Genomic DNA, 57,448 nt, shown 5'->3' on the forward strand with positions numbered 1-57,448 from the left:
CTCGTGGGGGTCGTGGTCGCGGCGGGCCTGACGGCCGCGGCGGTGTTCACCATCGGCTGAACCGGGCGTCCGACCGACCGAACGTCCGACCGACCAGGCATCGAACCGACCAGGCATCCGACTGCCCGGGCATCCGACCGCCCGGGCACACCAACGCCCAGAGACAGCAGACCCAGGCCCAGGCCAGGGGCACCACCAGCCGGGCACCGTCACCCAGATACACCACCACGAGCACGCCGTGCCCGGAACGGGGAACGGCCCCGATCCACGAGGGATCGGGGCCGTCCTGACGTCGACGAGCGCCGGGCTCAGTACCCGAGGTTCGGGCCGAAGTTGCCCTCCTCGAGGCGGTTCTTCACCGCGACGAGGTAGCGCGAGGCGTCCGCACCGTCGATGATCCGGTGGTCGTACGACAGCGCGAGGTAGACGAACGAACGGATCGCGATCGCCTCCTGGCCGTCGACCTTCACGACCGCCGGACGCTTCGTCACGATGCCTGTGCCGAGGATCGCCGACTGCGGCAGGAACACCACGGGGGTGTCGAACAGCGCGCCACGCGAACCGGTGTTGGTCAGCGTGAACGTGCCACCCGCGAGCTCGTCCGGCTTGAGCTGGTTGTTGCGGGTGCGCTCGGCGAGGTCGGCGATCGACTGGGAGAACTGCGCCAGGTTCAGCGACGCAGCGTCCTTGATCACCGGCGTGAGCAGGCCGCGCTCGGTGTCGACGGCGATGGAGACGTTCTCGGTCTCGGGGTAGACGATCTCCTCGCCCTCCACCGTCGAGTTGATCTTCGGGTGGGCCTTCAGCGCCTCGGACGCAGCGAGGGCGAAGAACGGCATGAAGGAGAGCTTCGAACCGGTCTTCTCGAGGAACTCGGCCTTGTGCGCGTCACGGAACTGCGCGACCTTCGTGACGTCCACCTCGACGACGCTGGTGAGCTGCGCGGTCGAGGTCATCGACTGCACGGCACGCTCGGCGACGACCTTGCGGAGGCGGGTCATCTTCTCGCGGGTGCCGCGCAGCGGCGACACCTCGGCGACGAAGGGACCGGCGGGGGCAGCAGCGGCGGAACCACCGGCGGCCGGGGCCTTGGTGGCGGCCTCAGCGGCGGCGAGCACGTCTTCCTTGCGGATGCGGCCACCGACACCGGAGCCGGTCACCGTCGAGAGGTCGACGCCCTGCTCGTTCGCGAGCTTGCGCACGAGCGGCGTGACGTAGCCGGAGGCCGAGGCGTCCTGGCTCGGGTTCGGCACCGAGGCGCTGGCGGTCGAGCCACCGGACGCGGCCGGCGCAGCGGCCGGTGCGGGGGCGGCAGCCGGAGCCGGGACCGCTGCCGGCGGGGCGGCGGCGGGCGGCGGCACCGGAGCGGCCTGGGGGACCGGGGCGGCGGCGGGCGGAGCCGACGGCGCCTGGGGCGCGGCGGGCTGCGTCTGGCCGGCGGGGGTGGGCTCGGGCTCGGTCGGCTCCGGGGCGGGGGTCTCGGACTCCTGCTCGGTGCTCGGCGCGACCTCGGGCTCTTCGTCAGCGGCGGCCTCGTTCGAGGACTCGTCCGACTCCGTGGAGCCACCGTCGGAGGAACCACCGTCGGAGGAGCCGTCACCGATCTTCACGAGCGCGGTGCCGACCTCGACGGTCTCGTCCTCCTGCACGAGGATCTCCTCCACGACGCCGGCGATCGGCGACGGGATCTCGGTGTCGACCTTGTCGGTCGAGACCTCGAGCAGCGGCTCGTCGACCTCGACCCGGTCACCGACGTTCTTCAGCCATCGGGTCACCGTGCCCTCGGTGACGCTCTCGCCGAGCGCCGGGAGGTTGACGGATTCGCTCATCGGGTGGACTCCTCTTCGCAGGGGTGGTTCGTGGTGGTTGTCATGGTGTTCACAGGGCGTGCAGCGGCTTGCCCGCGAGGTGCAGGAACGCCTCGCCGAGCGCTTCGTTCTGGGTCGGGTGCGCGTGGACGAGCGGCGCGACGTCCTCGGGGTAGGCCTCCCAGTTGACGGCGAGCTGTGCCTCGCCGATGAGCTCGCCGACCCGCGCACCGATCATGCTGACGCCGACGACCGGACCGTCGACCACGCGGACGACCTTGACCGAACCGGACGTGCCGATGATGTGGCTCTTGCCGTTGCCGGCGAGGTTGTACTCGTACGAGTCGACCTTGTCGGCACCGTACTGTTCCTCGGCCTTGGCCTGCGAGAGACCGACCGACGCGACCTCGGGGTCGGAGTAGGTGATCTTCGGGATGTTCTTGTCCTCGATGACGACCGGGTTGAGCCCGGCGATCTCCTCGGCGACGAAGATGCCCTGCTGGAAGCCACGGTGGGCCAGCTGCAGGCCCGGCACGATGTCGCCGACGGCGTACACGTTGGGGAGGTTCGTGGCGAGGCGCTCGTTCGTGGTGACGAACCCGCGGTCCATCGCGACGCCGACCTCGTCGTAGCCGACGTTCTGCGTGACGGGGCCACGGCCGACCGCGACGAGCAGGATGTCGCCGTCGAACGTCTTGCCGTCCTCGAGCGTCACGACGACGCCGTTCTCGTGCTGCTCGACGCCCTGGAACCGGACACCCAGCGAGAACTCGATGCCGCGCTTGCGGAACGCGCGCTCGAGCTGCTTCGACATCGACTCGTCCTCGGCGGGGACGAGGTGGGGGAGACCCTCGACGATGGTCACCTCGGCACCGAAGGACTTCCAGACGCTGGCGAACTCGACGCCGATGACGCCACCACCGAGGATGACGACCTTGTTCGGCACGTAGTCCATGCGCAGGGCGGTCTCGGAGGTGATCACGCGACCCCCGATCTCGAGGCCGGGGAGCGACTTCGAGTACGACCCGGTCGCGAGCACGACGTTCTTGCCGGTGATCGTCTGGTCGCCGACCTGGACGGTGTTCTGCGAGGTGAGGCGCCCCCAGCCCTCGACGACGGTGATCCCGCGCGCCTTGATGAGGCCCTGCAGGCCCTTGTACTTGGAGGTGATGATGCCCTGCTGGTACTCGATGACCTTCGGGACCTCGACGCCGGCGAACTCGGCGACGACGCCGTACTTCTCGGCGTCACGCGTCGCGTCGGCGACCTCGGCCGCGTGCAGCAGCGCCTTCGTCGGGATGCAGCCGCGGTGCAGACACGTCCCTCCGAGCTTGTCTCCCTCGATGAGCGCGACGCTCATCCCGAGCTCGGCGGCCCGGAGCGCAGCGGCGTACCCACCACTGCCGCCACCGAGGACCACGACGTCGTAAGTCTGTTCCGTCACCTGGTGCAACTCCCTCGTGCGTGTCGGGGTCGATCGGACCCCACTGGACACCGCGGCGGCGGCGTCCGACGGTCGGACCGCATGGTTCCGGTCCCGTCCCGTTGGTTCCGGCGGGGGCACGCCGAGCGCACTGCCCCGCCGGAGTCAAACCTACTACTTGGCCTGGAGCTCTTCTGCGAGCGAGATGAGCGTCCGGACCATGACCCCCGTCGCACCCTTGCCGAGCCACCCGTAGCCGCCGCCCTTGTGCTCGGACGGACCGGCGATGTCGAGGTGCGCCCACGGGATGCCCTCGCCGACGAAGCGCTCGAGGAACTTGCCCGCGAGCAGCATGCCGCCCGCCGGGTTGCCGACCGTGGCGTTCACCATGTCGGCGACGTCGCTGGCGAGTCGGGCGTCGAGCTCCTCGGGCAGCGGCATCGGCCAGATCGGCTCGCCCACGGCTCCGGCGACGGCGCGGACCTGCGCGACGAGGTCGTCGCTGCCCATGAGCCCGGTCGTGCGGTCACCGAGCGCGACGACCTGCGCGCCGGTCAGCGTCGCGACGTCGACGATGGCGTCCGGGTGCTCGAGCGACGCCGCGGCCATGCCGTCACCGAGGACCAGGCGGCCCTCGGCGTCGGTGTTCGTGACCTCGACGGTCTTGCCGTTCTTCAGCGTGAGGACGTCGCCCGGCCGGGTCGCGGAGCCCGAGGGCATGTTCTCGGCGAGGCACAGCCACGCGGTCACGCGGACGTCGAGTCCGAGCCGCGCGGCCGCGACGGTCGCGGCCAGGACGGTGGCGGCGCCGGTCATGTCGGTCTTCATGCCGAGCATCGAGGCGGCGGGCTTCAGCGAGAGGCCGCCCGAGTCGAACGTGATGCCCTTGCCCACGAGGGCGAGGTGCTTCGTGGCCGACTCCGGCGCGTAGCGGACGACGACGAGGCGCGGCGGGCGCTCCGAGCCGCGGCCGACGCCGAGGATGCCGCCGAAGCCCTGCTCCTCGAGCGCGCTCTCGTCGAGCACCTCGACGGTGAGCGGGAGACCGTCCGCCTGGGCGCGGGCGACGTCGGCGACGTCGGCGGGGCCGAGGTCGCCGGCGGCGGTGTTCACGAGGTCGCGCACCAGGGTGGCGGCGTCGGCGACGATCGCCGGGCGGACGGTCGCGTCGGCCGCGGCGGACGGCGCGAGCACGGTCACCTGCTGGTCGCCGCGGGTCGGGCCGGTCGTCCCGGTGCCCTTGTGGCGCGTGAAGGAGTAGGCGCCGAGCGCGGCGCCCTCGAGCGCGGCGTCGACGAGCTCGGCCGTGTCGGTCGGGAGCGCGAGGGCGATCGAGGAGACGAGCGGGAGCTGGCGGACGGCGCTGCCGGCCGCCGCACGGACGGCGGCGGCGTCGGTCGCAGCGCCGAGGCCGATGAGCGCGATGCCCTGCGCGTCGACGCCGACGGCCGGGACGCGGACGAGCTGGTCCTTCGCCCCGGTGGCGCCGATGGCCGCGAGGTCGATGTCGTCGAGCGCCGAGAACGGCGTCGTGGCGGGCGGCGCGATGGTCGCGGGTGCGCCGTCGGTACCCGGTCGGACACCGAGCACGAGGACGTCGGCGGAGATCGAGGCGGGAGCGGAGGAGTCGGTGGAGAGCGTCGGTCGGACCATGCGACAACCCTATCCAGCAGGTGTTCGCTGTCGGCGTGGTCGAGCCGCACCGGGGGAGTGCCGCGCCCCGCCTAGCATGGGGACGGTGAACCACCCCGAGGAGCTCTACACCTTCGCCGAGGACGCACCGACCGTCCCCGAGGGGCTGCACCTGGTCGCCGGACTCACCGGGTTCGCCGACGCCGGTTCGGCCGTGGCGCAGGTGACGTCCGCGGTCCTGGACGACCTCGAGACGGAGCTCGTCGCCGAGTTCGACCCGGACGTCCTGCTCGACTGGCGCGCTCGTCGCCCGGTGATCACGTTCGAGCACGACCACATCGCCGCCGTCGAGCCGCCGCGGCTCCGGCTGCACCTGGTCCGCGACGAGATCGGCCAGCCCTTCCTGTTCCTCTCGGGCTACGAGCCGGACTTCCAGTGGAACCGGTTCGTCCGCGCGGTCACCGACCTCGCCGCCCGGCTGCAGGTCGCGGACACGACCTGGGTGCAGTCGATCCCGATGCCCGTCCCGCACACACGCCCGATCAGCCTCACCGTCTCCGGCACGCGCGCCGACCTCGTCGAGCAGATGAGCGTGTGGAAGCCCGAGACCCAGGCGCCGGCGAACGTCCTGCACCTCGTCGAGCACCGGCTGTCCGAGCTCGGCGAGCAGGTCACGGGGCTCGTCCTGCTCGTCCCGCACTACCTGTCGGACACCGAGTTCCCGGACGCCGCCGTCGCGGCGTTCTCCGGCATCTCTGCCGCGACCGGCCTCATCTTCCCGTCCGACGAGCTCCGCGAGGAGGGCCGCGAGTTCCGCACCCGGGTCGACGAGCAGGTCGCCGGCAACGAGGAGCTCCAGCGCCTGGTCGGCGTGCTCGAGGAGCGGCACGACACGTACATGGAGGGCAACCCGATCGCCTCGCCGCTCACCGGCGTCGACGGACAGGTCCCGACGGCCGACGCGATCGCCGCGGAACTCGAACGCTTCCTGGCCGACCGCCGCCCGGAGGGCGACGCGGGGACCGACTGAGCCGCACCGGCCCGACGGGGGCGACCCGCGCCTCCAGGCCGTCCTGACGGGAGGCACGACCCGCGTCCGCCCCGCTCGGCACGTTCTCCACAGCCCGTCCTGGCGGCGGTGCCGCCCCCGGTAGCCTGGTCGGGTGAACTCCCGCCGCGCCTTCCTCGTGTGGGGCGTCGCGGTGCTCGCGTACGTCCTCGCGGTGGTGCAGCGGTCCTCGCTCGGGGTGTCCGGTGTCGACGCGCAGGACCGCTTCGCGGTGTCGGCGGCCGTGCTGTCGACCCTCGCGGTCGTGCAGATCGCCGTCTACGCCGGGCTCCAGATCCCGGTCGGTATCGCCCTCGACCGGGTCGGCCCCCGTCGACTCGTGCTGCTGGGGGCCGCACTCCTCGTCGTCGGCCAGGCCGTCGTGGCGGTGTCGCCGACGATCGGACCGGCCATCGCGGGGCGGGTGCTCGTCGGCGCCGGCGACGCGATGACCTTCATCTCGGTGATCCGCCTGGTCCCGATGTGGTTCAGCGGGCGGATCCTGCCGCAGATCTCGCAGTGGACGGGCAACCTCGGGCAGGTCGGGCAGGTCCTGTCGGCGTTCCCGTTCGCCGTGCTCCTGCACACCGCGGGGTGGTCCCCGGCGTTCGGTGTCGCCGCGGCCGCGAGCGCCGTCGGGCTCGTCCTCGCCTTCGTCTTCGTGCGGAACGGTCCGGTCCCGGTCCGCACCGACACGATCCCGCTGCCGCACACCTGGCGGGGCGCGTTCCACACCTTCGGGCACGCGCTCCGTCGCCCGGGCACGCAGCTCGGGTTCTGGTCGCACTACGTGACCCAGTCCTCCGGCACGGTGTTCTCGCTGCTCTGGGGTGTCCCGATGCTGCGCGGGCTCGGGTACTCGCCGTCCGAGGCGGCCGGCTTCCTCACCGTCATCGTCGTCACCGGCTTCGTCGCCGGTCCGGTGCTCGGCGTGCTGTGCGCCCGGTTCCCGCTCCGGCGGTCGAACCTGGTGCTCGGCATCGTCGTGTCCCTCGCGGTGGTGTGGACCGCCGTGCTGGTGTGGCCCGGCCAACCGCCGACGTGGTTGCTGGTCGTGCTCGTCGTCGTGATGGGGATCGGCGGCCCGGGGTCGCTCATCGGGTTCGACTTCGCGCGGTCCTTCAACCCGGTCGGGTCGCTCGGGTCGGCGAACGGCGTGGTGAACGTCGGCGGCTTCCTCGCCGCGTTCGTGATGATGTTCCTCATCGGCACCGTCCTCGACCTGGCGTCGTCCGCGTCGGGGCAGACCGTCTTCGCCTGGACGAACTTCCGACTGGCGCTCACCGTGCAGTACGTCGTGGTCGGGATCGGCGTCGTGATGCTCCTGCACGCCCGTCGTCGCACGCGTCGGGTCCTGCACGCCCAGGACGGAATACGGGTGGGGCCGCTCTGGGTTGCACTGGTTGCACGCCTGCGGAAGCGGAGCGTGCAATAATGAGGTCGGACCCGTTCGGGCCTCCTGTGTCTCGGAGCACTCCAGTGCGCCGCAGAGACCGGGGGACTTGACATGGGTCCTAGTGCTGCCCGGAACGGTAGGACCCGATGACGCGTGAGAGCGCGGCGCGAGCCCTGGGTGGCGAGGGAGGCCACGACCCCACGAACGTGGCACGACGAGAGAGGTGATCGCATGGCTGCCCGGAGCACGACGATCGATCCCACGAAGGACACCCCTTCGGAAGACACTGCGCCCGAGGGTGCGACGGCGGACGCCGCCGAGACCGAGGGGACGGCCGCGCCGAAGAAGCGCGCCACCAAGACCACCGCCAAGAAGGCCGCACCGAAGAAGGCCGCCACCAAGGCGAAGAAGAAGTCCGACGACGACGAGGACATCGACGAGGAGACCCCGGTCGTCGAGGCCGACGCCGAAGCGACGGACGAGGCCGACACCGAGACGGACGACAAGGACACCAAGCCGGACGCCGCAGCAGCGGTCGCCGCCGGCGCCCTGGTGATCTCGCAGTCCGACGACGACGAGGCACCGGTCTACTCCACGACCATCACCGGTGCCACCGCGGACCCGGTGAAGGACTACCTCAAGCAGATCGGCAAGGTCGCGCTGCTCAACGCCGAGCAGGAGGTCGAGCTCGCGATGCGCATCGAGGCCGGCCTGTTCGCCGAGGACAAGCTGCAGCACTCGACCGGGTTGTCGAAGCCGGAAGAGCGCGAGCTGCGCTGGGTGGCCCGTGACGGTCAGCGTGCGAAGTCGCACCTGCTCGGCGCGAACCTCCGTCTGGTCGTCTCGCTCGCCAAGCGCTACACCGGTCGCGGCATGCAGTTCCTCGACCTCATCCAGGAAGGCAACCTGGGCCTGATCCGTGCGGTCGAGAAGTTCGACTACACCAAGGGCTTCAAGTTCTCGACGTACGCCACCTGGTGGATCCGGCAGGCGATCACCCGCGCCATGGCGGACCAGGCCCGCACGATCCGCATCCCGGTGCACATGGTCGAGGTCATCAACAAGCTGGCCCGCGTCCAGCGCCAGATGCTGCAGGACCTCGGTCGCGAACCCACTCCGGAAGAGCTCGCCCGCGAGCTCGACATGACCCCGGAGAAGGTCGTCGAGGTGCAGAAGTACGGCCGCGAGCCGATCTCGCTCCACACCCCGCTGGGTGAGGACGGCGACTCGGAGTTCGGCGACCTGATCGAGGACACCGAAGCGGTCGTGCCGGCCGACGCGGTGGGCTTCACGATGCTGCAGAAGCAGCTCGAGAGCCTGCTCGACTCCCTGTCCGAGCGCGAGGCCGGTGTCATCCGCATGCGCTTCGGCCTCGGTGACGGGCAGCCGAAGACCCTCGACCAGATCGGTGACACGTTCGGCGTGACGCGTGAGCGCATCCGCCAGATCGAGTCCAAGACGATGGCGAAGCTCCGCCACCCGTCGCGGTCGCAGTCGCTGCGCGACTACCTCGAGTAGGCCGATGCGCTTCGTCATCCCGATCCTCGTCGGGCGGATCCTCCGCGCCCTCGCCCGTGCGCGGGGCGGAGGGTCCGCCTACCCCGGGTTCATCGTGCTCAAGCTGGTGCCGGACTTCCTCCAGCACGTCACGAGGCAGTTCCCGAACGGCGTCGTCTTCGTGCTCGGGTCGAACGGCAAGTCGACGACGACGCACATGATCTCCGACATCGTGCGGGCGCACGGGCTGCGGGTCTTCACGAACCCGTCCGGTGCGAACCTGCCGCAGGGCATCGCCTCGGCGCTCCTCTCCGAGGTGTCGCTGACCGGCAAGCTCAAGGCGGACATCGGCATCCTCGAGGTGGACGAGGCCTTCGCGGTCGAGCTCGCCGGGATCCTGTCGCCGTCCACCGTGACGATGCTCAACGTCCAGGTCGACCAGCTCTACCGGTTCTTCGAGACCGAGCGGGTCGCCGACATGATGCTCGACACCGCGGCGCTGTCCACCGCGAACGTCATCACGAACCGCGACGACCAGTTCCTCGACGCCTACGTCGCACGGACCGGCCAGCGGGTGCTGCGCTTCGGCGCGAGCTCCGAGGTCGTGGCCGCGGCGCCGAACGGCCTGCAGAACGCGGACGACTTCGACCGGCAGGACGCCGAGCCGAACCCGGCCGAGTCCGAGGTCGTCGTGAACACCGGTGACGGTGCGACGATCCGCTTCGACGGCGCCGACATCCCGGTGCGCCTGCCCGCACGTGGCCTGCACTACGCGGTCGACGCCGCTGCGGCCACCGCGACGGCGAGTGCCGCGCTCGGCACGCAGTTCCGCGCCGACGCCGTCACGAAGGCCTTCGGCACGATGAAGCCCGCCTACGGCCGTGGCGAGCGACTCCCGATCGCGGGCGAGTCCGCCGAGTTCACGATGTTCAAGAACGCGGCGAGCCTCCAGCTGAACCTCGACGCCCTGCCGGACCACCCGGAACAGGTGCTCATGGCGATCGACGAGGGCACGCCGGACATCTCGTGGATCTACGACATCGACTTCTCGAAGCTCGACCACGTCGACGTCGTGTCCGGTGACAAGGCCTGGCAGATCGCGATCGCGCTCGAGCACGCCGGTGTCCGCATCGGTCGCGTCGAGCCCGACGTCGAGGCTGCGATCCGCCACATGGAGCAGCTCGGCGCGACCACCTCGGGGACGAAGAACTTCATCGTCAACTACGAGATCATGATGATCGCCCGCAAGGCCCTCGGCCACCCGGACATGGAGAAGACCGCATGACGGCCGACCGGCTGACCATCCTGCACGTCTACCCGCGCCAGATGGGTGTGTCGGGCGACCGCGGCAACGTCGCGGCCCTCGTCCGTCGTGCCGAGACCGCCGACATCACCACCGAGGTGCTCGAGTACGCCCCCGGCGACGCGCTCCCGACCGAGGCCGACGTCGTCGTGATCGGCAACGGCCCCCTCAGCGCGATGCGCTCCCTCGGCGACGACGTCGCCCGGATCGGTGCCCCGCTCCGTGCGTTCGCCACCGCCGGTGTGCCCGTCGTGGCGGTCGGTGGTGGCTTCGACCTCGCCACGAACGAGGTCGTGCCGACCGACGGTGCCGGCGTGACCGGCTTCGGCGTGTTCGACGCCCGGGCCGTCCGCGGTGCCGAGCGCCGGGTGAACTACTTCGTGCTCGACACGGCCTACCCGCTGCTGCCGGGCGCCTCGACCGGGCTCGCCGGCTTCGAGGACCACGCCACGCGGATCGAGCTCGGCACCGGCGTCCGGCCCTTCGCCGAGGTCGTGTCCGGGGGCGGCAACCAGGCGGGCTCGCCCGTCGAGGGTGCCATCGCCGGGACCTCGTTCGGCACGCACACCCAGGGACCGATCCTGCCGCTGAACCCGCAGCTGACCGACGGCGTCCTCGCCGCGGCCACCGCGCGGCTCGGCCGCGAGTACGCCCCGGACCCGGAGCGCACCGCGACGATCGACCGCTACGCGCGCGAAGCGCGAGCGACCGTCGACCGGTACGTCGACAAGGCGTTCAAGCGGATCGCCTGACGCGACCCGCAGACAGACAGGAGGCGCGGTGCCAGCTGGCACCGCGCCTCCTGTCCGTTCAGCGCTCGCGTCGGCGCGCGCTACTTCGACTCGTAGAGCCGGCTGCTCTCGTCGTGCCACTCGATCGCGGTGGCAGCGAGCTTGTCCTTGAACTCGGCGCCGTGGTGGGCGCAGAAGTACAGCTCACCGCTGGCCATGGTGGCCCGGATGTACGCCTGCGCGCCGCAGCTGTCGCAGCGGTCAGCAGCAGTGAGCTGGTTGCTGCCGAGTTCGTCGATGGAGAGGTCCTGCACGGTCTGGGTCATTGCTGTGCTCCTCACGGATCGCAGGGGGTGCGGGTTGGTCCACCCATTTCAACACGTGATGCCTGAGAGTCGTGCATTGTCGCGGGCCCATTTCGCTCAGCGCGGATCGCTTGTCCCCAGTCCGAGTGTCCGCACGGTGGTGTCGGTGCGGATCGCTAGCATCGGACGGTGAGCTCCGACTACTCTGCCCGCCATCTCTCCGTCCTCGAAGGGCTCGAGGCGGTCCGCAAGCGTCCGGGCATGTACATCGGGTCGACCGACTCCCGCGGCCTCATGCACTGCCTCTGGGAGATCATCGACAACTCGGTCGACGAGGCCCTCGCCGGGCACGGTGACGAGATCGGCGTGCTGCTGCACCCCGACGGCTCGGTCGAGGTCCGCGACACCGCTCGCGGCATCCCGGTCGACGTCGAACCGAAGACCGGGCTGACCGGGGTCGAGGTCGTGTTCACGAAGCTCCACGCCGGCGGCAAGTTCGGCTCCGGCTCGTACGCCGCGTCGGGTGGGCTGCACGGTGTCGGCGCCTCGGTCGTGAACGCGCTGTCGGAGCGGCTCGACGTCGAGGTCGACCGCGGCGGCAAGACCTACGCGATGTCGTTCCACCGCGGCGAGCCCGGCACGTTCGACGACGCGGCGGGCATCGGTCCGGACGCACCCTTCTCCCCGTTCACCTCAGGCAGCGAGCTCCGGGTCGTCGGGAAGGTCAAGAAGGGCGTCACCGGGTCGCGCATCCGGTACTGGGCGGACCGGCAGATCTTCACCCCGGACGCCAAGTTCAGCACGAGCGACCTGGTCAGCCGGGCCCGCCAGACCGCGTTCCTCGTACCGGGGCTCGGCATCACCATCACCGACGCACGGCCCGCCTCGATCGAGGCCGCGGCAGCCCGCGCCGTCGCGACCGGCGCCGAGGTCGAAGCGGGACCGGTCATCGAGCGCTTCCGGTACGAGGGCGGGATCGGCGAGTTCGTCGAGCACCTCGCCGTCGACTCCGCGGTGACCGACGTCTGGCGGGTCCAGGGCACCGGGACCTTCACCGAGACCGTCCCCATGCTCGACGACAAGGGACACATGGTGTCGACGTCCGTGTCGCGTGAATGCGAGGTCGACCTCGCCCTGCGCTGGGGCAGCGGCTACGAGACGGTGTTCCGCAGCTTCGTCAACATCATCGCGACGCCCAAGGGCGGGACGCACCAGGCCGGGTTCGAGTCCGGTGTCGTCAAGGCCGTGCGCACCCAGGTCGAGGCGAACGCCCGCAAGCTCAAGGTCGGCCAGGACAAGCTCGAGAAGGACGACGTGCTCGCCGGCCTCACCGCCGTGCTGACCGTCCGGCTGCCGGAACCGCAGTTCGAGGGGCAGACGAAGGAGGTCCTGGGCACCCCCGCGGTGCGCAAGATCGTCGACCAGGTCGTGTCGAAGCGGCTGACCGAGATCCTCACGTCGACCCAGCGCACCGAGAAGGCCCAGGCGGCGACCCTGCTCGAGAAGGTCGTCGCCGAGATGAAGACCCGCATCTCGGCCCGGGCGCACAAGGAGACCCAGCGCCGGAAGAACGCGCTCGAGAACTCCTCGCTGCCGACGAAGCTCGCCGACTGCCGCAAGCAGGACGCCGAAGGCACCGAGCTCTTCATCGTCGAGGGTGACTCGGCGCTCGGCACCGCCAAGCTCGCCCGCAACAGCGAGTACCAGGCGCTGCTGCCGATCCGGGGCAAGATCCTCAACGTCCAGAAGGCCTCGGTGTCCGACATGCTCTCGAACGCCGAGTGCGCGTCGATCATCCAGGTCATCGGCGCCGGCTCCGGTCGGACGTTCGAGATCGACCAGGCCCGCTACGGCAAGATCATCATCATGTCCGACGCCGACGTCGACGGCGCACACATCCGGACGCTCCTGTTGACGCTCTTCTTCCGGTACATGCGGCCGATGATCGAGCAGGGTCGGGTGTACGCCGCGGTGCCGCCGCTGCACCGGGTCGTCGTGGTGAACCGCGGCAAGGCGAACGACACGCTGTACACGTACTCCGAGGCCGAGCTGCAGGCGGTCCTGAAGAAGCTCGAGAAGCAGGGCAAGAAGTACCAGGAGCCGATCCAGCGGTACAAGGGCCTCGGCGAGATGGATGCCGACCAGCTGGCGGAGACCACTATGGACCGGACGCACCGGACGCTCCGGCGGGTGAACGTGCCCGATGCCGAGAGCGCTGCGAAGGTCTTCGAGCTGCTCATGGGCAACGACGTGGCGCCGCGCAAGGAGTTCATCCTCGCCGGCGAGGGACTCGACCGCGACCGCATCGACGCGTAGGCGGCGCGGGGCGCGGGGCGCGGGGCGCTGCGCGTAGCGGGCGCGCTGCGGCGTGCCCTGGAGGGTCGTCGGGGCGGACGGGAGGCGCGGTGCGGGGCGCCCCGCGCCTCCCGTCCGCCTGTGGTCGCGTGTTCACGCGCTGGGCGACAGTTCGCGCGGCCGGAGCCCCGTGAACTGTCGCCTCGCGCGAACGGTTGGTCGGGCCGGCGGGCCGGCGGGCCGGCGGCCGGCGGGCCGGGCTGCCGGAGCGGGCGGGAGCGCGAGACTCGGCTGGGCGGACTGTTTCGTGCCTCGGCAGCGCGAGTTCTGTCCGCGGGGCCGAGTCTCGGGGCCGCCCCGCCCTCGCGCCCCCGCGCGACCGCGCGCCCGCGGCACCCGCGCGGCGTGCTCACGTGCTGGGCGACATTTCACGCGGCCGAAGCCCCGTGAACTGTCGCCCAGCGCGAAAGGTCGCGAGCGACACGCGCCGCGGCGAGCGTGCGCCGCGCGCCGCCCTACGCCTCGCCGGCGGTGCCGTCGAGCGCCGCGGCGCTCCCGCCGATCGTGCCGATCACGGCGTCGAGCGGCGCCCCTGACCCGTCACGCTTCGACAGCCAGTCCGGCAGGGTCCGGGCAGCGCCGTCCGTCCCGACGGCGTGCGGGGGAGCGATGCCCGCCCACGCCACGGTCAGCCCGTCCTCGCCCTTGAGAAACGCGTGCGCCCGCACGCCCTGGGTGGCACGGCCCTTCGCCGGGAACTCAGACAGGGCCGAGACCTTCGCGCGCCCGGTGTCCGTGCCGGGCAGCGCCGAGGAGGACGCCGAGACGGTGGCGACCACGGCGTCGTCGGAGCGTGCGACGGACCCGAACCAGATCACCGAGGCGCCGGCGGCGAGTGCGACGCCGGCGACCCCACCGGCGGGGAGCCCCTGCGCGCGGACGCCCGAGGCCGGGAACCGCAGCAGCTGCGCGTTGGACGTGATGAACACGAGGTCGTCGGACTCCGGCGCCTGGGCGGCACCGACCACCGCGTCGCCGGGCTTCAGGCCGATCGCGGGGAAGTCCGGCTTGTCCGGCCATGCCCCGGGGACGACCCGCTTCACGACGCCCTGCACGGTGCCGATCGCGAGGGAGTCCGACGAGGCTCCGGACAGGTCGACGAGCGCCACGACGGTCTCGCCGCGGGCGATGCCGAGGAAGTCCGTCACCCGGACCCCGGCGTCGAGCCGGACCGCGGCGGGCGGCACGGCGGGGACGTCGACGGGCGAGAGCCGGATCACGCGGCCGGTCGAGGTGAGGGCACCGACCTGACCGCGGACCGAGCTGACCACCGACGACAGGACGGCGTCGTGCTTGGACCGCTTCGGCACCCGGACGATCCCGAGCTCGGAGGTCGGGATGTCGACGCGGATGAGTCGCCCGGTGGTCGAGAGCAGCACGCGGCACGGGGCGTCGGCGATCTGCAGCGACTCGGGGTCGACCGCGGCCTTGCGCCCACCCTTGACCGGGCCGTCGGCCTCGGTGAGGAGGGTCCGGCGCGGGGTGGCGAACCGGTCCGACACCTCGGTGAGCTCGAGCGCCACCTGGGCGCGCAGCCGCTCGTCGGAGGCCAGGAGTTCCTCGAGCGCGGCGATGTCGGCGAGCAGCTGGTCGCGCTCGCCCTCGAGCTCGAGGCGCGAGAACTTCGTCAGCCGGCGGAGCCGGAGCTCGAGGATGTACTCGGCCTGCACCTCGGACAGGTCGAAGACGGTCTGCAGTCGGGACCGCGCTGCCTCGGAGTCGTCCGAGGAGCGGATGACCTCGATGACCTCGTCGATGTCGAGGATCGCGACGAGCAGGCCCTCGACGAGGTGCAGGCGTTCGCGACGACGTGCCAGCCGGTACTCGGACCGGCGGGTGACGACCGACAGCCGGTGCTGCACGTACACGTCGAGCAGCTCGCGCAGTCCGAGGGTGCGCGGCGACCCACCGACGAGGGCGACGTTGTTGATGCCGAAGCCGTCCTCGAGCGGGGTGTGCTTGTACAGCTGCTCGAGCACGGCGGTCGGGTTGAAGCCGCTCTTGATGCCGATGACGAGTCGCAGCCCGTGGTTGCGGTCGGTCAGGTCGTTCACGTCGGAGATGCCGACGAGCTTCTTCGACTGGACCCCGTCCTTGATCTTCTCGATCACGCGCTCCGGGCCGACCAGGTAGGGGAGCTCGGTGACGACGAGCCCGACCTTGCGCGGCGTCAGGTTCTCGACGCTCACCTTCGCGCGCGTCCGGAACGAGCCGCGCCCGCTGGCGTAGGCGTCCCGCACGCCGGACAGTCCGACGATGGTGCCGCCGGACGGCAGGTCGGGACCGGGGACGAACTCCATCAGCTCGTCGAGGGTGGCCTGCGGGTGCATGAGGAGGTGCTTCGCCGCCTCGACGACCTCGCCGAGGTTGTGCGGCGCCATGTTCGTCGCCATGCCGACCGCGATGCCCGACGCGCCGTTGACGAGCAGGTTCGGGAACGCCGCGGGCAGCACGCCGGGCTGCATGATCTGGTTGTCGTAGTTCGGGACGAAGTCGACGACGTCCTCGCCGAGGCCCTCGGTCATGGCCATCGACGGTTCGGCCAGCCGGGCCTCGGTGTAGCGGGCGGCGGCGGGGCCGTCGTCGAGCGAGCCGAAGTTGCCGTGGCCGTCGACGAGCGGTACGCGCATCGTGAACGGCTGCGCCATGCGCACGAGGGCGTCGTAGATCGCGCCGTCGCCGTGCGGGTGCAGCTTGCCCATCACCTCCCCGGTGACGCGGGCGCTCTTCACGTGGCCGCGGTCGGGACGCAGTCCCATCTCGGCCATCTGGTAGAGGATGCGCCGCTGCACGGGCTTCAGGCCGTCGCGTGCGTCGGGGAGTGCCCGTGAGTAGATGACGGAGTACGCGTACTCGAGGAAGGAGCCCTGCATCTCCTCGGAGACGTCGACGTCCTCGATGCGTTCACCGTCGGGCAGGCCGACTGCTTCCGTGCGTGCCATGGCACCCTTCTGCGAGACTGGGGGAGATGGGAACAAGCGTACCGACGGCCCCCGACGCCACCGCGAACCTCGCCGACGTCTTCCCGAGTTGCCTCGTCGCGCTCGGCGCTGCGGACGACGCGTGGTTGCGTGCCACCGGACGGGAGGCGCGGATCACCCTCCGCCCCGCCCGTTCCGCGATCGTCGTGCTGGTCGACGGCCTCGGTGCCGGCGCGCTGGCCGCGCGCGCCGGGCACGCCCGCTGGCTCGCCGCCGGCAAGAAGCGGCTGCGCAGCGGCTTCCCGACGACGACGGCGGCCGCGCTGAGCACGCTGACCACCGGTCGGTCGCCCGGCACGCACGGTGTGGTCGGGTACAGCGGCTGGAACCCCGACACCGAGCGCGTGATGAACCTGCTGAGCGGGTGGGATGACGAGGTGCCGGCCGGCTGGTTCCTCGCGAGTACCCTGTTCTCCGAGGCCCCGGCGCTCGGCGTCGACCCCGTGGTCGTCGGCCCGGCCCGGTACCGCTCGTCGGGGATGACGGCGAACGTCCTCGGCGGCGCCCGCTACGCCCCGGCGGACTCGATCGCCCAGCGCGTCGACGCGGCCCTCGCCGAGACCGCCGCGGGGAGGTCCCTGGTGTACCTCTACGTCCCCGAGCTCGACTCGATCGGGCACAAGCACGGCTGGGAGTCGGACCGGTGGACGGCTGCGCTCGAGCTCCTCGACGGCGAGCTCGCCCGACTCGAGCAGCGCGCCGCGGCCGACGTGGGGATCGTCGTGACCGCCGACCACGGGGTGCTCGACGTCCCCGAGCACCAGAACGTCGCGATCGACCCGCTGCTGCTGACCGACGTCGTCGGGGTGGCCGGCGACCCGCGCTGCCGGCAGTTCACGGTGGCGCCGGGCACCGACGTGCGGTCGCTCGTCGGGCAGTTCCGTGCGCGCTACGGCAAGAAGGCGTACGTCGCCAGCCGCGACGAGGCGATCGCCGCCGGCTGGTTCGGTGCGGTCTCGGACGAGGTCGTGCCGCGCATCGGGGACGTCGTGCTCGTCGCACGTGGGTCGTGGGCGTTCAACGACGACCGTGCCCTGCGTGCCGGCGAGTCACCGAAGCGCATGATCGGCCAGCACGGGGCGATGACCGACGAGGAGACCATGGTGCCGCTGCGGCTCGCCGGGGCGTTCGCGCAGTAGCGGAGCGGGCCGCACCCGACACCGGAGCCGGGCGGCTCCGTGCCGATCAGGCCGGGTCGTCGTCCGGCCGCGTGCCGAAGACGATCTCGTCCCAGCTCGGCATCGACCGGCGGTTCCGCTTCTTGCGGTCGACCCGGCCACCCTCGGCCTCGGGTGCCGACGCGGGTCGGGCGTCCGGCTGCGGCGCGGTGTCGGACGAGTCCTCGAACCCCTGCAGCGGGATGTCGACGACGCTGATCGAGGTCCGGCGCCCGTCGTCCTGCGGCTGCTCGCCGAAGGCCGCCGCCTCGCGCTCGCCCCGACGGCGTCGGAGCGCCTCGAGGAGGTCGGCGGTCTCGTTGCCCGGGGCGCGTTCCTCGACGGCGGCACCGATCCGGGGGAGCGGCGCGCGCAGGGGACGGTCCTGGACGTCGGGGTTCGTGACGTCCTCGTCGGGCTCGTCGACGCGGAAGGCCCCGGAGTCGAACCGCGTGCCGTCGGTGTCCTGGTGGTCGTTCTCGACCGCACGGAGGCGCGGCGCGATGCCCTCGTCCTCGGTGTGCGACAGCCGGTGGGCGTCGCCGTTGTCCGGCGTCAGCGTCGACGTCTTCGGGTCGAACCGCCACTGGGCGTCGTGCTCGACCTCGGCGGCGGTGTAGTGCACGCGCACCTGCCAGCCGCTCTCGACGTGCTTCCACGAGCCCCAGGCGATCCCGGTCGCCTCGCCGGCCTCGAGCTTGGCGGTGATCGCCTCGCCGAAGGTGTCGGGGGACTCGTCGTCCACCGGCGTCACCGGGACGCGGTGCGCGGCGTCGAGGATGAAGGCACGCTCGGCGAGCACGGGGCCCTCGAAGCGCCGCACGTACTCGACGTCGACGTCGAGCGCCGCGGCGACCTCGGCCGCGTCCGCACCGCCGCGGATCCGGGCCTGCACGTCCTTGGGGGAGACGCGCTTGTGCGGGCCGGACTCGGGGTTCGCCTGCCGGACCTGACCGGTCAGCGACGAGGTGACGGGCAGACGGAACTCGGTCCCGCCGTCGGTGGCCAGCAGGAGTGCGCCGGACTCCACCCCGATGACTCTCACGTCTTGCATGGTTCCGCCTTCCGAGCGTCGCGTACGGTCGTGCCTCGTACCCCGTGAGTATGCAGCCGTCCGGACCCGATCCGGCGGAGGCGCACGGGCGTGCCGTGGACTGCCGTGCGAGCGTTTCCGGACAGCGGGAATGGACGGACGGGTACACGGGTTGCAGCGCCAGAACGACCCGCCGGAACACTCGGTTTGCGCTCTGGCGAGACGTGGTGCAAACTGTCGCCGCCGATCACCGGCGACGACCTCTCGATACGAGAAATGGATGGGCATGGCCACCGATTACGACGCCCCCCGGAAGACCGACGACAACTCCGACTCGGAGTCGATCGAGGCCCTCAAGGAGCGCGTTCCCGACAAGATGTCGGGGGTCGTCGACGATGATTCCGACAACCCCGGCAGCTTCGAGCTCGCCGGACAGGACCTCAGCGACGTCGACCTCGACGTCGTCGTGCTCCCGCCCCAGGTCGACGAGTTCACCTGCGTCGAGTGCTTCCTCGTGAAGCACCGCTCGCAGCTCGACCACGAGTCGAAGCTCGGCCCGGTCTGCGCGGAGTGCGCGGCGCTCTAGGGAACGCTCGAACACGAACGGCCCGTCACCTGCTGCGGTGACGGGCCGTCGTCGTTCGCCGAGGCGGACAGGAGGCGCGGGGCGGGCTCGAACCGCGCCTCCCGTCCGTCGCGTGGTGCCGGTCCTTCCCAGAACGCGCGCGATGGGAAGCGGGATCGGGCGTACCTGGTCAGAAGTTCCGGGCAGGTACGCCCGGAACCGGCAGGTACGCCCGGAACGGGCAGGAACGCCCGAAACGGGCAGGTACGCCCGGAACGGGCAGGTACGCCCGGAACGGGCAGGTACGCCCGGAACCGGCAGGTACGCCCGGAGCGGGGGCAGGGTCAGGAACGCAGGGCGGCGACGACCGCCGACGGGTTGCGGACGCTGACGAGCCAGTAGGGCGTCGGGTCCGCCGGGTCCTCCACCTCGACCTTGACCACCCCGCGGACGTAGCCGCGGAAGAGCGTCCAGGCGCGCGCGTCGAGCGCCGGCCCGCGCTGTGTGGTGGCCTCGGCGCCCTCGTAGCCCTCGACCGCACCGACGAGCGCGCGCGGCAGGTGTGCGCGCCCGGCGCGGAACTCGGTCTCGGTGACCTCGATCGTCGGGGCGAGGACCCAGAGCAGCACGAGCACGCCGAGGTACATGCCGATCGCCACGAGGATGCCCGCGAGCACGCTGATCGGCAGGAACACGAGGAGGCTGGCGGGGATGACGAGCGCCGTCGCCAGGTAGAGGACGGGCGGAGCCCACAGTCGTTCGCGGTACAGGGTCACGACACCATTCGACCACGACTGACACCAGGTCACGGAACGGTCACGGTCTGCACTACCCTCGACACGTGACCGAACCAGTCGACGTGCTCTGGACCGGGGAGAACGCTCCCGGATACGCCCATCCCGGTGACGCCGGCGCGGACCTCGTCTCGACCGAGGCGTTCGTCCTGCAGCCCGGCGAACGCCGGCTCGTGGGCACGGGCCTCCGCATCGCGCTTCCGGACGGCTACGCCGCCTTCGTCGTGCCGCGCAGCGGTCTCGCCGCGAAGCACGGCATCACGATCGTGAACGCGCCGGGCACCGTCGACGCCGGGTACCGCGGCGAGGTCAAGGTCGCGCTGCTCAACACCGACCAGGCCGCCGCGCACGAGGTGCACGTCGGCGACCGCATCGCCCAGATGATCGTCATGCCGGTGCCGCGCGTGTCGTTCACCCGCGTCGACGAGCTGCCCGACAGCGTCCGCGGCCAGGGTGGGTTCGGTTCGTCGGGCTACGGTGACCGGAGCGGTGCCGTCAGCGGCACCGCCGACGATGTTCAGGAAGGAACGCGCGCATGAAGTTCGGCCGACGCAAGCGTGACGAGGTCGAGGTGGCGGACGCCGTCGCCGACGAGGTCGAGGTGGCCGACACGACGCCGGAGGTCGACATCGCGACCGACGCCGACGCCGACCTCGACGAGGTCGACGCGGTCGCCCCGACCGACAAGTCCGCCCCCGACGACCGTGCCGAGAGCGGCCCGCACGACGAGACCGAGGCGAACCTGGTCCGTCCGTACGTCGACCTGGGCGGCGTGAAGGTCCTGCCGCGTGAGGGGCTCCACCTCCGGCTCGAGGTCGAGGAGGGCTCGCAGCGCGTCGTCGCGGTCGGGCTCGACTACGACGAGTCCACACTGCAGGTGCAGCCGTTCGCCGCACCCCGGTCCACGGGCCTGTGGCACGAGATCCGCGGGCAGATCGCGGACCAGATCGAGCGCCAGGGCGGCGTCGTGACCGAGGTCGACGGTCCGTTCGGCCCCGAGCTCCGTGCCCAGGTCCCGGTCGTCTCCGACGGCACGGGCGTCACCGACGGGGCCCGCCCCGCGCGGTTCATCGGCGTCGACGGCCCGCGCTGGTTCCTGCGTGGCGTGATCGCCGGCAAGGCCGCCGAGCAGCCCGACGACGCGGCCGAGATCGAGGACCTGTTCCGCAGCGTCGTCGTGGTCCGCGGGACCACGCCGATGCCGCCGCGCGACCTCATCCCGCTGCACATGCCGAAGTCGACGCAGTCGGCGATCTGACCGCAGTCGGCGATCTGACCCAGGAGGCACGGTGCCGGACCACGACGACACCACCCGTCCCGACGCGGACGCGCCCGACGCGCTGCCCTCGTTCAGTGAGCAGATGCGCGCCGCCGTCGCGAACACGGGACTCGGCAAGGTCGCTCCCGGCGAGGCGCCGTCCGGGCACGCCCTCGTCGCGGCGATCGGTGGCGTCCGGGGGCTCGTCGAGTCCGTGCTGCCGGGCCTGGCGTTCCTCGTCGTGTACGCGATCACGAAGCAGGTCGTCCCGAGCGTCCTGATCCCGGTCGCGATCGGCGTCGTGTTCGTGGTGCTCCGACTGCTGCAGCGCCAGTCCCTCGTGATGAGCCTCGCGGGGATCCTCGGCGTCGCGATCTCGGCGGGCCTCGCGCTCATCACCGGCCGGGCCGAGAGCAACTTCATCCCCGGCATCGTCATCAACGCGGCGTGGCTCGTCGGGCTGCTCGTCTCGCTGGCGATCCGGCAGCCGCTCATCGGCGTGGTCGTCGGGTTCCTGCTGCCCCCGAACGAGGACGGCAGCCACCAGGACTGGCGCCGCGACCCCGCGAAGCGCCGGGTGCTCACGGTGGCCACCTGGCTCTGGGTCGGGCTCTTCGCGATCCGGCTCCTCATCGAGGTGCCGCTCTACCTGACCGCGCAGGTCGAACTGCTCGCCGGCATCAAGCTCATCACGGGCGTCCCGCTGTACGCCGCGCTGCTCTGGGTCACCTGGTTGCTCGTCCGGACGGTGTTCAAGCGTCAGGGCGACCCCGCCGCGGTGTAGAGTTGTCTCGACATCGAGACATTTCCCGCGGCCCTTCCCGGGCTGGCGGGTTTAGGTTTGCCTTGCTGGTGGGACGCCTCGCGCCCCGCTTGGATGGGGGCACACCGATCAACCAGGGAGGCGGCACAGTGGCTGCAGTCAACAGCTTCGGCTCGAAGGACACGCTGTCGGTTGGGGGTGTCGACTACGCGATCCACCGGATCGACACGGTGCCCGGGCACGAGAAGCTCCCGTACAGCCTGAAGGTGCTGCTCGAGAACCTCCTCCGCACCGAGGACGGCAAGAACGTCACCGAGGACCAGATCCGCGCGCTCGGGTCGTGGCAGCCCGACGCCGAGCCGGACACCGAGATCCAGTTCTCGCCGGCCCGCGTGGTGATGCAGGACTTCACGGGCGTCCCGTGCATCGTCGACCTCGCCACCATGCGCGAGGCGATGGCCGAGATCGGCGGGGACCCGAACAAGATCAACCCGCTGTCGCCGGCCGAGATGGTCATCGACCACTCCGTCATCGCCGACCTCTTCGGTCGCGAGGACGCGCTGCAGCGCAACACCGACCTCGAGTACGAGCGCAACGGGGAGCGCTACCAGTTCCTCCGCTGGGGCCAGACCGCGTTCGAGGACTTCAAGGTCGTCCCGCCGGGCACCGGCATCGTGCACCAGGTCAACATCGAGTACCTGGCGAAGGTCACCTACACGCGTGACTTCGACGGCGAGACCTACGCCTACCCGGACACCCTCGTCGGCACCGACTCGCACACCACCATGGTGAACGGCCTGGGCGTGCTCGGCTGGGGCGTCGGCGGCATCGAGGCCGAGGCGGCCATGCTCGGCCAGCCCGTGTCGATGCTCATCCCGAAGGTCGTCGGCTTCAAGCTGTCCGGATCGATCCCGGCCGGGGTCACCGCGACCGACGTGGTGCTCACCATCACGCAGGAGCTCCGCAAGCACGGCGTCGTCGGCAAGTTCGTCGAGTTCTACGGCGAGGGCGTCGGCGAGGTCCCGCTCGCGAACCGTGCCACCATCGGCAACATGTCGCCGGAGTTCGGCTCCACGGCCGCGATGTTCCCGGTCGACGGCGTCACGCTCGACTACCTGCGCCTGACCGGCCGCTCCGAGGACCAGATCGCCCTCGTCGAGGCGTACGCGAAGACCCAGGGCCTCTGGCACGACCCGTCGGTCGAGCCGAACTACTCCGAGTACATGGAGCTCGACCTGTCGACGGTCGTCCCGTCGATCTCCGGCCCGAAGCGTCCGCAGGACCGCATCGAGCTGTCGAAGGCGAAGACGCAGTTCGAGGTCGACCTCGGCAACTACACGTCGCCGAGCGAGCAGACCGACCTCGACGACGCGGTCGAGGAGACCTTCCCCGCCTCCGACCCGATCGCCGCGGGGTCGACCAACGAGGACACGAACCTGCACGAGCACGTGCACGTCTCGAGCGCCCCGTCGACGGCGTCGCAGCCGACGAAGGTCGCCATGGACGGTGCCGACCCGTTCACGATCGACCACGGTGCGGTCGCGATCGCCGCGATCACCTCGTGCACGAACACCTCGAACCCGTCGGTCATGATGGCCGCCGGCATCCTCGCCCGGAACGCCGCGAAGAAGGGCCTCACCGCGAAGCCCTGGGTCAAGACCACCCTCGCGCCGGGGTCGAAGGTCGTCACCGACTACTACGAGAAGGCCGGTCTCACGACCTACCTCGAGCAGCTCGGCTTCTACACGGTCGGCTACGGCTGCACCACCTGCATCGGCAACTCGGGCCCCCTGCCGGAGGAGATCTCGCAGGCCGTGCAGGACAACGACCTCGCCGTCACCGCGGTGCTCTCCGGCAACCGCAACTTCGAGGGGCGCATCAACCCCGACGTGAAGATGAACTACCTGGCGTCCCCGCCGCTGGTCATCGCGTACGCCCTCGCCGGGTCGATGCACTTCGACTTCGACAAGGACGCCCTCGGGCAGGACCAGGACGGCAAGGACGTCTTCCTGCAGGACATCTGGCCCGACGCGGTCGAGGTGCAGCAGGTCATCGACGCGTCGATCGACACCGAGATGTTCACCCACGAGTACGGCTCCGTGTTCGAGGGCGACGACCGCTGGAAGAACCTGCCGACCCCGACCGGCGACACGTTCGAGTGGGACACCGAGTCGACCTACGTGCGGAAGCCCCCGTACTTCGAGGGCATGACCATGCAGCCCGATGCGGTGTCGGACATCTCCGGCGCGCGGGTGCTCGCGAAGCTCGGTGACTCGGTCACGACCGACCACATCTCGCCGGCCGGCTCGATCAAGGCCGACAGCCCGGCGGGCAAGTACCTCGCCGAGCACGGCGTCGACCGCAAGGACTTCAACTCCTACGGCTCGCGTCGCGGCAACCACGAGGTCATGATCCGCGGCACGTTCGCGAACATCCGCCTCCGCAACCAGCTCCTCGACGGCGTGGAGGGCGGGTACACCCGCGACTTCACGACGCCGGACGGTGCGCAGTCGTTCATCTACGACGCCTCGCAGCACTACCAGGAGCAGGGCATCCCGCTCGTCATCTTCGGCGGCAAGGAGTACGGCTCCGGTTCGTCCCGCGACTGGGCGGCGAAGGGCACGAACCTGCTCGGCGTCCGCGCGGTCATCACCGAGAGCTTCGAGCGCATCCACCGCTCGAACCTCATCGGCATGGGCGTCGTCCCGCTGCAGTTCCCGGCCGGCGAGTCCGTCGAGTCCCTCGGGCTCGACGGCACCGAGGTCGTCTCGATCTCCGGCCTGACCGAGCTGAACGAGGGCCGCACGCCCAAGACGGTGCACGTCACGGCTGCGCCGAGCGAGCACTCGCCCGCCGGCAAGGAGACGATCGAGTTCGACGCGGTCGTCCGCATCGACACCCCCGGTGAGGCGGACTACTACCGCAACGGCGGCATCCTGCAGTACGTGCTCCGCTCGCTCGTCTGACGCGACACGGATACGGCCTGGAGGCGCGGTGCCAGCTGGCACCGCGCCTCCAGTCCGTTCCGTCCCCACGCGCATAGAGTGGGCCGACAGCCCCACGAAAGGAGCGCCCGTGACCCTGCTCTCGAGCATCACGTCGCCGCGCGACCTGAAGCGTCTCTCCGACGCGCAGATGACGGACCTCGCCGCCGAGATCCGACGCTTCCTCGTCGCCGAGGTCGCGAAGACCGGTGGCCACCTCGGCCCGAACCTCGGTGTCGTCGAACTCACGCTCGCCATGCACCGCGTGTTCGACTCGCCGCACGACCCGTTCGTGTTCGACACCGGCCACCAGTCCTACGTGCACAAGCTCGTCACCGGGCGGCAGGACTTCTCGCGGCTGCGCGAGCGGGGCGGCCTCGCCGGGTACCCGCAGCGGCGCGAGTCGGAGCACGACATCGTGGAGTCCTCGCACGCGTCGTCGTCGCTGTCCTGGGCGGACGGCATCTCCCGTGCCTTCGTGCAGACCGGCCAGGCCGACCGGACCGTGGTCGCGGTCGTCGGCGACGGTGCGCTCACCGGCGGGATGACGTGGGAGGCCCTCAACAACATCTCCGACGGCAACGACCGTCGGCTCGTCATCGTCGTCAACGACAACGGGCGCTCCTACGCGCCGACCATCGGCGGCATGGCACGGTTCCTCAGCTCCGTCCGGACGCGTCGCGAGTACCGGGCCCTGTTCGAGAAGTCGCAGGCCGCCGCCGCACGGTTCGGGGCACCGGGTCGGGCGCTCTACCGCGGGATGCGCGGCGGGCTGCACGGGTTCCTCTCGCGGTTCACGAACAACGAGGCGCTCTACTCGAACCTCGACATCAAGTACATCGGCCCGGTGAACGGGCACGACCAGCGTGCGATGGAAGCCGCCCTCCGGCAGGCGAAGGAGTACGGCGCACCGACGATCGTGCACGCGATCACCGAGAAGGGCTACGGGTTCGAGCCGGCCCTGCGCGACCAGGCCGACCAGTTCCACGCGGTTGGGCACATCGACCCGGAGACGGGGGAGTCACTCGACGTCTCGTCGGGGCCCTCGTGGACGTCGGTGTTCGCGTCGACCCTGGCCGAGGTCGGCGCGTCGGACGAGAAGATCGTGGCGATCACCGCGGCGATGCTGCGCCCCACCGGGCTGCACCTCTTCCAGGAGCAGCACCCCTCGCGGGTGATCGACGTCGGCATCGCCGAGCAGCACGCCGTGACGACCGCGGCCGGACTCGCGTTCGGTGGCCTGCACCCCGTCGTCGCGCTGTACGCCACGTTCCTCAACCGGGCGTTCGACCAGGTGCTCATGGACGTCGCGCTGCACCGCGCCGGGGTGACCTTCGTCCTCGACCGTGCGGGCATCACGGGGCCGGACGGCCCCTCGCACCACGGCATGTGGGACCTCGCGCTGCTGCAGGTGGTACCCGGCATCCGGATCGCCGCGCCCCGGGACGCCGCGACCCTGCGCGAGGAGTTCCGCGAGGCCGTCGCCGTCGACGACGCTCCCACCGTGCTCCGCTGGTCGAAGGGGCAGGTCGGGCCGGACATCCCCGCGATCCGCCGGTTGGACGACGGGGTGGACCTGCTGCGGTCGCCGTCGTCCGACCAGGAACCCGACGTGCTGTTCGTCGCGGTCGGGTCGATGGTGCCGGTGGCGCTCGACGCCGCGGCGCTGCTCGAGTCCCAGGGCATCGGGGTCACGGTCGTCGACCCGCGGTGGGTGGTACCGATCCCGGCGTCGCTCATCGACCTCTCGCGCGAGCACCGGCTCGTGATCACGATCGAGGACGGGGTGCGGGTCGGCGGGGTCGGCACGCGCCTGCGCCAGGACCTCCGGGCCGCGGGGGTCGACACCGGGGTGAACGAGCTCGGGGTGCCCGACGAGTTCATCGACCACGCGTCGCGGTCGCAGATCCTCGAGGACGTGGGACTCACGGCGCAGGCGATCGCGCGCGACGTCATCGACCAGGTCGTCGGGACGAAGCTGCCGCAGGCGAAGCCGGCGCGCTCGGAGTCGCGCTCCCGGGAGTCCGCCGACCGCTGAGCGGCGCCGGCAGTGCGGGCGCGCGATGCACGGCGCGGCGGGTGGAACCACGAATGCGACATCGAACCGGGCGGATCGACGAGTTCGATGTCGGATCCGTGGTTCGATCCGATGCACGGCGGCCCGGCGGGGTCAGCGCGCGGGCGGCCCGGCGGCCGCGGCCACGAGCTCGCGCAGGATCGCGCGGGCCATCGGCGTCACCCAGAGGACCTGGCCGTAGGACAGGCCGTCGCGACCCTCGCGGATGATCTCCACGCGCGAGGACGACGGTCCCTCGCGCGAGAACGTCATGACGATGTTCTCGGCGCGGAGCGCGAACGAGGTCCGGCGGCCGATGACGGCCCCGTTCGGGCGGACCTCCATCGCCGCGGCGCCCGGGACGGCGTGCACGGCGCGGTCGAGGAGTTCCGGGACCTCGGCGAGCGGCACGGGCAAGACGACGCTGGGGTGCCCGGACGTCCGCGGTGCCCACCACTCCTGTCCCATGCCTGCACGCTACGCCGGGTGGAACCACGAAACCGACGTCGAACCGGGCGCTCGGCCTGGTTCGACGTCGGTTCGGTGGTTCGACACCGGGCTCAGCGCGACGCGGGCCCGACGATCAGCGGCTCGTGGAAGGCGCCACCGAAGACCCGCTCGGACGCGCCGGAGCGGTCGAGGTACGGGCTGATCCCACCGGCCTGGAACGGGTAGCCCGCGCCGAGGATGAGCCCGAGGTCGATCTCCTCGACGTGCTGGACGACCTCGTCCTCGAGCATGCGGTGCAGCTCGTCGGCGAGGGCGTCCTCGAAGCGCCGCTGCATCTCGGCCGCGTCCACCGGGTGGGCGTCCCGCTTCGACGGTGCGACGAGCTTCACGGCCGCTGGGTCGTACCCGGTCGCGGTGCCCTTCTTGTCGCGGGTGAGGATGTGCCCGAACTCCGCGATCTTCTTCAGCCCGTCACCGGGGTAGAAGCGCTCCGGCCAGGCGGCGTGGTGCGAGTCGAGCACGTGCGCACCGACCGGCAGCCCGACGAGTTCGAGCAGCTCGAACGGCGACATCGGCAGGCCGAGCGGCGCGGCACCCTGGGCGACGACCTCGAACGGGGTGCCCTCCTCGACACCGCGCATCGCCTCGCCGAGGACCCGGGCGAGCACCCGGTTCACGACGAAGCCGGGCTGGTCGGCCGTGATGATCGCGGTCTTCTTGAGGGTCTTCGCGACCGCGAGGGCCGTGGCCAGCGTCTCGTCGGACGTGGCCTCGGTGCGGACGACCTCGAGCAGCGGCATCACGGCCACCGGGTTGAAGAAGTGGAAGCCGACCAGCCGGGACGGGTCGGACAGCACGGAGCCCATCTCGGAGACCGAGAGCGAGGACGTGTTCGTCGCGAGGATCGCGTCGGGCGAGACGACCTGCTCGATCTTCCGGACGACCTCCTGCTTGACGCCCATCTCCTCGAAGACGGCCTCGATGACCCAGTCGGCGTCGGCGAAGGCGTCGTACGAGACCGACCCGGACACGAGTGCCTTGATGCGGTTCGCGTCGTCGGGGGAGACCCGGCCCTTGTCGAGCAGCGTGTCGACCTCGCCCCGGATCCGGGCCACGCCGGCGTCGACGCGCGCCTGGTCGACGTCGGTGATCACGACGGGGACGCCGAGGCGACGGGCGAACAGCAGCGCGAACTGCGACGCCATGAGTCCGGCGCCGAGGACACCGACCTTCGTGACGGGGCGCGGCGAGACGTCCGTCGGGGCGCCCACTGGCTTCTTCGCGCGCTTCTGCACGAGGTCGAACGCGTACATCGACGCGGCGAACTGGTCGCCGGAGATGAGGTCGGCGAGGGCGTCGTCCTCGTCGGCGAACCGGTCGTCGAGCGATCCGGACTTCGCCGCGGCCACGAGGTCGAGGGCGCGGAACGGTGACTTCGGCACGGTGCCGATCTTCGACGCGACCTGCGACCGGGCGACCTTGACGACGGTGCCCCACGCGGCCTTCTCGATCATGCCCGGCTCGTTCTTCCGCACGACCTTCGTGCGACCGGACACGACGCCGTCGGCCCACGCGACCGCGGACGGCAGGAACGTGACCGAGGGGATGAGCGCGTCGCCGATGCCGAGTTCGACCGCGGCCGGCCCGTCCATCAGGCGGTTGTTCTTGAGCGGGTTCTCGACGATGACGCGGAGCGCCTTCTCGGGCCCGATCAGGCGGGGGAGCAGGGTCGCACCGCCCCAGCCCGGGATGATGCCGAGGAAGACCTCGGGCAGCCCGATGCCCTGCGCGGCCGAGGAGAACACGCGGTAGGTGCAGTGCAGCCCGATCTCGAGACCGCCGCCGAGCGCGATCCCGTTGATGAACGCGAACGACGGCACGCCGAGGTCCGAGAGCTTCCGGAGCGTGGCGTGCCCGAGGGCCGCGAGGTCGTGGGCGACTTCGCGCGACGGCACCGAGGCCGCCTGGGACAGGTCGGCGCCGGCGGCGAAGCAGTACTCCTTGCCGGTGATCGCCACGGCCTGGACCGTGCCGGCCGACGCCTCGGTGCGGAGCGTGTCGAGCACCCCGGACAGCTCGTACAGGGTGCGCGGCCCGAGCGTCGACGGGCGCTTGTAGTCCTTGCCGTTGTCGAGCGTGATGAGCGCGAGCGTGCCGCCGGACGGCAGCGGGACGTGCTTCAGGTACGAGTGCGTGACGACCTCGTCCTCGCTGAGTGCCAGGAGTCGGTCGTTGTCGACGATGGTCATGCTCAGGCCGCCTTCCGTGCCGCGGACTTGCTGAAGTTCGGGTTCTCCCAGATCACGGTGCCGCCCTGTCCGAGGCCGATGCACATCGTCGTGATGCCGTACCGGACGTCGGGTCGTTCGGCGAACTGGGCCGCCAGCTGGGTCATCAGGCGGACGCCGCTCGACGCGAGCGGGTGTCCGACGGCGATCGCGCCGCCCCACGCGTTCACGTTCGTCGAGTCCTGGGCGATGCCGTAGTTGTCGAGGAACGCGAGCACCTGGACCGCGAAGGCCTCGTTGATCTCGAACAGCCCGATGTCGTCGATGGACAGGCCGGCCTTCGACAGGGCCTTGTCGGTCGCGGGGACCGGGCCGATGCCCATCACCTCGGGGTCGACTCCGGCGAACGCGAAGGAGACCATGCGCATCTTGGTGGGCAGGCCGTGCTGCTTCGCCGCGTCGGCCGACGCGATGAGGCTCATCGTGGCGCCGTCGTTGAGGCCCGCCGCGTTGCCCGCGGTGACCCGTCCGTGCGGCCGGAACGGCGTCTTCAGGGCGGCGAGGGCCTCGAGCGTGGTGCCGGGGCGGGGCGGCTCGTCGCTCGAGACGATGTCCCAGCCCGCACCGGTGTTCACCTCGACGGGGACGAGGTCCGGCTGCAGCTTGCCCGCGGCCCAGGCAGCGGCGTAGCGCTGCTGGGACTGGACGGCGAAGGCGTCCGTGCGGTCCTTGGTGATCGCCGGGAAGCGGTCGTGCAGGCGCTCGGCGGTCTTGCCCATCACGAGGGCGTCGCCGTTGACCATGCGTTCCGCGACGAAGCGCGGGTTCGGGTCGGAGTTGAACCCCATCGGGTGGCGTCCCATGTGCTCGACACCGCCGGCGATGGCGACGTCCGCAGCGCCGAACGCGATGGCGCCGGCGAGCGTCGTGACGCTCGTCATGGCACCGGCGCACATGCGGTCGATCGCGTACCCGGGGACGGTCTTCGGGAGCCCCGCGAGCATCCCCACGGTCCGGCCCAGGGTGAGTCCCTGGTCGCCCTGCTGCGTGGTGGCGGCCACGGCGACGTCGTCCACCGCGGCCCCGTCCAGCGAGGCGTTCCGGTCGAGGAGTCCGCGCATCGCGTGCACCGCGAGGTCGTCGGCGCGGGTCTTCCAGAACACCCCCTTCTCCCCGGCTCGTCCGAACGGTGTCCGAACTCCGTCGACGAAGACGACGTCTGCTGCCTTTGGCAATCTGGGCCTCCAGATCCTCGTTGATCAGGCCGGGCGCGTCCCGCCCCGCCCGGCCGGGTCCGACCCGGCGTGCACCTGCGACGCTATGCCCCGAGCCTGGGCGGACGCATGCCCGTTGGGCCGTTCCTACGACTCGGTGTTGCTCTCAGCAGCAGGCTCCTGTGCAGCAGCGACAAAGGCGTGCGCGATGATGGACGCCGTCTCCTCGACCTGCCAGGGGCGCGCGTCGTGCGCGGCGAGCACGGCACCGACCGTCTCGGTGGCGATCGGGGCGGGCGGCTCCCACGACACGGTGCGCAGGGTGTCCGGCGTGAGGAGGTTCTCGACGGGCAGGTCGAGCTCCTCGGCGCGCTGCACCACCGCGGCACGGGCGGCCTTGTAGCGGCGGTCGGCGGCCGGGTTGCGGTCGGCCCAGGCGCGGGGCGGCGGCAGTGTGGCCTCGCCGGTGCCGCGGAGCCTCGGGAGGTCCTCGGTCGTCCGGCCGTCCTCGACGGCGGCCCACCACCGGTCGAGCTCCGAGCGGGACGCGCGACCCGTGAAGGCCTTGACCCCGCTCAGTTCGCCCTTCGAGGCCGGGTTCGCTGCGGCGGCGGCCACGATCGCGGAGTCCGGGATGGTGCGCCCGGGGGCGATGTCGGTCTCGCGGGCGTAGGCGTCTCGTGCCGTCCACAGGGCCCGGGCGATCGCGAGGGCCCTGGTACCGCGCAGGGCGTGCATGCCGGACAGGCGGCGCCACGGCTCGGCCTTCGGCGGTTTCGGCGCGCGCGTCAGGACGGCGGCGAACTCCTCCTCGGCGATGCGGGACTTGCCGGCCTCCTCGAGCGTCGCCGCGAGGGCGTCCCGGAGGTCGGGGAGCAGCTCGACGTCGAGGGCCGCGTAGACGAGCCACGACTGCGGCAGCGGCCGGGTCGACCAGTCGGCGGCCGAGTGGGCCTTCGCGAGCGTGATGCCGAGCAGCTGCTCCACGACGGCGCCGAGGCCGACCCGCGGGAACCCGGCGATGCGGGCGCCGAGCTCGGTGTCGAAGATCCGGGTCGGGACGAGACCGACCTCCTGCAGGCAGGGGAGGTCCTGCGAGGCGGCGTGGAAGAGCCACTCCTCGTCGACGATGGCGTCCTGGAGCTCGGAGAAGTCGCCGATCGGGATCGGGTCGAACAGGAACGCGCCGGCACCGCGGCGGAACACCTGGATGAGGTACGCCCGCTGGGAGTACCGGTAGCCGCTCGCGCGTTCGGCGTCGACCGCGACGGGACCGTGTCCCGCGGCGATGGCGGCCACCGCGTCGAGGTACTCCTCGCGCGTCGCGATCACGTGGACCGCGTCGTGCGACGCCTCGAACGCCGGGGACGCAGCGCCCGCCGACGACGCGGCCGGCGACGCAGCGGCCGGGGACGACGCGGCCGGCGACGACGCGGCCGGGGACGACGCGCCCGCCGACGACGCGGCCGGGGACGACGCGCCCGCCGACGACGCGGCCGGGGACGCAGCGGTCGGTGACACCGGACCGCCCGGGGATGCAGGGTCAGTCACGTGCGAGCCTCCTCGGGGCCAACAGGGTCACGCCGTCCGACGCCGGGGGCAGACCGGCGAGCATCGCCACGATCTCCTCCCAGGCCTCGACGTGCGCGGTGAGGTCGTCCCCGCGCGGGGTCCACGAGGCACGCAGCTCGAGCTGCGCCCCGTCGCCCTGCGCCGCGAGGTCGCCGTAGCCGCGGGAGATGATCTTGGTCGCCGTGCCCGACGCGTGGTCGTAGGTCGCACCGTGCGCGGCGAGTGCGTCCACCAGCCAGCTCCACGTCACGTCGGCGACGAACTCGTCGACGCCGATCTCGGGTTCGAGCGGTGCCTGGGCGAACGTCACGATCCGGAACGCACCGCCCCAGCCCTCCGGCTCGTCGGGGTCGTGGAGCGCGATGAACCGGCCGGTGCCGAGGTCGGAGTCGATGCCGTGCGTCGCACCCGAGACGTCCGCCGCGAGGGCGATCGAGAAGGGCGCGATGCGCGACGGCGAGGGGATCTCGGTGACGGTCGTCTCGGCACGCGCGCCGCCGGACGCCACGAACGCACGGAGCCGGGCGAAGGCGTCGGGCTCTCGGGTTTCGGACACGAATGCAGACTAGGCTCCGGACCATGTCCCGATCAGCGCGACCCGCCGAGGACGTCGTCCAGGGGGCCGCTCGGTCGGCCGGTCTCGTCGCCGTGGGTGCGGGGATCGCGGCGGCCGTCGTCGGCACCGCGGTGGTCGGCGGGTTCGTCGCCGGCATCGCCCGCATGGTCGTCACGCCGGACCGCAAGCGCACCGAGCGCGTCCCGATCCACGCCGTGGACACCGTCAGCCGGACCGTGACGCTCGAGCGCACCGCCGACACCGAACTGCAGGGCCGCTACAGCCTCTGGTTCGGCGGCGGCACGGGGCACATGCGCATCGGCGAGGTCCTCGGCACGACAAACACGACCGTCACCCGCCGCATCATCGCGATCGACGCCGGTGACCCCACGGCCGCCCGTCGGGGGCGCTGGGGCGGCTGGTTCTACCTGACGCCCGGCGAGCTCGACGTCCCGGTCGAGGACGTCGACGTCCCGACCCCGAACGGTCCCGCGCCGGCCTGGGTGATCCGCGCCGACGACCCCGACGCGCCCTGGGCCGTCCTCGTGCACGGCCGTGGCGTGACCCGCGCCGAGACGATCCGCGCCGTGCCGGTCTTCCGGGCGGCGGGGTACTCCGTGGTGCTGGCGAGCTGGCGGAACGACGGCGTCGCCCCCCGCAGCGTCGACGGCCGGTACGGACTCGGCAGCACCGAGTGGGAGGACATCGACGCGGTCCTCCGCTGGCTGTCCGGCCGCGGCGCGACGAGCGTGGTCCTGATGGGCTGGTCGATGGGCGGCGCGGTCGTGCTGCAGACGCTCGTGCGGTCGGCGTTCGCGGACCTCGTCGACGGCGTCGTGCTCGAGTCGCCGGTCGTCGACTGGCACGCGGTGCTCAAGGCGCAGAGCCAGCTGCTCCGCCTGCCGCGGCCGGTCCGGAAGGTCGCCGAGCGGCTCCTCCGCACGCCGGTCCTGCACCGCCTGACGGGCCTCGCGCAGCCGGTCGACCTGCGGCAGCTCGACATGGTCGCGCGTGCGGACGAACTGCACGTCCCGATCCTGCTCATGCACAGCGACGACGACGGGTTCGTGCCGTCGTCCGCGTCGCACGCCCTCGCCGAGGCGCGTCCGGACATCGTGCGGCTCGAGGTCCAGACCACCGCCCGGCACACGAAGCTCTGGAACCACGACGCCGACTGGTTCGACGCCCGGATCCTCGCGTGGCTGACCGAGGTGGTCCAGCGCGACGGCGCGGCCAGCGCGCGGTAGACGCATCCACGGACGGACGGGAGGCACGGTGCCAGCTGGCACCGCGCCTCCCGTCCGACCACGGCCGGGTCTAGGAGACCGCGGCCTGGGCCCGCACCTGCCGCTGCACCCGGCCGAGCATCCCGACCATGCCGCGGATCCGCAGCGGGCTGACCGCCTCGCTCAGCCCGATCGTCAGCGGGTAGTCCGCCGGCACGGCGAGCACCTGCTCCGCCGTCAGCCCGGACAGCCCCTGCGCGAGGATCGAGGCGAAGCCGCGCGTGGTCGGTGCCTCGCGCGGGGCGGTGGCGTGCATCCGGACGATGCCGGGCGCGTCGCCGTCCTCGCCCACGGTGACCGTGATGAAGACGGGGGACTGGCACTCCTCGACGCGTTCGAGCTCGTCCTCGTGCCCCCGCAGGCGCTCGGGCAGCGCCGGGAGTTCGTTCGAGAACTCGAGGAGCAGCTGCAGGCGGTCCTGCTGGGAGAGTTCGAGGAAGTCGTCGCGGATCTCGGCGAGGGACTGGGGGAGTGCGTCGGTCATCGGTCGGCGATGGTACCCGGTTCGGTGCCGACGGCGATCGGGACGCGGACGGCGCTGCCCCACTCGGTCCACGAGCCGTCGTAGTTGCGGACGTTCTCGTAGCCGAGCAGGTGCTGCAGGACGAACCAGGTGTGGCTCGAGCGCTCACCGATCCGGCAGTAGGCGATGACCTCGTCGGCGTCGCCGATGCCGGCGCCGTCGCGGTAGATCGCGTCGAGCTCGTCGCGGCTCTTGAAGGTGCCGTCCGGCGCGGCGGCGGTGGCCCACGGGATGTTCACGGCGGTGGGGACGTGCCCGGCGCGGAGCGCGCCCTCTTCCGGGTAGTCCGGCGCCGTGGTGCGCTCGCCCGAGTACTCCGGCGCGCTGCGGACGTCGATCAGCGGCTTGCCGAGGTGGGCGAGCACGTCGTCCTTGTAGGCGCGGATCTCGGTGTCTACGCGGTCGACGACGGGGTACTCGGCCGGCGTCACGACGGTCTGGTCGGTCGTGAGCGCACGGTCCTCGGCGATCCACTTCGCCCGGCCGCCGTCGAGCAGGCGCACGTCCTCGTGGCCGAACAGCGAGAAGACCCAGAGCGCGTACGCGGCCCACCAGTTGTTCTTGTCGCCGTAGACCACGACGGTGGTCTCGCGGCCGATGCCCTTGCTGCCGAGCAGGCGGGCGAACGCCTCGCCGTCGATGTAGTCGCGGAGCACCGGGTCGTTGAGGTCGGTGTGCCAGTCGATCTTCACCGCACCGGGGACGTGCCCGGTCTCGTAGAGCAGGACGTCCTCGTCGGACTCGACCACGACCAGGTCGGGGGTGCCGGCGTCCAGCTGTTCCTGCAGCCACTCGGTGGAGACGAGCCGCTCCGGGTGGGCGTAGGCGGTGAACTTCTCGGACGGGTCGACCGGTGCGGTCATGGTGGGGTCCCTCCTGGGGGCTGGCGACGGATCGAGCGAGGCGACACCGGACTAGGATCGGTCGTCGGTGCCTGCTGGCAACGGTACGCGGACGTGCCGTTCGCCTCCTGCAACGTGACACCGCACGACATGCTTCCCGGAAGGCCACTCCTTGCCCGAACACCTCGTCGACCGCGACCCGCAGGTGACCCCGCAGCAGATGGCTGCGGCGCTCGTCCCGCCGCCCCAGTTCCGGGACGCGTCGTTCGCCTCGTACCGGCCGGACGCGGACTACCCGTCGCAGGCGTCGGTCCGGGACGCGGTGGAGGCGTTCGTGACGGCCGGCGGCGGCGGGGCAGCCCCGCGACGGGGACTGTTCGGGCGGCGTCGGGGGCCGTCGTCGGACACGACCGCGAAGTCCGGCGTCTACCTCGACGGCGGGTTCGGCGTCGGGAAGACCCACCTGCTCGCCGCGGCCTACCACGCCGCCACCGGCCGGAAGACGTTCGGCACCTTCATCGAGTACACCGCGCTCGTCGGCGCCCTCGGGTTCCAGGGGACCGTCGACCTGCTCCGGGGCACGGCACTGGTGTGCATCGACGAGTTCGAGCTCGACGACCCCGGTGACACGATGGTGATGACGCGGCTCATCAAGGAGCTGAGCGAGACCGGCACCCGCTTCGCCGCCACGTCGAACACGCCGCCGGGGGCCCTCGGCGAGGGACGCTTCGCGGCGCAGGACTTCCTGCGCGAGATCCAGGCGATGTCGGACCGGTTCGACACCATGCGCATCGACGGCCTCGACTTCCGCCGGCGCGCGGTGGACGAGTCGGCCGGGGTGGTCGCCGACGTCGCCGCCGCACTGCCGAGCGGGCACGTCACGCTCGACGACTTCCGTGCCGTGGTCGCGCACCTCGCATCGGTCCACCCGTCGAAGTACGTCGCGATGGTCGACGACCTCGACGCCGTCGGCCTCACCGACGTCCAGCCGTTCACCGACCAGACCGACGCGCTCCGCTGGGTCGCGCTCGTCGACCGGCTGTACGACGCGCAGGTCCGGATCGTCGCGTCCGGCACCCCGCTCGACCGGGTGTACCCGGACACCATGCTCGACGGCGGCTACCGCAAGAAGTACCTGCGGGCGGCGAGCCGCGTCGTGGCGCTCACCCGCGCCGTCGACTGACGCGCCTGCCGGGCGCGACGGGCCGCTGTCCCGCCGAACCGCGCCTCCCGACCCGGATGCGCGACGGCTGTCGGACACCGTCCGGACGGACCGGGGGAACTCGTGGCCCCCGTCCAGGGGACTGATCGGGGGACGAAACACGACGTTTACACGGGGGGCGATCGCGTTACTCCCACGAAACACTTCGTGCTCCAGCGTGAAACGTCGCCTCGCCAGACTCGGTGACACCCGACGCGGACCAAGAGCCGCTGGTGCAATCGAGAGGTGAACAATGCTTGATCAGGGCCAAACCGGCTTCCTGCTGATCATGGCGGCACTCGTGCTGTTCATGACACCGGGCCTGGCGTTCTTCTACGGCGGTCTGGTGAAGGCCAAGTCCGTCATCAGCATGATGATGATGTCCTTCGGGGCGATCGCCCTCGTGGCGGTGCTCTGGGTCCTGTACGGCTACGCGATCGCCTTCGCGAACACCGGTGACCACACGGCCGTCTCCGGCGTCGTCGGGTTCTTCAGCATCGACTGGAACCTGATCGGCCTCGGCCAGGCGTTCGAGCAGGCGCGGTCCAGCGCCGACGACGTCGCCTACCCGACGATGGCGTTCGTCGGCTTCCAGGCGACCTTCGCGATCATCACGGTCGCCCTCATCTCCGGTGCGATCGCCGACCGTGCCAAGTTCGGCGCGTGGATGGTCTTCGCCGGTGTCTGGGTCACGGTCGTCTACTTCCCGGTCGCCTCGTGGGTCTTCAACCTCACCTCGGGCTGGGCGCCGGTCTGGGGCGTCATCGACTTCGCCGGTGGCACCGCGGTGCACATCAACGCCGGTGCCGCGGGCCTCGCCCTGGCGCTCGTCCTCGGCAAGCGCGTCGGCTTCGCCAAGGGTGCGCACAAGCCGCACAACCCGCCCTTCGTCCTCCTCGGTGCCGCGATCCTGTGGTTCGGCTGGTTCGGCTTCAACGCCGGGTCCGAGGGTGCCGCCGACGGCATCGCCGCGATCGCCTGGGTCAACACCCTCGCCGCACCGGCCGCAGCGATCCTCGGCTGGCTGCTCGTCGAGAAGCTCAAGGACGGCAAGGCCACCTCGGTCGGTGCCGCATCGGGTGCCGTCACCGGTCTCGTCGCCATCACGCCGGCGTGCGCCGCGCTCACCCCGGGCTGGGGCATCCTGCTCGGCTTCCTCGCGGGCATCGTCTGCTGCTTCGCGATCGACTGGAAGTACCGTCTCGGCTTCGACGACTCGCTCGACGTGGTCGGCGTCCACCTGGTCGGCGGCATCTTCGGCACGCTGTACCTCGGCTTCTTCGCCAACGACACCGGTCTGATCTACTCGGGCTCGTTCGCGCAGCTCGGCAAGCAGGCCGCTGCCGCCGGTGCCGTCGGGGTCTACTCCTTCGTCCTCGCCTTCGTGATCGGCTGGATCATCGAGAAGACCATGGGCTTCCGCGTGAAGACCGAGGACGAGGTCGCCGGCATCGACACCGCGGTCCACGGCGAAGAGGGCTACGTCCTCTACGAGGAGCGCGACGAGACCCCGGTCTCCGTCCGGTAGCACCAGGCACACTCGCACGACGGGCCCCGCGCAGGCAGCAGCGCGGGGCCCGTCGTCGTGTGCGGGGGCTCGCGCGCGCGGGCGTGCGGGGTGTGCGGGGCGTGCGGGGCGCGACGGGCGCGGGGCGCGGGGGATGGGCGGGGGCGGATTCGGAACGACATGGTCGTTGTCGTACGACGTCGACGATGTCGTCGGGCCGCGTCCGCAACGGCTGGCGTGTGCAAGGAACGACAACCCCGATGTCGTACGACGTCGACGATGTCGTCAGAGCGCGTCCGCAACGGCTGGCATGTGCAACGAACGACAACCCCGATGCCGTACGACGTCGACGATGTCGCTTCGCGTCGACGCACGGCGGGGCAGTACCGCCCGCCCAGGCTCCGCGTCCGGCAGAGTGGGGGCATGACGACGACGTCGAACGTGCTGACCAACCTCCGCGCGGTCGGGGGCCCCGGGCTCCAGGACGGCCGCCGGCGCACGGTGTACCGGTCGAACACCGAGCCGGTCGCCCCCGAGGCCTACCCGACGGGCCTCGCCGCGGTGATCGACCTGCGCCGCGACGACGAGCGGGAGGCGGTCCCGCACCCGCTCGCCGCGACCTCCGTGTACCGGTCGGTGCCGCTCTTCGACCCGGCCTCGGCGATCGAGTCCGCCGCCGAGGCCGTCCAGCTCGAGGACCAGTACACCGACTGGCTCGACCGGCACCGGTCGGGCATCGCCGCCGCGCTCCGGACGATCGCCGCCACGGACGGCGACGTGCTCGTGTGCTGTGCCGCCGGCAAGGACCGCACGGGGATCGTGAGCGCGCTGCTCGCCCGGCACTGGGGCGCGGGGACGGACGTCGTCGGCGAGGACTACGCGGCCAGCGCTGCCGGCCTGGTCGACCGGTTCGCGGCGGAGCGTGCCGCGAGCACCGACCCCGAGGCGACGGCCATCGGCCACCGCTGCGTGCCCGAGATCATGACGACGGTGATCGCGCGCCTCGAGGAGCGCTGGGGCTCGGTGGACGGGTACCTCCGCGGCATCGGGCTGCGGGACGAGGAGATCGCCACGCTCTGACCGGTGGTTGCGCGCGCCACTCGGGTCCGGCTCTGGACGTGCGGATGACGGGAGGCGCGGTGCGGGTCGGACCCGCACCGCGCCTCCCGTCAGGGGTCGCGTCAGCGACGTGGTGGCGTCAGCGCGTCACCAGGCGTAGTCCTCCGGCGAGGTCTTGTGCCCCGGGAAGATCTCGTCGAGCCGATCGAGGGCACGCTGGTCGAGGCGGATGTCGACGGCGCGGACCGCGGACTCCCACTGCTCCATGGTGCGGGGGCCGGTGATCGGCGCGGTGACACCGGGCTGGTGCAGCAGCCACGCGAGGGCGAGCTCGCCAGGGGTGTGCCCGAGCTCCTTGGCGAAGGACTCGTAGGCGGTGAGCTGGTCGCGGTGGCCCTCGACGTACTCGGCACTGCGGCCGGAGAGTCGGCGGGAGCCGTTCTCGGTCTTCTCGATCACGCCGCCGAGCAGACCGCCCTGCAGCGGCGACCACGGGATGACGCCGAGGCCGTACTCGCGCGCCGACGGCAGGACCTCGCGCTCGATGTCGCGCACCACGAGGTTGTAGATCGACTGCTCGCTGACGAGTCCGAGGGTGTTCCGGCGCTGGGCGGCCTCCTGCGCCTGGGCGATGTGCCACCCGGCGAAGTTGGACGAGCCGACGTAGAGCACCTTGCCCTGCTGCACGGCGACGTCGATCGCCTGCCAGATCTCGTCCCACGGCGTCGCGCGGTCGACGTGGTGGAACTGGTACAGGTCGATGTGGTCCGTCTGGAGGCGCTGCAGGCTCGCGTCGAGGGCCTGGCGGATGTTGTACGCGCTGAGCTTCCCGCCGTTCGGCCAGTCGATCATGTCGCCGTAGACCTTCGTCGCGAGGACGGTCTTCTCGCGGCGGCCGCCGCCCTTGGCGAACCAGCGGCCGATGATCTCCTCGGTGGCGCCCTTGCCCACCGAGCCGCCGTAGCCGTTCGCGGTGTCGAAGAAGTTGACGCCGAGCTCGTGGGCCCGGTCCATGATGGCGTGCGAGTCGTCCTCGCTGGTCTCCGGGCCGAAGTTCATGGTCCCGAGCACCGCTCGTGAGACCGACAACCCTGTACGGCCGAGGTGTGTGTAGTCCATGTCCCCGGTCTACGCGATCGACGGCGGGTGTGGCAGGCCCTGGGAGTACCGGCCTTCCGGCGGTCCCGTGCATGCCGCGGCGGGCATGCGGCCGTCGGTCGGGGGAGTAGCGTGCCGATCGTGAACACCCCAGCACTCCGTGGCAGCCGGATCCTCGGGTTCGGCCACCACCAGCCATCGCGCATCCTGACCAACGACGAGCTCTCGACGATGGTCGACACGAACGACGAGTGGATCCGCACCCGGACCGGGATCGAGACCCGGCACATCGCGGGCCCCTCGGACACCGTGACGTCCATGGCGATCGAGGCGGCGCGGAACGCCCTCGCGGACGCCGGCGTCGACCCCGCACGGGTCGGACTCGTCATCGTCGCCTCCACCACCCACCGCGACCGGGCGCCGTACACGGCCGGTCGCGTCGCCGCGGCACTCGGCCTCTCGCCGGCCGTGGCGCCCATCGACATCAACACCGCGTGCAGCGGCTTCGAGTACGGCGTGGCGCTGGCCGACCAGGCGATCCGGGTCGGGTCGACCGACATCGCGGTCGTCGTCGGCTCCGAGGTGCTGTCCGGCATCGTCGACTGGACCGACCGCTCGACGTGCGTGCTCGTCGGCGACGGGGCCGGGGCGGCCGTGCTCGGCGTGTCCGACGAGGCGCAGATCGGTCCGGTCTCGTGGGGGAGCGTGCCGCACCTGCAGGAGGCGGTCCTGGTCTCCGGCGACCCCGAGCGCTTCACCCAGGAGGGTCGCTCGATCTACCGCTGGGCGATCACCGAGGCCGCCGACCACGCCCGGGCCGCGGTGGCCGCCGCGGGCCTGACGATGGACGACATCGGCGTGTTCGCGTTCCACCAGGCGAACCTGCGGATCATCGAGCCGCTCGTGCACGCCCTCGGCGGGGAGTCGAAGTTCGTCGTCCGGGACGTCGTCGAGTCCGGCAACACCTCGGCGGCGAGCGTGCCGCTCGGGCTGTCGAAGGCGTGGGCGCGGGGGGACCTCCCCGAGGGGGTGCCGGCGCTGCTGTTCGGGTTCGGCGGCGGGTTCGCGCACGCCGGGCAGGTCGTGACGACGCCGGTGCGCGGGCGCTGAGGCGGGGATGCGGCCGACGCGGGCGACGCGGGCGGACCGGTCGCTGCGGGACCGGTGACGAACGGGAGGCGCGGTGCCAGCCAGCACCGCGCCTCCCGTCAGCGGGTCTTGCGGTCAGGCGCGGGCGCGGGTCTGCGGTCGGTCGCTGGTGCGGTCGATCGCCGGTGCGGTCCGGCGGTCAGTCGCTGGCGCGGTCCGGGGTGTCGGCCCAGAGGTCCTCGCGGCCCTTTCGGCGGCCGATCGCCCGCCGCTCCTTCGAGGCCTTCGCCTGCTTGGGTTCCTTCGCCTGCTTGGGTTCCTTCGTCGGCTTCGGTTCCTTCGCCTGCTTGGGTTCCTTCGTCGGCTTCGGCTCGACGACGATGGGGAAGTGCGCGGGGGGCACACCGAACCCGGTCCGCGAGGCCTGGATCACCTTGCGTCCGAGCGCGTGGTTGCCGAGCCCGCCGACCGCCGCACCGATGCCGAACGGGAGCGCCCGCCCGACGATCGTGGTGCCCTGCCGTGCAGCGAACCGCTTGATGAACTGGTCGCGGACCTGCCCACCGATGCCGTTCACGACCTGCTTCGGGAGCGACGACGTCACCATCTCGCCCCAGAACGCCGTCCGCACCTGTCCACCGGCGATCTGTCCGGCGAGCTGGTTGATGAGCTGCGTCCCGGGTGCGCCGAGGATCATCGCCATCACGAGCATGCGTGCGCGTTCGGGGTCGTCGAGGGCGATCCCGTGTACCTCGGTCACGGACTGCGCGAAGAGCGCCGTGGTCTCGAGGAAGCCGACCGTCTCGACGCCGCTCAGCCCGAGTGCCGCCGCCATACCGACGCCGGGGATCACCGCACTCGCGCCGACGGCGGCGCCGCCCGTGGTCACCGCCGCGAGGTACTCCCGTTCGAGGATCTGGATGATCTCGGCAGGCGACGACCGGGGGTGCCGACGGCGCAGGGCACGCACGTGCGCCACCACGACGGGGCGCTGCACGCTGAGCACCCGGTCGAGCATCTTCACCCAGCCCGTGGGGGACTGCTGCTCGGGGGTGCGCGCGTTCGGGTCGTTGGGGGTGGAGGCCACAGGCGATGCCGGCAAGGGCACGATCGCCTGGTCCTTCTGCTCTCGGGCCATGGAGACGACGGTACGCCGGACGCATGGGAGGCTCGTCGGATGACCCCCGCACGACCACTGGACGACGCGCGCCTGGCTGCCGGCTTCCTGACGCCCGACGACGTCGCGGCCCTCGCGCCCGACGTGCTCGTCCTCGACCCCTCGTCGGTGCTCATCGGTCGGTCCGTCCGCATCGAACCGGGCGTGGTCCTGTACTCCGGCACGGTCCTCGAGGGTCGTGGCACCGGGACCGTGGTCGTGCGGTCCGGCGCCCGCCTCGGACCGGGCCCGGTGACCGTGGTCGCCGACGGCGCGGACGTCGAGATCGGTCCCGCGGAGCTCGGCCCCGGCTCGGTCACCGTCGTGGCGACCGACGCCGCCGACGCGGTCATCGAGCCGGGAGCCCGGTTGTCCGGCGGCTGTCTCGTCGAGGGACCGGCGACGATCGGCGCGGGCGCGCAGGTGATCGGCACGGTCTCGGTCCGTGACGTCGTGCTCGGCGGCGGCGCCGACCGGCACCACCCCGACCCGGACCGACGCGGCGCCGTGGTCAAGGGTGCCGGCAGGATCCATGGTGTCCGTCTGGGTGCGGGCGACGTGGTCGTCGGGCGGACCGAGGTCTCCGGGGTCGAACGCCAGCGGGCCCACCACCCGGACGCGCTCCGGCGCTGACACGTGCGGCCTGGACGTACGCGGCTCATCAGCACGGGATCCCCGCCCGCCGCAGCTTGGTCCGCACCCGCTCGGGATCCATCAGGTCCGCCCAGGTCAGCCGGACGACGGCGCGGACCTCGGGGAACGACCGCACGAAGTCCTCGCGCTGCTTCTCCTGCCAGTGGGCGTCGGCCGTGGTCCGCCCACCGAGCATCGTCGGGTCCTCGTACTTCCCCCGGCCGTCCACCTCGACGACCACACCGTGCCCGGGGAACCAGAAGTCGACGACCGCGGTGCGTTCCCCCGGGCGTCGGAAGGCGTGCTGCTGCACGGGGTCGGGCACGCCGAGCTGTCGGAAGCGGACCCGGCAGACGGACTCGGCGGGCGACCCGGACAGCGCGGATCCCATCCCGATCGCCACCGCTGCCTTGTCCTGGCCCCGCTCACCGCGCCCGGCGGCTTCATCGCGCAGCATCTCCGGGAGCACGACCCGGTCGTGCAGCGCGGCATCGATCATGGGAAGACTTTCGACGAGCGGGCGTGCGACCGCGATGTCGACGAGCGTCCGGACCATCGAGGTCGTGCCCGATCCTTCGAAGTCCACGGACGACGTCGGCGGGAGATCCCGCCACCGTGCGTCGGTCTGCGCTCGTCGTGGAGCGCCGTGGACGCGCGTGAGCGCAGTGGTCTCGCTCCGACATCGTCGTGGATCGGTGACCTCGATCTTGTCGGGGGGCGCGCCGACGAACGGAAGCCCGTGGACGGCCGCAGCGGATCGGTGTGAGATCTCGACCGGCGGGCGGATGGTCCCTGCACTCGCACGGACGAGCAGGAGGTGTCGTTCTTCAGGACGCAGACCTGCGACGTCGCCGGGTCGGACGAGCACGCCCGGGCGGACAGCGGTGAGTTCGCCGCGGTGGACCTGCCGTTGGAGCGCGCGACGTTCCGCGCTCGGATGCCCGGCGGTGCGGATGAGGGGGATGGCGAGGACTCGTTCGTGCATGCGCCAACGATGCGGTCCTGGACGCGACCATGCGGTGCCGCCGGCCGATCTGTGGACGGTGAGCCGCGCCTCCTGGCCTGTGGAGGAGAGGACGCGTGTGCAAGGAGCGACATCGTCGAGGTCGGACGACACCGATGTTGTCGCACGTGGGCGTCTGCAACTGTTGCGTGCGCGGGAGAGCGACAAGGTCGATGTCGTACGACGTCGACCGTGTCGATTCGCGTCGGTCGGCCGACGGCAGCCCGACGGCAGCCCGGCGCGCAGCGCGTCAGCGCCGGGCGAGCTCGGCGCGGAGCGGCAGGTCCTGGTCATCGAAGATGAGCTGCGCCCCGACCGACGTCCGGGCGTTCACCACGATCGGCGCGAGCAGGTTCACCGTGGTGCCGCCGTCCTCGTCGCCACCGCCGGGGTTCGCGACGACGAGGAGCATCGCGTCCTCGGGCGCGGTCAGCCCGAGCCCGGTCGCCTGCTCGTCCGTGAGCTCCGGCGCGTACGACGGCAGGTGCACCGCGGCGTCGAGCACGAACAGCCGGGCGTCGTCGCCGACGAGCGTGAACAGCCCCTCGGCACCGTCCACTGGCGTCAGCGTGAAGACGGGGGCGGGTGCGAGGCCGAACGGCGGGACGGCGAAGGTCAGGTCGATGCTCATCGGAGGTAGTCCATCAGGGTCGGCTGCAGGACCTTCGCGGTGACGGCGAGGGCTGCCTGGTAGTTGGTCTGCTGCACCTGCAGGTCGAGGACGGCCTTGGCGAGGTCCTTGTCCTCGATGCCGGCACGCCGGTTCTCGAGCGACACGGTCGCGCTCTTCAGCGAGTCCTGGGCGGTGAGGGCCGCGGCGTGCCGGACGCCGACGTCCGCCTGCACCCCGCGCACGGTGGCGAGCGCCGCGTCGACGTCGTTGATGCGGTGGTTCACGTTCACACCGTTCTGCAGGTCGCCGACGATCGAGTCGATCATCGCGAAGACGGAGGAGGAGCCGGAGCCGAACACCGCGGTGCCGGACGTGTCGACCCGCACGGTGCTGCCGTCGCCGATGCGTCGCGTGACGTCGGCCCCGGAGGAGGCCCACCCGGTCGCCGGGTCGTACACGGTCGACGCCGTGGACGAGCCGGCGAACACCGAGCGGGTCCCGTAGGTCGTGTTGGCACGCGCCTCGAGGTCGGACTTCAGCGACTGGAACTGCGTCACCAGGGCGTCGCGGTCGGTGTCGCTCATCGTGCCGCTGTTCGCCGCCTGCACGGTGAGGTCCCGCACGTTGTTGAGCACCGAGTAGACGCTGGACAGGGCGCTGTCGGTCGTGGCGAGCCAGCCGGCGGCGTCGTTCGCGTTGCGCGTGTACTGGGCCGCGGCGGCCTGTTCCTTGCGGACCTGCATGGACGACGCGGTCCCGACCGGGTCGTCCGACGGTCGCTGGATGTTCTTCAGCGTGGTGGCCTGCTCGGTGAGCTGGGCGACCTTCGCGGCACCGGCCTGCAGTCGGGCGCTGGCCGAGGCCATCGACATCTGGGTGGTCACACGGGTGATCACGGTCAGCCCCTCCCGACGATTCCTGTGCGGTTGATGATGGTGTCGAGCATCTCGTCGACGGCGGTCAGGACCCGCGCGGCGCCCTGGTACGCGTGCTGGTAGCTCAGCAGGTTGACGTTCTCCTCGTCGAGGTCCACGCCGGCACTCGACTGCTGCTGGGTGCGCGCGTTCGTGAGCGCCAGACCCGTCAGCGTCGATTCCGACGCGGCCGACCGGGAGGCGCTGCCCACGCCCGCCACGAAGGTCGCCCAGGAGCGGTCCGCGCCGTCGGTCGCCGCGCCGAGTCGCGAGAGGGCGTCGGCGAACGAGTCGTCGAGTTCCCCCGCCGCGTTCCGCGTCGCCAGACCGCTGGCGTCGGTCGGCACGACGGCGAGGCCCTGCGCCGCCGGGACACCGGCGGTGAGCGAGAAGAACGGTGCACCGGTCGTGCCGGTGGGCGCCGTGCCGGTGGCGTGCACGGCGTTGACGGCGGTCGCGAGCTTCGTCGCGACCTGGTCGTACGAGGCGGAGGCCTCGGCGAGTGCGCCGCCGGTGCCGTTCGCCGTCGCCGGGGCGAGGAGCGACAGGTTGCCGCCGATCGAGCCGCCGGACAGTGCGACCGCTCCGGCCGAGCCGGAGGTCCAGGTGAGGGTGACCGCGGCGCCGTCCGCCATCCGCTGGCCGCCGCCGAGTGCGACGGATCGGGCGTCGGTGCCCTGCACGATCGCGTTGCCGCCGATGAGGACGTCGACCGTGCCGTCGGTGTTCTGACGGACCGTCCCGCCGGCGAGCGAGGCGATCTGCTGGGTGAGCTGGTCGCGCTGGTCGAGCAGCTCGTTGGCGTTGCCGCCGGAGGCGAGGGCGGTCCGGATCCGGCCGTTCAGGTCGGCGACCTGCGACGCGGCGTCGTTGAGCTGCTGCACCTGGCCGGCGACCGTGCCGCGGACGGTCGTCCACTGCGCGTCGATCGCCTTCGAGCCGCTCGCGAGCGCGCTCGCCACGGTCGTCGCCGCGCCGATCACGGCACTGGCGGCACCCGGGTCGTCCGGGTGGCTCGAGAGGTCGCCCCACGACGACCAGAAGGCGTCGAGCTTCGCCGAGAGGCCGTCGTCGCCGGGCTCGTGCAGTCCGTCCTCGAGCGCGCCGAGCGCCGTGGCGCGGGCGTCGGCGTAGGCGGACGACCCGGAGGCGACCCGCACCCCGGCGTCGAGCGTCAGGGACGCCAGGCGGGCGATGCCGTCGACCGAGACGCCCTGACCGGCGAGGGCGGCGGTCCCGCGCATGAAGCCGGTCTGGGCGGCGGGGATCGACGACTGCGAGACGCGCTGCCGGGTGTACCCGGCGGTGCCGGCGTTGGCGATGTTCTGCCCGGTGACGTCGATGCCGGCGCGGGCGGCGGCGAGGCCGGAGTACGCGGTGGCGAGGGATCCGAAGGTGCTGACCACGGTGCTACAGGGTCCCCTCGAAGAGTCGTGCCCCGTCCGACCCGGAGCCCGATGCTCCGGAGGCGTCGTAGGTGGCGGCTCCGGTGACGGACCCGGCGAGGGTCTCCTCGGTGGCCTGGGCGGCGGTGCGGAGGAACCGGTCGTTCTCGTCGCGGAGCGCCCCGATCTGGGTGGTGAGCTCGACCATCGCGGTGAGGTGCGCGGCGAGGATCTCGCCCCACGGGCCGTTCGGCGCGGCGGCGACGACCTCGCGGAGGGGTGCGTCGGCGGGGACGCCCCACTCCTCGGCGACCTCGGCGCTCGACGCGGCGCGCTCGAGACCGGTGCTGCGGAGGCGCTCGAGGACCTGCTCGACCTCACGGCTGGCGTGCGAGACCCAGCGGGAGCGCCCGGCGGCGAGGAGCAGCTGCTCCTCCTCGAGCTTGAAGGTGAGCAGCTCGAGCAGTTCGCGTTCGCGCCAGAGCACGGCGGACAGTTCGTTCACGCTCATCAGCTCCTCCCGGTGGGTGTGTCGGTCATCCTGCGGACACCGGGACCTATCGGGTCGCGGGTGCCGGGCGTAAGCACCGACCTGGTGACTGCGTGTGCCGGACACGAGCCGCGCCTCCTGGCAAGCACCCCATCGGGGGACAAGAACGGGCGTTCCCAGGCCGGGGTCCCCCCAAATGCCGACCGGGAAAACACCCTCTCACCCCCGCACTGGGGACGGTTGTGCACCCACTCAGGGCTTTGCCAGCCGATACATTCGAAGCGCACCGCGGGGGACACCCCGCACCGCGTCGCAGGGACGCGGGAGGTGCACCACCCGGAGGGACCCGGGTGGGTCTTCGGCGTACACACCGGCCATCCGAGGCCGGCGTGCGCCGCGCCCACGGACGGGTCACGCATGTCAGGCGACCAGGGGATCAGCATGGATCGGAACGACCGCAACGCGATGATCGTGGAGCACCTCCCGCTCGTGGGCTACATCGTCGCCGACGTCCGGGCGCGTGCCACGCACCTCGACCGCGACGACCTCGCCGCCGTCGGGTCGCTGGCCCTCGTCGCCGCGGCCGAGTCCTTCGACCCCGACCTCGGCGTCCCGTTCGGCGCCTACGCCCGCACCCGCATCAGCGGTGCCATCGCGGACGACATGCGCTCCGCCGACTGGGCGTCGCGCGGCACCCGGAAGCGGATCCGCGAGACCCTCGCCACGCAGGAGGCGCTGTCGGCCCGGCTCGGCCGGAGCGTCGGTGTGCAGGAGATCGCGGACGCGATGGGCGTCGACCGCCAGGCCGCCGCGGACGCGATGAGCGACGCGGCCCGGACCGTGTCGCCGATCGACGAGACCGTGCACGACATCCTCGCCGCCGACCTGCCGCTGCCGGGCGAGGACCTGCTCGAGGCCGAGAAGCGCCGCTACCTCCGCGCCGCCGTCGAGGCGCTGCCCGAGCGGATGCGCTTCGTCGTCGAGAACGTGTACTTCGGCGACCGGTCGGTCACCGAGGTCGCCGCCGAGCTCGGCATCACCCACTCCGCCGTGTCGCAGCAGCGCTCCGAGGCGATGCGCCTGCTCCGCGACGGACTCGCCGCGCACTACGGGGACGAGGGCGTCGTCGCGCCGCCGGCCTCGAAGACCACCGCCGCCCGGCGGAGCGCCTACCTGGCGCGGGTCGCCACGAACGCCGCAGCGGGGGTGGCGCGGGCGGTGCACGACGCCACGGCCACTCCGGCCGCGCCCGTCGTCGCGGTCAGCTAGCCGTCGGCGAACTCGTCGTCCGACGAATTCCGCCGATTCCCTAACGGCTCCGGCCGACCGGCCGAGAGTCATCCATGTCAGCCCACGGACGGGCAGACGTACGACCCAGATTTCACGGAGGAAACCACCATGGGTATGTCCATCAACACCAACCTCTCGGCACTCAACACGTACCGGAACCTGAACTCGACGCAGAACGACCTGTCGAAGTCCCTCGAGAAGCTCTCGAGCGGCCTCCGCATCAACCGTGCTGCCGACGACGCGGCCGGTCTGTCGATCTCCGAGGGGCTGAAGTCCCAGGTCGGTGGCCTCACGGTCGCCGCCCGCAACGCGCAGGACGGCATCTCCGTCGTGCAGACCGCTGAAGGTGGCCTCACCGAGACCCACTCGATCCTCCAGCGCATGCGCGACCTGGCCGTGCAGGCCGGCAACGACTCGAACAACGCGGACTCCCGCACGGCGATCTCCACCGAGGTCACCGAGCTGTCCAAGGAGCTCACCCGCATCTCCCAGTCGACCAACTTCAACGGCATCAACCTGCTCGACGGCTCCGCCGGCACCGCAGGCGTCCTGAAGTTCCAGGTCGGCGCCAACGGCGACGCAGCGAGCCAGATCGACGTCGACCTGTCGGGCGCGAACGTCTCGACCGTGGCGACCGCCGTCACCGGTCTCGACTTCACGACCGCCACCGGCGCGCAGAGCGCGATCACGACGATCGACGCGCAGATCAAGAACGTGTCGACGGCACGTTCGAACATCGGTGCCATCCAGAACCGCTTCGACCACGCCATCAACGTGACGAACGTGGCCAAGGAGAACCTCACCGCTGCCGGTTCGCGCATCACCGACGTCGACATGGCGGAGGAGATGGTCAAGTACACGCGCGACAACATCCTCAGCCAGGCCGGCACGTCGATGCTCGCGCAGGCGAACCAGAGCACGCAGGGTGTGCTCTCGCTCCTGCGCTAGCAGCGCTGACGCCGTCGTCCGGGATCGTTCAGGTACCCCGGGCGGCGGCGTCGTCCGCACCCTTCCACCCCGTAGCGGCAGGAGCCATCGATGTCGTCCGTCTCATCGGCCAGCAGCCTCGCGATCGACGGCCTCGTCAGCGGCCTGAAGACCACCGACCTCATCAACTCCCTGATGAGCGTCGAGGGCGTCCCGCAGACGCTCCTCAAGAACAAGCTCACGTCCACGAACTCGTTCATCTCGTCACTGCAGACGATCAACGGGTTGGTGCAGACCCTCGCGACCAAGGCGAAGGACGCGGCCAAGGCCACCTCGCTCGACCTGTTCACGGCGACGAGCTCCTCCGCCGGGGTCACCGCCGTCACCGGTGCGAACGCCGCCGCGGGGTCGCTCAGCTTCACCGTCGGGTCGACCGCGTCCGCCCAGGTGGGCGTGACCGCCGCGATGGCCACCTGGTCGTCGGCCGCCGAGCCGATCACGCTCGTCGGGTCCGACGGCACGAAGACGACGGTCACGCCGGCGTCGGGCTCCCTCGACGACACCGTGTCCGCGATCAACAAGTCCGGTGCGGGCGTCACGGCGACCCGGGTCGCGGCCGGCACCGACACGGACGGCACGAAGCTCTACCGCCTGCAGCTCACCTCGTCGAAGTCCGGTGCAGCCGGCGCCTTCGAGGTGTACCGCGGCACCGCCGACGAGGTCACCGCCGGCACCGCGACGAACGTCCTCACCCAGACGGGTGCCGCCGTGGTCACGCAGGCGAAGGACGCCAGTGTGACCCTGTGGGCCGGCACCGCGGCGGCGCAGACGGTGACGAGCGCGACGAACACGTTCACCGACCTCGTCCCCGGGGTCAGTGTCACCGTGACCCAGCCCACGACCGACCCGGTGACGCTGACGGTCGCGCAGGACACGACCAAGGCCCAGGCCGTCGCGTCCGGGCTCGTCGACGCGATGAACGCCGTCGCCGCCTACTACCGCTCGAACACCGCGGTCACGAGCACGACCAGTGCCACGACCGGCACCACCTCGACCACCGCGGGGGTGCTCTCCGGCGACGGCACCACCCGCGATGTCGTCCAGCGGCTCGCCAGCACCATGTCCGCGCCGGTCGGTGGGAAGTCACCGTCGTCGATCGGGATCTCGATCACGAAGGACGGCGACTTCACCTTCGACGCCGACGCCTTCCAGAAGGCCCTCGCGACCGATCCGGAGGGCACGCAGGCGATGCTGACCGGCGTCGCGGCGAACGTCGGCGCGGCGGCCACCTCGGCGTCCGACAAGTACGACGGGTCCATCACCACCGCGATCACCGGGCAACAGGCCGTCGCGAAGGACCTCAACACCCAGATCGACAGCTGGACCGACCGGCTCACCTCGCGTCGCGCAGCGCTGCAGACGATGTACGCGAGCCTCGAGACCAGCCTCAGCAAGCTCCAGTCCCAGTCGAGCTGGCTGGCGAGCCAGTTGGCGTCGACGACGAGCTGACAGGAACCCCATGAACGCCTTCGACCTCCAGTCCGCCGCCTTCCGGCAGGCGGCCCAGCCCCGCACCGTCACGGACCAGCGCCGTGCGCAGTACACGAACGAGGCCGTCCTGTCGGCGACGCCGGCGCAGCTCGTCACGATGCTCTACGACCGGCTGCTGCTCGACCTGCACCGCGCCGAGGCCGCACAGACGACCGCCGACTGGGAGGCCGCCCGCGAGCAGCTCCTGCACGCGCAGGCCATCGTCGGCGAGCTGTCCTCGACGCTGAAGATCGACGTGTGGGACGGCGGCGAGGGACTGCTCGCGATCTACAACTACGCGTCGACGTCGCTCATCACCGCGAACGTGCACCGGGACGTCCAGGCCACCCGCGACTGCATCCGGATCCTCGAGCCGCTGCGGCAGTCGTGGCACGAGGCCGCCGCGGCGATCCCGGCAGCGACCGCGGTGCAGCAGCCGACCGGTGGAGCGCTCGGTGTCGCCTGATGCGGAACGCCGTGCCGCCTGGGAGGCCGTGCTCGACGCACTCGAAGCCGACCTGACGGCGGACGGCGACGTGCCGTGGTCCGAGCCGACCGCGCTGGGACCGGTGCCGCGGAAGCTGGTGGGGCGCGCCTCCCGGCTGCTCGCCGCGCAGCGCGACCGGATCGCGACGCTCGAGGGGGACCGCCGGGCGACGCTCGACCACCTCGGTGCGCTCCGTGCGGTGGACGCGACGCGGGAGCCGCGGGGCTCGGTGTACCTCGACGCCTCGGCCTGAGGCCGCGGGGGGCGGGCGCGGGGTGGGGCGCGGGGTCGGGGCCGTCCGACCCAGAACGACAACATCGACGTCGTACGACGACGGCTGTGTCGTTCGTGCGCGCATGCAAGTTCGGGCGTGTGCAAGTTCGGGCGTGTGCAACGGGTGACGTTGTCGGTGTCGTACGACGTCGACGGTGTCGTTCGGGCGCGCATGCAAGTTCGGGCGTGTGCAACGGGTGACGTTGTCGGTGTCGTACGACGACGGCTGTGTCGTTCGGGCGCGCGTGCAAGTTCCGGCGTGTGCAAGATGGCGCGGGCGCAACGGTCGACATGACCGACGTCGTACGACATCGGCGTTGTCGCTCGGAGGCGCGGGCAACAGTGCGCGCGTGCAACCGGCGACATGACCGGCGTCGTACGACGTCGGGGTTGTCGCTCGGAGGCGCGGGCAACAGTGCGCGTGCGCAACCGGCGACACTGTCGACGTCGTACGACATCGGCGTTGTCGTAACGAGTCGGCTCGCCCGCCCGCCCGCCCGCCCACCCGCCCCCCGTTCGGGGCGACCCCTAACGCGCCCCACGGCCCGGCCGACAGCGCCCGGTGAGCACGGATCGCTCACCAGTTCGGCCACGGATCGGCCACCGCCATCGCGCGACGTCACCAGGGGGTGGCGCGCACACCGAGGGGACGGTCCACCGTGTTCGATTCCGTGACGAGCGTCGCACTGCAGAGTGCGCTCGACGGCCTGTCGATGCGGCAGAAGGTGATCGCGAACAACATCGCGAACATCAACACGCCGAACTACCACGCCGAGAAGGTCCAGTTCGAGGACGCCCTCGCGAAGTCGATCGTCGACGGGAACGGCGCCACCACGCCGACCGTCGCGCGGAGCCTCGAGCCGACCAACACGAACGGGAACAACGTCAACCTCGACGAGGAGACGCTCTCGAACATCGACACCGTGCTGCGGTACCAGTTCGCGTCGCAGGCGATGAACTCCGAGCTCACCAGCATCCGTGCGGCGATGCGGACCACCTCGTGACCACGTTCGACGCGATCGGCATCGCGAGCACCGGCATGACCGTGCACCGCAAGTGGCTCGACGCCGTGTCCGACAACATCGCGAACGTCAACACCGTGAAGTCGATGGACGACACCGCCTTCCAGGCCCGCTACGTCGAGGTCCAGGAGGGCAACGGCGTCTCCGGCGCCTACGTCAAGGGCGCCGCGTTCGGCAGTGCCGCCGGCCGGGTGACCTACGACCCGGACAACCCGCTCGCGAACGCGGAGGGCTACGTCCGCATGCCGGACATCGACCTCGGCACGCAGATGGCGGACCTCATCATGGCCCAGCGGGGGTACCAGGCGAACGCCGCCGTGGTCGACCGCGCGAAGACCGCCTACGAGGCGGCCCTGCAGATCGGGAAGAACTGATGCCCATCGACGCCGTGAACGGTGTGACCACCAACGCGATGACGAACGCGCTGACGAGCCTGAGCGGCACGTCCAGCGACGTCGGCACGAGCGCGACGAGCGGAGTCGCGGCCGCCGGCGCGACGTCCGACGGCAGCGGGTTCGCCGCCAGCCTCGGCAACGCCGTCGACGGCCTGCAGCAGCTGCAGAGCGACTCGAAGACCCTCGCCCTGAAGGCCGTCACCGGCAACCTCGACGACATCCACGACGCGACGATCGGCGCCACCCGCGCGCAGGTCACGCTCGAGCTCGTCTCCGCCGTCCGGAACAAGGGCGTCGACGCCTTCAACGAGATCATGAGGATGCAGGCCTGATGCCCGTCGCCATCAAGGACCTCTTCGGACGTCTCGCCGCCTACGTCAAGGGCTTCAGCGCCGCCCAGCGGACCATCGCGATCCTCGTCATCGCCGCGCTCGTGCTCGGCGGCATCGCGCTCGCGAGCTGGCTCGGCAAGGCGTCCTACGCGCCGCTGTTCACCGGCCTGGCGGCGGCCGACGCGGCGAGCGTCACCGACCAGCTCACCACCGACGGTGTGCCGTTCCAGCTCACCGACGGCGGCGCGACGATCCTCGTCCCGCAGGGCTCGGTGTACTCCGAGCGGCTCAAGGCCGCGTCGAACGGGCTGCCGGCGTCGAACGAGGGCGGCTACTCGCTGCTCGACAAGATGGGCGTGACGAGCTCCGAGTTCCAGCAGGACGTCACCTACAAGCGTGCGATGGAGGGCGAGCTCGCGAAGACCATCGGCGCGATGGACGGCGTCCAGACCGCGACGGTGCAGCTCGCGATCCCCGAGAAGACCGTGTTCGTGTCCGAGGAGAAGGACCCGACCGCGTCGGTGTTCATCGCCACGAAGAACGGGGCCGAGCTGTCCACCGACCAGGTCCAGGCGATCGTGCACCTCACGAGCGCCGCCGTCGAGGGCATGCAGCCGACCGACGTCTCGGTCGTCGACGCGAAGGGCCAGACGCTCTCCGCCGTCGGGACCGGCGCGACCGGCAGCGGGGCCGACCAGGCGGCCGACTACGACGCCGCGACGAGCAAGAAGATCCAGGATCTGCTCGACACGACCCTCGGCGCCGGGAACGCCAGCGTCGTGGTGTCCGCGACCATGAACCAGAACTCCGGCACGCGGACCTCGGAGTCGTACACGACGCCGACGACCGGCCCGGTGGCCCTGAACGAGTCGTCCTCGACCGAGCAGTACGGCTCGGGGTCCGGCGCATCCTCGGGGGCGACGGGCGTGCTCGGTCCGGACAACATCGCGGTGCCGAACGGCACGGCGAGCTCCGGCACGGACGGGTACACGAACGAGTCGGCGACGAAGAACAACGCCGTCGACCACACCACCGAGACGACGCAGCTGCCGGCCGGCGGCCTCTCGCGGCAGACGATCTCGGTCGCCCTGAACTCGAAGGCGAACGCCGTGCAGAACGCGAACCTGCAGAGCATCAACGACCTCGTGGCCGCGGCCGCCGGCGTCGACCAGACCCGCGGCGACCAGGTCCGCGTGGCGATGATGGACTTCGACACCAGCGCCGCCGACAAGGCGACGAAGGCGCTCGAGGCCCAGCAGCAGGCCGACCAGCAGGAGGCCCTGTGGTCGTCGATCCGCACCGCCGGCATCGTCGTGGGGGCGCTCCTCGCCCTCGTCGCGATCATCGTCTTCCTCGCCCGCCGCAGCCGGAAGCAGGAGCGCGAGGCCGTCGACCTCGGCGAGCTCGACGCGTTCTCGGGTGAGACCTTCCAGCTCCCGCTCGCCGTGGACGGCGCGGACCGCAGCCCCCTGCAGGCCGGGGACGCCCCGACCGTCGCGCTGCCGACCATCCCGCACGACGACTCGCCCACCGAGGTCCTCACCACCGAGGAGATCAGCGCCGAACGGCGTCGGCAGGACATCTCCGCCCTCGCCGAGCGGGACCCGAAGCGCACGGCCGAGCTCCTCCGCGGACTCCTCGACGACCGGGCACCGGTGTGAGCGCGCTCGTGCCGAGCGTCGGCGGGACCGGCGCGGGCGACCGTGCCCTGACCGGCGCGCAGAAGGTCGCGCTCATCCTCATGCAGATGGAGACCGAGCGCGCGGCCGAGGTGATGAAGCAGTTCACCGAGATCGAGGCCGAGGAGATCTCCGCCGAGATCGTGCGGATGCGCCGCGTCGAGGACACCGTCGTCGACCGCACCCTCACCGAGTTCCACCGGATGACGCTGAGCGGCCGCACGCAGAAGCGCGGCGGCAAGGAGACCGCCCTCGGGCTCCTCGAGGCGTCGTTCGGTGCCGAGCGCGCCGCCGGCGTCATGGACCGGCTCGCCTCGAACCTCGCGGGGCAGTCCTTCGACTTCCTCGACGACGCCGAGCCCGGGCAGGTCGTCACGCTCCTCGAGGGGGAGCTCCCGCAGACCATCGCCCTCGTCCTCGCCCACCTGAAGCCCGCGCAGGCCAGCGCCGTGCTCGCCGGGGTGGACGAGCGCGCCCGAACCGACGTCGCCCAGGCGTTCGCGACCATGGGGAGTGCGACCCCGGAGGCCGTCGGGATCGTCGCCGGCGTCCTCCGGCAGCGCGCCGGCGCCGTGGTGTCCCCGCGTGAGAGCGTCGAGGTCGTCGGCGGCATCGCCCCGCTCGTCGACATCATCAACCGCTCGGACGTCGCCACCGAGAAGGCCGTCCTCGACGGGCTCGAGGCGCGCGACCCGGAGCTCGCCGAGGACATCCGCTCCCGGATGCTCACCTTCGAGGACATCGTCAAGCTCGAGTCCCGCGACATCCAACAGGTGCTCCGCGGCATCGACTCGAAGCTCCTCGCGACCGCGATGAAGGGTGCCGCCGCGCCGGTCGTCGAGACGATCCGCGCGAACGTCTCCGAGCGCAACCGCGAGCTGCTCGACGACGAGCTGCAGGCCATGGGCCCCGTCCGGGTCTCGCAGGTCGAGGAGGCCCGCGCCGAGGTCGTGCGGTCCGTCCGCGAACTCGAGGCGCAGGGCGTCATCACGGTCCACCGCGCCGAGGAGGACGAGCTCGTTGACTGAGTCGATCGTCCAGCGCGTCGCGTTCCCGGTGATCGGGGACTCCGCCGCGAGCGCGCGCGCGTCGAGCGCCGACGTGCGCGGCCACGCTGCCGGGTACGCCGCCGGACTCCGGCAGGCGCAGGCCGAGACCGACGCGCTGCGCGCCCGGCTCGAGTCCGAGCACGCGGCCCGCGCCGCCTCGATGCAGGCCGACACCGCGCGCCGCATCGCGGTCCTCGACGCCGCGACGAACGCGATGCTGTCGCACGTCGCGCCGGTCCTCGACCAGGCCGAGCAGTCGGTCGCGGTCGCCGCCGTCGACCTGGCGGAAGCCGTCGTCGGGTACGTGATCCGCGCCTCCCGAACCGCGGACGCCGCGGGTGACGGACGGGAGGCGCGGGTCGTCCCCGGTGCACAGGCGACCGTCGAGCGGGCGCTCGCGTCGGTCGACCGCACGGTCGCCGTGGCCGTCCGGCTGAGCGTCGCGGACGCCGCGCGCGTCGCCGACCTGGACCTGCCGGTCCCGGTCGTCGCCGACCCGTCGCTCGTCGACGGCGACGCCGTCGTCGACCTGCCGGACGGGTTGCTCGACGCGCGG

52 protein-coding genes (2 of these 52 running past the window's edge) are annotated in these 57,448 nt (G+C 71.6%); 31 read left to right on the top strand and 21 right to left on the bottom strand.

Going from position 1 to position 57,448, the window contains the following annotated elements:
- Positions 1-60: the end of a hypothetical protein gene (locus tag ACIQUC_RS01600; RefSeq protein ID WP_402262476.1), read on the top strand. It extends 723 nt beyond the left edge of the window; only the last 60 of its 783 coding nucleotides appear in the window; its start codon lies beyond the left edge, outside the window; its stop codon occupies positions 58-60.
- Positions 61-308: 248 nt separating this feature from the next.
- Here ACIQUC_RS01600 and sucB read toward each other — a convergent pair whose 3' ends face one another.
- From sucB to ACIQUC_RS01615, 3 genes are all read right to left on the bottom strand, one after another.
- A complete protein-coding gene (gene sucB / locus ACIQUC_RS01605; RefSeq protein WP_402262479.1) occupies positions 309-1,829 on the bottom strand; it encodes a 2-oxoglutarate dehydrogenase, E2 component, dihydrolipoamide succinyltransferase in 1,521 nt (506 codons plus the stop codon).
- 49 nt (positions 1,830-1,878) lie between these two features.
- On the bottom strand, positions 1,879-3,252 hold the full coding sequence (gene lpdA, locus ACIQUC_RS01610; RefSeq protein ID WP_402262482.1) for a dihydrolipoyl dehydrogenase: 1,374 nt from the start codon (positions 3,250-3,252) through the stop codon (positions 1,879-1,881).
- Positions 3,253-3,405: 153 nt separating this feature from the next.
- Entirely contained in the window at positions 3,406-4,884 is a 1,479-nt protein-coding gene (locus tag ACIQUC_RS01615; RefSeq protein WP_402262485.1) for a leucyl aminopeptidase, read from the bottom strand.
- Between the two features lie 76 nt (positions 4,885-4,960).
- On the opposite strand from ACIQUC_RS01615, the gene ACIQUC_RS01620 reads away from it, so the two are divergent.
- The 5 genes from ACIQUC_RS01620 (at position 4,961) to ACIQUC_RS01640 (ending at position 10,859) form a co-directional block, all read left to right on the top strand.
- Entirely contained in the window at positions 4,961-5,893 is a 933-nt protein-coding gene (locus ACIQUC_RS01620) for a proteasome assembly chaperone family protein (protein WP_402262488.1), read from the top strand.
- A 133-nt stretch (positions 5,894-6,026) separates the two neighbouring features.
- Entirely contained in the window at positions 6,027-7,346 is a 1,320-nt protein-coding gene (locus ACIQUC_RS01625; protein ID WP_402262491.1) for a nitrate/nitrite transporter, read from the top strand.
- Positions 7,347-7,538: 192 nt separating this feature from the next.
- Positions 7,539-8,825, top strand: coding sequence for an RNA polymerase sigma factor (locus ACIQUC_RS01630; protein ID WP_402262494.1), 1,287 nt, complete (start codon positions 7,539-7,541; stop codon positions 8,823-8,825).
- 4 nt (positions 8,826-8,829) lie between these two features.
- Positions 8,830-10,089, top strand: coding sequence for a MurT ligase domain-containing protein (locus ACIQUC_RS01635; protein WP_402262497.1), 1,260 nt, complete (start codon positions 8,830-8,832; stop codon positions 10,087-10,089).
- A complete protein-coding gene (locus ACIQUC_RS01640) occupies positions 10,086-10,859 on the top strand; it encodes a type 1 glutamine amidotransferase (RefSeq protein ID WP_402262500.1) in 774 nt (257 codons plus the stop codon). Before ACIQUC_RS01635 ends, ACIQUC_RS01640 begins: the two co-directional genes overlap by 4 nt.
- Positions 10,860-10,939: 80 nt before the next feature.
- Here the strand turns inward: ACIQUC_RS01640 and ACIQUC_RS01645 are convergent, their stop codons facing one another.
- Positions 10,940-11,164 (bottom strand): hypothetical protein, encoded by a 225-nt coding sequence (locus tag ACIQUC_RS01645; RefSeq protein ID WP_144713499.1) that lies wholly within the window; start codon positions 11,162-11,164, stop codon positions 10,940-10,942.
- 168 nt (positions 11,165-11,332) lie between these two features.
- On the opposite strand from ACIQUC_RS01645, the gene ACIQUC_RS01650 reads away from it, so the two are divergent.
- Positions 11,333-13,459, top strand: coding sequence for a type IIA DNA topoisomerase subunit B (locus tag ACIQUC_RS01650; RefSeq protein ID WP_402262504.1), 2,127 nt, complete (start codon positions 11,333-11,335; stop codon positions 13,457-13,459).
- Positions 13,460-13,953: 494 nt separating this feature from the next.
- Here the strand turns inward: ACIQUC_RS01650 and ACIQUC_RS01655 are convergent, their stop codons facing one another.
- A complete protein-coding gene (locus tag ACIQUC_RS01655) occupies positions 13,954-16,440 on the bottom strand; it encodes a DNA topoisomerase (ATP-hydrolyzing) subunit A (RefSeq protein ID WP_402262506.1) in 2,487 nt (828 codons plus the stop codon).
- Between the two features lie 26 nt (positions 16,441-16,466).
- Between ACIQUC_RS01655 and ACIQUC_RS01660 the strand changes: the two genes are divergently transcribed.
- Positions 16,467-17,618, top strand: a complete 1,152-nt coding sequence (locus ACIQUC_RS01660) for an alkaline phosphatase family protein (protein WP_022908069.1) — start codon at positions 16,467-16,469, stop codon at positions 17,616-17,618.
- Positions 17,619-17,664: 46 nt separating this feature from the next.
- On the opposite strand, the gene sepH is transcribed toward ACIQUC_RS01660, so the two are convergent.
- A complete protein-coding gene (sepH, locus tag ACIQUC_RS01665; RefSeq protein WP_402262510.1) occupies positions 17,665-18,690 on the bottom strand; it encodes a septation protein SepH in 1,026 nt (341 codons plus the stop codon).
- Between the two features lie 265 nt (positions 18,691-18,955).
- Between sepH and ACIQUC_RS01670 the strand changes: the two genes are divergently transcribed.
- The gene (locus tag ACIQUC_RS01670) at positions 18,956-19,255 is read left to right on the top strand and encodes a DUF4193 domain-containing protein (protein WP_031263038.1); all 300 of its coding nucleotides are present in this window, start codon (positions 18,956-18,958) and stop codon (positions 19,253-19,255) included.
- 323 nt (positions 19,256-19,578) lie between these two features.
- Here ACIQUC_RS01670 and ACIQUC_RS01675 read toward each other — a convergent pair whose 3' ends face one another.
- Positions 19,579-20,010, bottom strand: coding sequence for a DUF3093 domain-containing protein (locus ACIQUC_RS01675; RefSeq protein WP_022908066.1), 432 nt, complete (start codon positions 20,008-20,010; stop codon positions 19,579-19,581).
- Between the two features lie 65 nt (positions 20,011-20,075).
- On the opposite strand from ACIQUC_RS01675, the gene dut reads away from it, so the two are divergent.
- From dut to dxs, 5 genes are all read left to right on the top strand, one after another.
- Positions 20,076-20,567, top strand: a complete 492-nt coding sequence (dut, locus tag ACIQUC_RS01680) for a dUTP diphosphatase (protein ID WP_022908065.1) — start codon at positions 20,076-20,078, stop codon at positions 20,565-20,567.
- A complete protein-coding gene (locus tag ACIQUC_RS01685) occupies positions 20,564-21,286 on the top strand; it encodes a DUF3710 domain-containing protein (protein WP_022908064.1) in 723 nt (240 codons plus the stop codon). The genes dut and ACIQUC_RS01685 overlap by 4 nt, the downstream gene beginning before the upstream one ends.
- Positions 21,287-21,317: 31 nt before the next feature.
- The gene (locus ACIQUC_RS01690; protein ID WP_402262516.1) at positions 21,318-22,070 is read left to right on the top strand and encodes a DUF3159 domain-containing protein; all 753 of its coding nucleotides are present in this window, start codon (positions 21,318-21,320) and stop codon (positions 22,068-22,070) included.
- Between the two features lie 128 nt (positions 22,071-22,198).
- Complete coding sequence (gene acnA, locus ACIQUC_RS01695; protein WP_402262519.1) at positions 22,199-25,015, top strand: aconitate hydratase AcnA; 2,817 nt, start codon at positions 22,199-22,201, stop codon at positions 25,013-25,015.
- Between the two features lie 109 nt (positions 25,016-25,124).
- Positions 25,125-27,071 carry a 1-deoxy-D-xylulose-5-phosphate synthase gene (dxs, locus tag ACIQUC_RS01700; protein WP_402262522.1) on the top strand — a complete coding sequence of 649 codons (1,947 nt, stop codon included), beginning with the start codon at positions 25,125-25,127 and terminating at the stop codon, positions 27,069-27,071.
- A gap of 132 nt (positions 27,072-27,203) precedes the next feature.
- Here dxs and ACIQUC_RS01705 read toward each other — a convergent pair whose 3' ends face one another.
- From ACIQUC_RS01705 to ACIQUC_RS01725, 5 genes are all read right to left on the bottom strand, one after another.
- Positions 27,204-27,557, bottom strand: a complete 354-nt coding sequence (locus ACIQUC_RS01705; protein ID WP_402262524.1) for a hypothetical protein — start codon at positions 27,555-27,557, stop codon at positions 27,204-27,206.
- A gap of 92 nt (positions 27,558-27,649) precedes the next feature.
- Positions 27,650-29,788: a 3-hydroxyacyl-CoA dehydrogenase NAD-binding domain-containing protein gene (locus tag ACIQUC_RS01710; protein WP_402262527.1), complete on the bottom strand. Its 2,139-nt coding sequence runs from the start codon at positions 29,786-29,788 to the stop codon at positions 27,650-27,652.
- Between the two features lie 2 nt (positions 29,789-29,790).
- Positions 29,791-31,002 carry a thiolase family protein gene (locus ACIQUC_RS01715; RefSeq protein WP_022908056.1) on the bottom strand — a complete coding sequence of 404 codons (1,212 nt, stop codon included), beginning with the start codon at positions 31,000-31,002 and terminating at the stop codon, positions 29,791-29,793.
- 126 nt (positions 31,003-31,128) lie between these two features.
- Complete coding sequence (locus ACIQUC_RS01720) at positions 31,129-32,532, bottom strand: HRDC domain-containing protein (protein WP_402262529.1); 1,404 nt, start codon at positions 32,530-32,532, stop codon at positions 31,129-31,131.
- Complete coding sequence (locus ACIQUC_RS01725) at positions 32,525-33,109, bottom strand: DUF3000 domain-containing protein (RefSeq protein ID WP_022908053.1); 585 nt, start codon at positions 33,107-33,109, stop codon at positions 32,525-32,527. Before ACIQUC_RS01725 ends, ACIQUC_RS01720 begins: the two co-directional genes overlap by 8 nt.
- 23 nt (positions 33,110-33,132) lie before the next feature.
- Between ACIQUC_RS01725 and ACIQUC_RS01730 the strand changes: the two genes are divergently transcribed.
- Positions 33,133-34,356 (top strand): alpha/beta hydrolase family protein, encoded by a 1,224-nt coding sequence (locus tag ACIQUC_RS01730; RefSeq protein WP_402262531.1) that lies wholly within the window; start codon positions 33,133-33,135, stop codon positions 34,354-34,356.
- Positions 34,357-34,426: 70 nt separating this feature from the next.
- On the opposite strand, the gene ACIQUC_RS01735 is transcribed toward ACIQUC_RS01730, so the two are convergent.
- Positions 34,427-34,879: a SufE family protein gene (locus ACIQUC_RS01735; RefSeq protein WP_402262533.1), complete on the bottom strand. Its 453-nt coding sequence runs from the start codon at positions 34,877-34,879 to the stop codon at positions 34,427-34,429.
- The gene (locus ACIQUC_RS01740; RefSeq protein ID WP_402262536.1) at positions 34,876-35,781 is read right to left on the bottom strand and encodes a sulfurtransferase; all 906 of its coding nucleotides are present in this window, start codon (positions 35,779-35,781) and stop codon (positions 34,876-34,878) included. The genes ACIQUC_RS01735 and ACIQUC_RS01740 overlap by 4 nt, the downstream gene beginning before the upstream one ends.
- Before the next feature lie 199 nt (positions 35,782-35,980).
- Here ACIQUC_RS01740 and zapE point away from each other — a divergent pair, with 199 nt between their 5' ends.
- From zapE to ACIQUC_RS01755, 3 genes are all read left to right on the top strand, one after another.
- Positions 35,981-36,943: a cell division protein ZapE gene (gene zapE, locus ACIQUC_RS01745; RefSeq protein WP_402263794.1), complete on the top strand. Its 963-nt coding sequence runs from the start codon at positions 35,981-35,983 to the stop codon at positions 36,941-36,943.
- A gap of 271 nt (positions 36,944-37,214) precedes the next feature.
- The gene (locus ACIQUC_RS01750) at positions 37,215-38,489 is read left to right on the top strand and encodes an ammonium transporter (protein WP_022908048.1); all 1,275 of its coding nucleotides are present in this window, start codon (positions 37,215-37,217) and stop codon (positions 38,487-38,489) included.
- A gap of 402 nt (positions 38,490-38,891) precedes the next feature.
- Entirely contained in the window at positions 38,892-39,548 is a 657-nt protein-coding gene (locus ACIQUC_RS01755; RefSeq protein WP_402262539.1) for a tyrosine-protein phosphatase, read from the top strand.
- Positions 39,549-39,674: 126 nt separating this feature from the next.
- Here the strand turns inward: ACIQUC_RS01755 and ACIQUC_RS01760 are convergent, their stop codons facing one another.
- Positions 39,675-40,646 (bottom strand): aldo/keto reductase, encoded by a 972-nt coding sequence (locus ACIQUC_RS01760; protein WP_402262542.1) that lies wholly within the window; start codon positions 40,644-40,646, stop codon positions 39,675-39,677.
- 120 nt (positions 40,647-40,766) lie between these two features.
- Here ACIQUC_RS01760 and ACIQUC_RS01765 point away from each other — a divergent pair, with 120 nt between their 5' ends.
- Positions 40,767-41,735, top strand: coding sequence for a beta-ketoacyl-ACP synthase 3 (locus ACIQUC_RS01765; protein ID WP_031263032.1), 969 nt, complete (start codon positions 40,767-40,769; stop codon positions 41,733-41,735).
- A 178-nt stretch (positions 41,736-41,913) separates the two neighbouring features.
- Here the strand turns inward: ACIQUC_RS01765 and ACIQUC_RS01770 are convergent, their stop codons facing one another.
- Positions 41,914-42,852: a hypothetical protein gene (locus ACIQUC_RS01770; protein ID WP_402262545.1), complete on the bottom strand. Its 939-nt coding sequence runs from the start codon at positions 42,850-42,852 to the stop codon at positions 41,914-41,916.
- Positions 42,853-42,891: 39 nt separating this feature from the next.
- Here ACIQUC_RS01770 and ACIQUC_RS01775 point away from each other — a divergent pair, with 39 nt between their 5' ends.
- Positions 42,892-43,503 carry a hypothetical protein gene (locus ACIQUC_RS01775; RefSeq protein ID WP_402262548.1) on the top strand — a complete coding sequence of 204 codons (612 nt, stop codon included), beginning with the start codon at positions 42,892-42,894 and terminating at the stop codon, positions 43,501-43,503.
- A gap of 28 nt (positions 43,504-43,531) precedes the next feature.
- Here ACIQUC_RS01775 and ACIQUC_RS01780 read toward each other — a convergent pair whose 3' ends face one another.
- The 5 genes from ACIQUC_RS01780 to ACIQUC_RS01800 all read right to left on the bottom strand — a co-directional run bounded on the left by ACIQUC_RS01780 (position 43,532) and on the right by ACIQUC_RS01800 (position 47,929).
- Positions 43,532-44,089: a hypothetical protein gene (locus ACIQUC_RS01780; RefSeq protein WP_402262550.1), complete on the bottom strand. Its 558-nt coding sequence runs from the start codon at positions 44,087-44,089 to the stop codon at positions 43,532-43,534.
- Between the two features lie 667 nt (positions 44,090-44,756).
- On the bottom strand, positions 44,757-45,137 hold the full coding sequence (gene fliW, locus ACIQUC_RS01785) for a flagellar assembly protein FliW (RefSeq protein ID WP_402262553.1): 381 nt from the start codon (positions 45,135-45,137) through the stop codon (positions 44,757-44,759).
- On the bottom strand, positions 45,134-46,015 hold the full coding sequence (flgL, locus tag ACIQUC_RS01790) for a flagellar hook-associated protein FlgL (protein WP_402262556.1): 882 nt from the start codon (positions 46,013-46,015) through the stop codon (positions 45,134-45,136). Before flgL ends, fliW begins: the two co-directional genes overlap by 4 nt.
- A 2-nt stretch (positions 46,016-46,017) precedes the next feature.
- Positions 46,018-47,439 (bottom strand): flagellar hook-associated protein FlgK, encoded by a 1,422-nt coding sequence (flgK, locus tag ACIQUC_RS01795; RefSeq protein WP_402262559.1) that lies wholly within the window; start codon positions 47,437-47,439, stop codon positions 46,018-46,020.
- A gap of 4 nt (positions 47,440-47,443) precedes the next feature.
- Complete coding sequence (locus tag ACIQUC_RS01800) at positions 47,444-47,929, bottom strand: flagellar protein FlgN (RefSeq protein ID WP_022907314.1); 486 nt, start codon at positions 47,927-47,929, stop codon at positions 47,444-47,446.
- Positions 47,930-48,349: 420 nt separating this feature from the next.
- On the opposite strand from ACIQUC_RS01800, the gene ACIQUC_RS01805 reads away from it, so the two are divergent.
- The 11 genes from ACIQUC_RS01805 to ACIQUC_RS01855 form a co-directional block, all read left to right on the top strand.
- Positions 48,350-49,177: a sigma-70 family RNA polymerase sigma factor gene (locus tag ACIQUC_RS01805; RefSeq protein WP_402262562.1), complete on the top strand. Its 828-nt coding sequence runs from the start codon at positions 48,350-48,352 to the stop codon at positions 49,175-49,177.
- A gap of 129 nt (positions 49,178-49,306) precedes the next feature.
- Positions 49,307-50,146 (top strand): flagellin, encoded by an 840-nt coding sequence (locus tag ACIQUC_RS01810; RefSeq protein WP_402262565.1) that lies wholly within the window; start codon positions 49,307-49,309, stop codon positions 50,144-50,146.
- Positions 50,147-50,236: 90 nt separating this feature from the next.
- Positions 50,237-51,634 (top strand): flagellar filament capping protein FliD, encoded by a 1,398-nt coding sequence (gene fliD, locus ACIQUC_RS01815; protein ID WP_402262568.1) that lies wholly within the window; start codon positions 50,237-50,239, stop codon positions 51,632-51,634.
- 10 nt (positions 51,635-51,644) lie between these two features.
- Positions 51,645-52,121: a flagellar export chaperone FliS gene (gene fliS / locus ACIQUC_RS01820; protein WP_402262571.1), complete on the top strand. Its 477-nt coding sequence runs from the start codon at positions 51,645-51,647 to the stop codon at positions 52,119-52,121.
- The gene (locus ACIQUC_RS01825; protein ID WP_402262574.1) at positions 52,111-52,395 is read left to right on the top strand and encodes a hypothetical protein; all 285 of its coding nucleotides are present in this window, start codon (positions 52,111-52,113) and stop codon (positions 52,393-52,395) included. The genes fliS and ACIQUC_RS01825 overlap by 11 nt, the downstream gene beginning before the upstream one ends.
- 679 nt (positions 52,396-53,074) lie before the next feature.
- A complete protein-coding gene (locus tag ACIQUC_RS01830; RefSeq protein ID WP_402262576.1) occupies positions 53,075-53,419 on the top strand; it encodes a flagellar basal body rod protein FlgB in 345 nt (114 codons plus the stop codon).
- On the top strand, positions 53,416-53,811 hold the full coding sequence (locus ACIQUC_RS01835; protein WP_022907321.1) for a flagellar basal body rod protein FlgC: 396 nt from the start codon (positions 53,416-53,418) through the stop codon (positions 53,809-53,811). The genes ACIQUC_RS01830 and ACIQUC_RS01835 overlap by 4 nt, the downstream gene beginning before the upstream one ends.
- On the top strand, positions 53,811-54,164 hold the full coding sequence (gene fliE / locus ACIQUC_RS01840; protein ID WP_402262579.1) for a flagellar hook-basal body complex protein FliE: 354 nt from the start codon (positions 53,811-53,813) through the stop codon (positions 54,162-54,164). Before ACIQUC_RS01835 ends, fliE begins: the two co-directional genes overlap by 1 nt.
- Positions 54,164-55,825, top strand: a complete 1,662-nt coding sequence (gene fliF, locus ACIQUC_RS01845) for a flagellar basal-body MS-ring/collar protein FliF (protein WP_402262582.1) — start codon at positions 54,164-54,166, stop codon at positions 55,823-55,825. Before fliE ends, fliF begins: the two co-directional genes overlap by 1 nt.
- Positions 55,822-56,871: a flagellar motor switch protein FliG gene (fliG, locus tag ACIQUC_RS01850; protein WP_402262585.1), complete on the top strand. Its 1,050-nt coding sequence runs from the start codon at positions 55,822-55,824 to the stop codon at positions 56,869-56,871. Before fliF ends, fliG begins: the two co-directional genes overlap by 4 nt.
- Positions 56,864-57,448: the 5' portion of a hypothetical protein gene (locus ACIQUC_RS01855; RefSeq protein ID WP_402262588.1), read on the top strand. 51 nt of this gene lie beyond the right edge of the window; only the first 585 of its 636 coding nucleotides appear in the window; it begins with the start codon at positions 56,864-56,866; its stop codon lies off the right edge, out of view. The genes fliG and ACIQUC_RS01855 overlap by 8 nt, the downstream gene beginning before the upstream one ends.

The sequence above is a fragment of the Curtobacterium sp. NPDC098951 genome, assembly GCF_044759965.1.
Classification (GTDB): Bacteria; Actinomycetota; Actinomycetes; order Actinomycetales; family Microbacteriaceae; genus Curtobacterium.

Coding starts and splice junctions, on each gene's coding strand:
- sucB (WP_402262479.1), bottom strand. CDS start 1,829: ATGAGCGAATCCGTCAACCTCCCGGCGCTCGGCGAGAGCGTCACCGAG.
- ACIQUC_RS01615 (WP_402262485.1), bottom strand. CDS start 4,884: ATGGTCCGACCGACGCTCTCCACCGACTCCTCCGCTCCCGCCTCGATC.
- ACIQUC_RS01620 (WP_402262488.1), top strand. CDS start 4,961: ATGGGGACGGTGAACCACCCCGAGGAGCTCTACACCTTCGCCGAGGAC.
- ACIQUC_RS01630 (WP_402262494.1), top strand. CDS start 7,539: ATGGCTGCCCGGAGCACGACGATCGATCCCACGAAGGACACCCCTTCG.
- ACIQUC_RS01635 (WP_402262497.1), top strand. CDS start 8,830: ATGCGCTTCGTCATCCCGATCCTCGTCGGGCGGATCCTCCGCGCCCTC.
- ACIQUC_RS01640 (WP_402262500.1), top strand. CDS start 10,086: ATGACGGCCGACCGGCTGACCATCCTGCACGTCTACCCGCGCCAGATG.
- ACIQUC_RS01645 (WP_144713499.1), bottom strand. CDS start 11,164: ATGACCCAGACCGTGCAGGACCTCTCCATCGACGAACTCGGCAGCAAC.
- ACIQUC_RS01655 (WP_402262506.1), bottom strand. CDS start 16,440: ATGGCACGCACGGAAGCAGTCGGCCTGCCCGACGGTGAACGCATCGAG.
- ACIQUC_RS01660 (WP_022908069.1), top strand. CDS start 16,467: ATGGGAACAAGCGTACCGACGGCCCCCGACGCCACCGCGAACCTCGCC.
- sepH (WP_402262510.1), bottom strand. CDS start 18,690: ATGCAAGACGTGAGAGTCATCGGGGTGGAGTCCGGCGCACTCCTGCTG.
- ACIQUC_RS01670 (WP_031263038.1), top strand. CDS start 18,956: ATGGCCACCGATTACGACGCCCCCCGGAAGACCGACGACAACTCCGAC.
- ACIQUC_RS01685 (WP_022908064.1), top strand. CDS start 20,564: ATGAAGTTCGGCCGACGCAAGCGTGACGAGGTCGAGGTGGCGGACGCC.
- ACIQUC_RS01705 (WP_402262524.1), bottom strand. CDS start 27,557: ATGGGACAGGAGTGGTGGGCACCGCGGACGTCCGGGCACCCCAGCGTC.
- ACIQUC_RS01710 (WP_402262527.1), bottom strand. CDS start 29,788: ATGACCATCGTCGACAACGACCGACTCCTGGCACTCAGCGAGGACGAG.
- ACIQUC_RS01730 (WP_402262531.1), top strand. CDS start 33,133: ATGTCCCGATCAGCGCGACCCGCCGAGGACGTCGTCCAGGGGGCCGCT.
- ACIQUC_RS01735 (WP_402262533.1), bottom strand. CDS start 34,879: ATGACCGACGCACTCCCCCAGTCCCTCGCCGAGATCCGCGACGACTTC.
- ACIQUC_RS01740 (WP_402262536.1), bottom strand. CDS start 35,781: ATGACCGCACCGGTCGACCCGTCCGAGAAGTTCACCGCCTACGCCCAC.
- zapE (WP_402263794.1), top strand. CDS start 35,981: ATGGCTGCGGCGCTCGTCCCGCCGCCCCAGTTCCGGGACGCGTCGTTC.
- ACIQUC_RS01750 (WP_022908048.1), top strand. CDS start 37,215: ATGCTTGATCAGGGCCAAACCGGCTTCCTGCTGATCATGGCGGCACTC.
- ACIQUC_RS01755 (WP_402262539.1), top strand. CDS start 38,892: ATGACGACGACGTCGAACGTGCTGACCAACCTCCGCGCGGTCGGGGGC.
- ACIQUC_RS01760 (WP_402262542.1), bottom strand. CDS start 40,646: ATGGACTACACACACCTCGGCCGTACAGGGTTGTCGGTCTCACGAGCG.
- ACIQUC_RS01770 (WP_402262545.1), bottom strand. CDS start 42,852: ATGGCCCGAGAGCAGAAGGACCAGGCGATCGTGCCCTTGCCGGCATCG.
- ACIQUC_RS01775 (WP_402262548.1), top strand. CDS start 42,892: ATGACCCCCGCACGACCACTGGACGACGCGCGCCTGGCTGCCGGCTTC.
- fliW (WP_402262553.1), bottom strand. CDS start 45,137: ATGAGCATCGACCTGACCTTCGCCGTCCCGCCGTTCGGCCTCGCACCC.
- ACIQUC_RS01800 (WP_022907314.1), bottom strand. CDS start 47,929: ATGAGCGTGAACGAACTGTCCGCCGTGCTCTGGCGCGAACGCGAACTG.
- ACIQUC_RS01805 (WP_402262562.1), top strand. CDS start 48,350: ATGGATCGGAACGACCGCAACGCGATGATCGTGGAGCACCTCCCGCTC.
- ACIQUC_RS01810 (WP_402262565.1), top strand. CDS start 49,307: ATGGGTATGTCCATCAACACCAACCTCTCGGCACTCAACACGTACCGG.
- fliD (WP_402262568.1), top strand. CDS start 50,237: ATGTCGTCCGTCTCATCGGCCAGCAGCCTCGCGATCGACGGCCTCGTC.
- fliS (WP_402262571.1), top strand. CDS start 51,645: ATGAACGCCTTCGACCTCCAGTCCGCCGCCTTCCGGCAGGCGGCCCAG.
- fliE (WP_402262579.1), top strand. CDS start 53,811: ATGCCCATCGACGCCGTGAACGGTGTGACCACCAACGCGATGACGAAC.
- fliF (WP_402262582.1), top strand. CDS start 54,164: ATGCCCGTCGCCATCAAGGACCTCTTCGGACGTCTCGCCGCCTACGTC.